Source organism: Nocardia coubleae NBRC 108252 (assembly GCF_001612805.1).
In the GTDB taxonomy this organism is placed as follows: domain Bacteria; phylum Actinomycetota; class Actinomycetes; order Mycobacteriales; family Mycobacteriaceae; genus Nocardia; species Nocardia coubleae.
The window spans coordinates 1-57671 of record NZ_BDBD01000025.1 but is presented as its reverse complement, the minus strand read 5'-3'; the positions used below and the strand labels follow the sequence as shown (position 1 = coordinate 57671).

General features: G+C 68.8%; 46 protein-coding genes and 1 pseudogene (1 of these 47 running past the window's edge). 22 read left to right on the top strand and 25 right to left on the bottom strand.

Going from position 1 to position 57671, the window contains the following annotated elements; genetic code table 11:
* On the top strand, positions 1–2102 hold the 3' portion of the coding sequence (gene ileS / locus NCO8_RS25430; RefSeq protein ID WP_067642863.1) for an isoleucine--tRNA ligase. The gene continues 1033 nt to the left of window position 1, outside the view; the window shows 2102 of its 3135 coding nt (coding positions 1034–3135); its start codon lies off the left edge, out of view; its stop codon occupies positions 2100–2102.
* A gap of 459 nt (positions 2103–2561) precedes the next feature.
* On the opposite strand, the gene NCO8_RS25425 is transcribed toward ileS, so the two are convergent.
* A complete protein-coding gene (locus tag NCO8_RS25425) occupies positions 2562–3437 on the bottom strand; it encodes a UTP--glucose-1-phosphate uridylyltransferase (RefSeq protein ID WP_067497501.1) in 876 nt (291 codons plus the stop codon).
* Positions 3438–3606: 169 nt separating this feature from the next.
* On the opposite strand from NCO8_RS25425, the gene NCO8_RS25420 reads away from it, so the two are divergent.
* The 3 genes from NCO8_RS25420 to NCO8_RS25410 all read left to right on the top strand — a co-directional run bounded on the left by NCO8_RS25420 (position 3607) and on the right by NCO8_RS25410 (position 8752).
* On the top strand, positions 3607–4908 hold the full coding sequence (locus NCO8_RS25420; RefSeq protein ID WP_067642860.1) for a DNA polymerase IV: 1302 nt from the start codon (positions 3607–3609) through the stop codon (positions 4906–4908).
* Positions 4909–4953: 45 nt separating this feature from the next.
* Positions 4954–5448: a WKL family lipoprotein gene (locus NCO8_RS25415; protein ID WP_067642857.1), complete on the top strand. Its 495-nt coding sequence runs from the start codon at positions 4954–4956 to the stop codon at positions 5446–5448.
* Positions 5449–5521: 73 nt separating this feature from the next.
* Positions 5522–8752, top strand: a complete 3231-nt coding sequence (locus NCO8_RS25410; protein ID WP_067642854.1) for an arabinosyltransferase domain-containing protein — start codon at positions 5522–5524, stop codon at positions 8750–8752.
* 255 nt (positions 8753–9007) lie between these two features.
* Here NCO8_RS25410 and NCO8_RS25405 read toward each other — a convergent pair whose 3' ends face one another.
* Complete coding sequence (locus NCO8_RS25405; RefSeq protein WP_245655493.1) at positions 9008–9880, bottom strand: ADP-ribosylglycohydrolase family protein; 873 nt, start codon at positions 9878–9880, stop codon at positions 9008–9010.
* Between NCO8_RS25405 and NCO8_RS31570 the strand changes: the two genes are divergently transcribed.
* Positions 9804–10259, top strand: coding sequence for a hypothetical protein (locus NCO8_RS31570; protein WP_245655505.1), 456 nt, complete (start codon positions 9804–9806; stop codon positions 10257–10259). The two genes, NCO8_RS25405 and NCO8_RS31570, sit on opposite strands and share 77 nt — an antisense overlap.
* A gap of 24 nt (positions 10260–10283) precedes the next feature.
* Here the strand turns inward: NCO8_RS31570 and rarD are convergent, their stop codons facing one another.
* A complete protein-coding gene (gene rarD, locus NCO8_RS25395) occupies positions 10284–11198 on the bottom strand; it encodes an EamA family transporter RarD (RefSeq protein WP_067642848.1) in 915 nt (304 codons plus the stop codon).
* Positions 11199–11233: 35 nt separating this feature from the next.
* On the opposite strand from rarD, the gene NCO8_RS25390 reads away from it, so the two are divergent.
* Positions 11234–13654, top strand: coding sequence for a cation-translocating P-type ATPase (locus NCO8_RS25390; RefSeq protein WP_067642845.1), 2421 nt, complete (start codon positions 11234–11236; stop codon positions 13652–13654).
* A 70-nt stretch (positions 13655–13724) separates the two neighbouring features.
* Positions 13725–14543: a PhzF family phenazine biosynthesis protein gene (locus NCO8_RS25385; RefSeq protein WP_067642842.1), complete on the top strand. Its 819-nt coding sequence runs from the start codon at positions 13725–13727 to the stop codon at positions 14541–14543.
* A 106-nt stretch (positions 14544–14649) separates the two neighbouring features.
* Here NCO8_RS25385 and NCO8_RS25380 read toward each other — a convergent pair whose 3' ends face one another.
* The 3 genes from NCO8_RS25380 to lspA all read right to left on the bottom strand — a co-directional run bounded on the left by NCO8_RS25380 (position 14650) and on the right by lspA (position 16944).
* A complete protein-coding gene (locus tag NCO8_RS25380; protein WP_157105095.1) occupies positions 14650–15321 on the bottom strand; it encodes a hypothetical protein in 672 nt (223 codons plus the stop codon).
* 94 nt (positions 15322–15415) lie between these two features.
* Positions 15416–16342 (bottom strand): RluA family pseudouridine synthase, encoded by a 927-nt coding sequence (locus tag NCO8_RS25375; RefSeq protein ID WP_067497526.1) that lies wholly within the window; start codon positions 16340–16342, stop codon positions 15416–15418.
* Positions 16339–16944: a signal peptidase II gene (gene lspA, locus NCO8_RS25370; RefSeq protein WP_084457467.1), complete on the bottom strand. Its 606-nt coding sequence runs from the start codon at positions 16942–16944 to the stop codon at positions 16339–16341. Before lspA ends, NCO8_RS25375 begins: the two co-directional genes overlap by 4 nt.
* Positions 16945–17036: 92 nt before the next feature.
* On the opposite strand from lspA, the gene NCO8_RS25365 reads away from it, so the two are divergent.
* Together NCO8_RS25365 and NCO8_RS25360 are read left to right on the top strand one after the other, a co-directional pair.
* Complete coding sequence (locus NCO8_RS25365; protein WP_243750121.1) at positions 17037–17984, top strand: hypothetical protein; 948 nt, start codon at positions 17037–17039, stop codon at positions 17982–17984.
* A complete protein-coding gene (locus NCO8_RS25360; RefSeq protein WP_067642839.1) occupies positions 17981–18691 on the top strand; it encodes a sensor domain-containing protein in 711 nt (236 codons plus the stop codon). The genes NCO8_RS25365 and NCO8_RS25360 overlap by 4 nt, the downstream gene beginning before the upstream one ends.
* A gap of 215 nt (positions 18692–18906) precedes the next feature.
* On the opposite strand, the gene NCO8_RS25355 is transcribed toward NCO8_RS25360, so the two are convergent.
* Entirely contained in the window at positions 18907–19755 is an 849-nt protein-coding gene (locus tag NCO8_RS25355) for a TIGR03619 family F420-dependent LLM class oxidoreductase (protein ID WP_067642836.1), read from the bottom strand.
* A 116-nt stretch (positions 19756–19871) separates the two neighbouring features.
* Here NCO8_RS25355 and NCO8_RS25350 point away from each other — a divergent pair, with 116 nt between their 5' ends.
* Positions 19872–20339 carry a VOC family protein gene (locus NCO8_RS25350; RefSeq protein WP_067642833.1) on the top strand — a complete coding sequence of 156 codons (468 nt, stop codon included), beginning with the start codon at positions 19872–19874 and terminating at the stop codon, positions 20337–20339.
* Between the two features lie 40 nt (positions 20340–20379).
* Here NCO8_RS25350 and NCO8_RS25345 read toward each other — a convergent pair whose 3' ends face one another.
* The 11 genes and pseudogenes from NCO8_RS25345 to NCO8_RS25300 form a co-directional block, all read right to left on the bottom strand.
* Complete coding sequence (locus tag NCO8_RS25345; RefSeq protein ID WP_067643251.1) at positions 20380–20787, bottom strand: QcrA and Rieske domain-containing protein; 408 nt, start codon at positions 20785–20787, stop codon at positions 20380–20382.
* Between the two features lie 264 nt (positions 20788–21051).
* Complete coding sequence (locus NCO8_RS25340; protein WP_067643248.1) at positions 21052–21672, bottom strand: LON peptidase substrate-binding domain-containing protein; 621 nt, start codon at positions 21670–21672, stop codon at positions 21052–21054.
* An 89-nt stretch (positions 21673–21761) separates the two neighbouring features.
* Positions 21762–23690: an acetate--CoA ligase gene (gene acs / locus NCO8_RS25335; RefSeq protein ID WP_067642830.1), complete on the bottom strand. Its 1929-nt coding sequence runs from the start codon at positions 23688–23690 to the stop codon at positions 21762–21764.
* Positions 23691–23766: 76 nt separating this feature from the next.
* A complete protein-coding gene (locus NCO8_RS25330; protein ID WP_067642827.1) occupies positions 23767–25401 on the bottom strand; it encodes a monocarboxylic acid transporter in 1635 nt (544 codons plus the stop codon).
* Positions 25398–25754: a DUF485 domain-containing protein gene (locus tag NCO8_RS25325; RefSeq protein ID WP_067498780.1), complete on the bottom strand. Its 357-nt coding sequence runs from the start codon at positions 25752–25754 to the stop codon at positions 25398–25400. The genes NCO8_RS25330 and NCO8_RS25325 overlap by 4 nt, the downstream gene beginning before the upstream one ends.
* 136 nt (positions 25755–25890) lie before the next feature.
* Entirely contained in the window at positions 25891–27636 is a 1746-nt protein-coding gene (locus NCO8_RS25320) for a sodium/solute symporter (RefSeq protein WP_067642824.1), read from the bottom strand.
* Position 27637: 1 nt separating this feature from the next.
* A complete protein-coding gene (locus NCO8_RS25315; RefSeq protein WP_067642821.1) occupies positions 27638–28003 on the bottom strand; it encodes a hypothetical protein in 366 nt (121 codons plus the stop codon).
* On the bottom strand, positions 28000–28794 hold the full coding sequence (locus NCO8_RS25310; RefSeq protein WP_067642818.1) for a LytR/AlgR family response regulator transcription factor: 795 nt from the start codon (positions 28792–28794) through the stop codon (positions 28000–28002). Before NCO8_RS25310 ends, NCO8_RS25315 begins: the two co-directional genes overlap by 4 nt.
* 164 nt (positions 28795–28958) lie before the next feature.
* Positions 28959–30136 (bottom strand): annotated as a pseudogene (locus NCO8_RS25305) (sensor histidine kinase).
* Positions 30137–30188: 52 nt separating this feature from the next.
* On the bottom strand, positions 30189–30335 hold the full coding sequence (locus NCO8_RS31565) for a hypothetical protein (protein ID WP_157105094.1): 147 nt from the start codon (positions 30333–30335) through the stop codon (positions 30189–30191).
* Positions 30332–30748, bottom strand: coding sequence for an ADP-ribosyltransferase (locus NCO8_RS25300; RefSeq protein WP_067642814.1), 417 nt, complete (start codon positions 30746–30748; stop codon positions 30332–30334). The genes NCO8_RS31565 and NCO8_RS25300 overlap by 4 nt, the downstream gene beginning before the upstream one ends.
* Positions 30749–31122: 374 nt before the next feature.
* Between NCO8_RS25300 and dnaE the strand changes: the two genes are divergently transcribed.
* The 4 genes from dnaE to NCO8_RS25280 all read left to right on the top strand — a co-directional run bounded on the left by dnaE (position 31123) and on the right by NCO8_RS25280 (position 40385).
* Positions 31123–34668 carry a DNA polymerase III subunit alpha gene (gene dnaE, locus NCO8_RS25295; protein ID WP_376739956.1) on the top strand — a complete coding sequence of 1182 codons (3546 nt, stop codon included), beginning with the start codon at positions 31123–31125 and terminating at the stop codon, positions 34666–34668.
* A 436-nt stretch (positions 34669–35104) separates the two neighbouring features.
* Positions 35105–37075, top strand: a complete 1971-nt coding sequence (locus NCO8_RS25290; RefSeq protein ID WP_067642808.1) for a hypothetical protein — start codon at positions 35105–35107, stop codon at positions 37073–37075.
* A 231-nt stretch (positions 37076–37306) separates the two neighbouring features.
* The gene (gene treZ / locus NCO8_RS25285) at positions 37307–39058 is read left to right on the top strand and encodes a malto-oligosyltrehalose trehalohydrolase (RefSeq protein ID WP_067642805.1); all 1752 of its coding nucleotides are present in this window, start codon (positions 37307–37309) and stop codon (positions 39056–39058) included.
* A gap of 76 nt (positions 39059–39134) precedes the next feature.
* On the top strand, positions 39135–40385 hold the full coding sequence (locus NCO8_RS25280; RefSeq protein ID WP_067642802.1) for a serine hydrolase domain-containing protein: 1251 nt from the start codon (positions 39135–39137) through the stop codon (positions 40383–40385).
* 19 nt (positions 40386–40404) lie between these two features.
* On the opposite strand, the gene NCO8_RS25275 is transcribed toward NCO8_RS25280, so the two are convergent.
* Positions 40405–41871, bottom strand: a complete 1467-nt coding sequence (locus tag NCO8_RS25275) for an MFS transporter (protein ID WP_084457464.1) — start codon at positions 41869–41871, stop codon at positions 40405–40407.
* A 142-nt stretch (positions 41872–42013) separates the two neighbouring features.
* Between NCO8_RS25275 and NCO8_RS25270 the strand changes: the two genes are divergently transcribed.
* A complete protein-coding gene (locus NCO8_RS25270) occupies positions 42014–42610 on the top strand; it encodes a TetR/AcrR family transcriptional regulator (RefSeq protein WP_067642799.1) in 597 nt (198 codons plus the stop codon).
* Between the two features lie 9 nt (positions 42611–42619).
* Here the strand turns inward: NCO8_RS25270 and ilvA are convergent, their stop codons facing one another.
* Positions 42620–43972, bottom strand: coding sequence for a threonine ammonia-lyase IlvA (ilvA, locus tag NCO8_RS25265; protein WP_067642796.1), 1353 nt, complete (start codon positions 43970–43972; stop codon positions 42620–42622).
* Positions 43973–44021: 49 nt separating this feature from the next.
* Positions 44022–44456, bottom strand: coding sequence for a nitroreductase family deazaflavin-dependent oxidoreductase (locus NCO8_RS25260; RefSeq protein ID WP_067643242.1), 435 nt, complete (start codon positions 44454–44456; stop codon positions 44022–44024).
* 97 nt (positions 44457–44553) lie between these two features.
* Between NCO8_RS25260 and NCO8_RS25255 the strand changes: the two genes are divergently transcribed.
* Positions 44554–44769: a hypothetical protein gene (locus tag NCO8_RS25255; protein ID WP_067642793.1), complete on the top strand. Its 216-nt coding sequence runs from the start codon at positions 44554–44556 to the stop codon at positions 44767–44769.
* 4 nt (positions 44770–44773) lie between these two features.
* Here the strand turns inward: NCO8_RS25255 and NCO8_RS25250 are convergent, their stop codons facing one another.
* Entirely contained in the window at positions 44774–47458 is a 2685-nt protein-coding gene (locus NCO8_RS25250; protein WP_067642790.1) for a helix-turn-helix transcriptional regulator, read from the bottom strand.
* A gap of 157 nt (positions 47459–47615) precedes the next feature.
* On the opposite strand from NCO8_RS25250, the gene NCO8_RS25245 reads away from it, so the two are divergent.
* On the top strand, positions 47616–47972 hold the full coding sequence (locus NCO8_RS25245) for a nuclear transport factor 2 family protein (RefSeq protein ID WP_084457462.1): 357 nt from the start codon (positions 47616–47618) through the stop codon (positions 47970–47972).
* Between the two features lie 28 nt (positions 47973–48000).
* Positions 48001–48417 (top strand): hypothetical protein, encoded by a 417-nt coding sequence (locus tag NCO8_RS25240; RefSeq protein ID WP_067642787.1) that lies wholly within the window; start codon positions 48001–48003, stop codon positions 48415–48417.
* Between the two features lie 35 nt (positions 48418–48452).
* On the opposite strand, the gene treY is transcribed toward NCO8_RS25240, so the two are convergent.
* Genes treY through NCO8_RS25225 form a run of 3 tightly spaced genes read right to left on the bottom strand, consistent with a single transcriptional unit; the run spans position 48453 to position 53595 of the window.
* Positions 48453–50873, bottom strand: coding sequence for a malto-oligosyltrehalose synthase (treY, locus tag NCO8_RS25235; protein ID WP_174550363.1), 2421 nt, complete (start codon positions 50871–50873; stop codon positions 48453–48455).
* 7 nt (positions 50874–50880) lie between these two features.
* The gene (gene glgX / locus NCO8_RS25230; protein WP_067642784.1) at positions 50881–53001 is read right to left on the bottom strand and encodes a glycogen debranching protein GlgX; all 2121 of its coding nucleotides are present in this window, start codon (positions 52999–53001) and stop codon (positions 50881–50883) included.
* Positions 53002–53058: 57 nt separating this feature from the next.
* Positions 53059–53595 (bottom strand): cupin domain-containing protein, encoded by a 537-nt coding sequence (locus tag NCO8_RS25225; RefSeq protein WP_067642781.1) that lies wholly within the window; start codon positions 53593–53595, stop codon positions 53059–53061.
* Between the two features lie 28 nt (positions 53596–53623).
* Here NCO8_RS25225 and NCO8_RS25220 point away from each other — a divergent pair, with 28 nt between their 5' ends.
* From NCO8_RS25220 to bioD, 4 genes are all read left to right on the top strand, one after another.
* A complete protein-coding gene (locus NCO8_RS25220; protein ID WP_067642778.1) occupies positions 53624–54070 on the top strand; it encodes a MarR family winged helix-turn-helix transcriptional regulator in 447 nt (148 codons plus the stop codon).
* A gap of 59 nt (positions 54071–54129) precedes the next feature.
* Positions 54130–55407: an adenosylmethionine--8-amino-7-oxononanoate transaminase gene (locus NCO8_RS25215; RefSeq protein ID WP_067642775.1), complete on the top strand. Its 1278-nt coding sequence runs from the start codon at positions 54130–54132 to the stop codon at positions 55405–55407.
* Positions 55408–55442: 35 nt separating this feature from the next.
* Positions 55443–56594 (top strand): 8-amino-7-oxononanoate synthase, encoded by a 1152-nt coding sequence (locus NCO8_RS25210; RefSeq protein WP_245655492.1) that lies wholly within the window; start codon positions 55443–55445, stop codon positions 56592–56594.
* A gap of 65 nt (positions 56595–56659) precedes the next feature.
* Entirely contained in the window at positions 56660–57334 is a 675-nt protein-coding gene (bioD, locus tag NCO8_RS25205) for a dethiobiotin synthase (RefSeq protein ID WP_067642769.1), read from the top strand.
* Positions 57335–57671 lie beyond the last annotated feature (337 nt).

Here is a 57671-nt window from a genome sequence, read left to right as displayed (position 1 = left end):
TCGCACCGGCTTTCGGTGAGGAGGACATGGACGTGGCCTCGGCCAACGGCATCGAGATCGTGCAGCCGCTCGACCCGGCCGGCAAGTTCACCTCGATGGTGCCGCCGTACGAGGGCCTGATGGTCTTCGACGCCAACCCGGTCATCATCAAGGACCTCAAGGCCGCCGGAAAACTGCTGCGGCACGAGACGATCGAGCACTCCTACCCGCACAGCTGGCGTTCGGGTCAACCGCTGATCTACATGGCGGTGCCGTCCTGGTTCGTCGCGGTGACCAAGTTCCGCGACCGGATGGTCGAGCTGAACAAGCACATCACCTGGGTGCCCGAACACATCCGCGACGGACAGTTCGGCAAGTGGCTCGAGGGCGCGCGCGACTGGAACATCAGCCGTAATCGCTACTGGGGCAGCCCGATCCCGGTGTGGGTGTCCGACGACCCGGCCCACCCGCGCGTGGACGTCTACGGTTCGCTCGCCGAACTCGAGCGCGACTTCGGCGTGCGCCTGGAAGACCTGCACCGTCCCGGCATCGACGACCTCACCCGGCCCAACCCCGACGACCCGACCGGGAAGTCGACCATGCGCCGGGTCCCCGAGGTGCTCGACTGCTGGTTCGAGTCGGGTTCGATGCCCTTCGCCCAGGTGCACTACCCGTTCGAGAACAAGGAGTGGTTCGACAGCCACTTCCCCGGCGACTTCATCGTCGAGTACAACGGGCAGACCCGCGGCTGGTTCTACACCCTGCACGTGCTCTCGACCGCGCTGTTCGACTCGCCGTCGTTCAAAACCGTTGCCGCGCACGGCATCGTGCTCGGCGACGACGGCCTGAAGATGTCGAAGTCCAAGGGCAACTACCCCGACGTCAACGAGGTCTTCGACCGCGACGGTTCCGACGCGATGCGCTGGTTCCTGATGAGCTCGCCGATCCTGCGCGGCGGCAACCTCATCGTCACCGAGCGCGGCATCCGCGAAGGTGTCAGCCACGCGCTGCGCCCGCTGTGGAACGCGTGGACCTTCCTGCAGCTCTACGCCTCCAAGCCCGGTGTGTGGCGCACGGATTCGCCGAACGTGCTCGACCGCTACATCCTGGCCAAGCTCGCGGTGACCCGCGACGTGATGACGGAGGCGCTCGAGACCTACGACATCGCCGGTGCCTGCGACGAACTGCGCTCGTTCGCCGACGCGCTCACCAATTGGTATGTGCGCCGGTCGCGTTCGCGCTTCTGGTCCGAGGACCGCGACGCCGTGGACACCCTGCACACCGTGCTCGAGGTGGCCACCCGGCTGGCCGCGCCGCTGTTGCCGCTGATCAGCGAGGTGATCTGGCGTGGGCTCACCGGCGAACGCTCGGTGCACCTGGCCGACTGGCCCGCCGAGTCCGAATTGCCGCACGATTCGGAGCTGGTCGCGGCCATGGATGAGGTGCGCACCGTGTGTTCCACGGTGCTGAGCCTGCGCAAGGCCAAGAACCTGCGGGTGCGGTTGCCGCTGGCCGAGGTGACCATCGCGGCGGCCGACGCCGAACGGCTCGCCCCGTTCACCGCGCTGATCGCCGACGAGGTCAACGTCAAGAAGGTCGACCTGACCACCGATGTCGCCGCGCACGGCCGTTTCGAGCTGGCGGTCAACGCCCGCGCGGCCGGTCCGCGCCTGGGCAAGCAGGTGCAGACGGTGATCAAGGCCGTGAAGGCGGGGGAGTGGTCGGAATCGGCTGACGGTGTCGTCACCGCCGCCGGGATCACGCTGCTGCCCGAGGAATACACCCAGCGCCTGGTCGCCGCCGAACCCGAATCCACGGCCGCCCTGCCCGGCAATGCCGGTCTGGTTGTGCTGAATTCGGTGGTCACCGAGGAGCTGGAAGCCGAGGGCTGGGCCCGCGACCTCATCCGCGACCTGCAGGAGACCCGCAAGTCGCAGGGCCTGGACGTCTCGGACCGGATCACCGTTGTGCTCGACGTGCCGGCCGACCGGGCCGAGTGGGCCGAAACCCACCGCGATCTGATCGCAGGCGAAATCCTCGCGACCACACTGACATTCGGTGCGGTCGACGCGGACGCCCCGGAAATCACCGGTGGTGTGAAGGTGGCCCTCAGCAAGGCCTGAGTCGCTCGTCCGGGGTCGGCCTCGCCCGGCCCCGGACATATTTTCCGGCCGAAAATCGCAGGCTGACGGGGCAGTTCGCGGGAAGGTTGCTGAAATGGCGACTTTCTCGGGCCACTTCGGGCACAATGGGTCGAGTTGCTGCACATGCGCATGGAACACGCTGAGGTGACAGCGACGGTTCGTGATGAGTGTCCTGTGGAAACGGGGCCGCGACGGAAGTGAGCGCACCTCCGTCGCGGCGCCGGATCGACCGGCGGCGTGCCGCGATCGTGAGATGCCGCCCGGTAACCGACCAGTCGGCGACCCGTCGCCGGGACGAGGGGAGTCCACCTGTGCGGCGAAAAGTTCTGCGGCGCCTGCTGTTCGGATTCGTGGCGACGATCGCGACGAACCTCGTTCTCGCGGACAAACGGTGTTGACCGCTCGCCTGCGCCGCGCGGGAGCGGCGCAGGCGAACCGCTAGTCCACCAGCTGACGCAGCAGCGGCCCGTACTCGGGATGGGCCAGCGCCGAGGCGAATTGGGCGACCAGGTAGTCGGCCGGGTTACCGGTGTCGTACCAGCGGCCCTGGATCACCTGCCCGTACACCGCGTGTTCGGCGGCATACTTGTTGATCGCGTCGGTCAGGTACACCTCGCCGGTGCGGTGGGTGTACCAGTTGTCGGTCTGCAGCTGCAGTTCGTCGATGATGCCCGGCGTCACCACGTACCCGCCGATGGCCGCGTACGCCGACGGCGCGTCCTCCGGCTTCGGCTTCTCCATCAGCCCGGAGATGCGCAGCAACCCGTCGTCGAGGTCCTCACGCACCACCGGCACGCCGTAGCGCTGCGACTCGCCCGGTTCCATCGGCATCAGGGCGAGCACCGGGCAGCCGGTGGACTCGTAGGCCTTGATGAGCTGCTGGGCGCGCGGTACCTCGGCGACGAACACGTCGTCGGGCCAGAGCACAAGCATCGGTTCGTCGCCCAGATGGCGGGCGGCATTCAGCACCGGGGTGCCGTTGCCGTACGGGCCGTGCTGGTCGAGGTAGGTGATGTGGCCCTCGCGCGATAGCTCACCCACCTCCTCCACCGCGTCGGCGTAGGCGGACTTGCCGTCGGCACGCAATTGGGCGACCAGCGCCGGGTTCGGCCGGAAATGGTCCTGGATCAGCGACTTGCCACTGGTCACCACGATGGTGATGTCGGTGATACCGGAGGCGACCAGCTCGCGCACCGTGTGCTCGATGACGGGTTTGTCGCCGACCGGCAGCATCTCCTTCGGCGTCGCCTTGGTCAGGGGCAGCAGCCGGGAGCCGATTCCCGCGGCCGGGATAACAGCCTTACGGATCTTCATCACCCGATCATCACACATTTCGAGGTGTCTGTGCGGTGCCTCGGTGGCGGCCGGGTGTCGAGGATCTGTCGGTGGGGCCGCGTACATTGCGCTCGTGAGTACCCACGTCCCGGTCGCGGCCAGGCCCGATGCTGCGGTCACCGCACGTCGGTGGGTGCTGCACATCGATATGGACGCCTTCTTCGCCTCGGCCGAACAGCTCACCCGGCCGACCCTGCGCGGTAGGCCGGTGCTCGTGGGTGGGGTGGGTCAGCGCGGGGTGGTGGCAGGCGCGAGCTATGAGGCGCGGGTGTTCGGTGCGCGGTCGGCCATGCCCATGCATCAGGCGCGGCGGCTGGTCGGTGTCTCGGCGGTGGTCGTGCCGCCGCGCGGGGCCGTGTATTCGGTGCTGAGCGGACGGGTGTTCGACGCGCTGCGCAGCCGGGTGCCGGTGCTCGAGACGTTGTCGTTCGACGAGGCGTTCGCCGAACCGGCCGAGCTCGCCGGGGCGAGCGTGGCCCAGGTAGAGGAGTACTGCGCGATGCTGCGCGCGCTGGTCCGTGCGCGGACGGGTCTGACCGCCTCCATCGGGGCGGGCACCGGGAAACAGCTGGCCAAGATCGGCTCCGGACTGGCGAAACCCGATGGGATGCGGGTGATTTCGCCGGCCGAGCAGGGCGCGTTGCTGGCCGGGTTGCCGGTGCGCAAACTGTGGGGCATCGGTCCGGTCGCCGAATCGCGATTACGCAGCCTCGGTATCGAGACCGTCGGCGCGTTCGCCGCGCTGCCGGAAGTCGAGGCCGCCTCCATCCTCGGCGGCAGTGTCGGTGCCGCGCTGCACCGGCTGGCGCGCGGAATCGACGACCGGCCGGTCAGCGAGCGTGCCGAGGCCAAACAGATCAGCGCCGAGAACACCTACGAACGCGACATCGTCACTCTCGCCGACCTGCGCACCGCGATCACCGCCATGGCCGCCTCCGCGCACCGCAGACTCGACCGCGACGGTCGCGCCGCCCGCACCGTCGTCCTCAAACTCAAGAAATCCGACATGAGCATCGTGACCCGCTCGTTCACGCTGCCGTATGCCACCACTGAACTGGGCACGCTGGCCGCGGCCGCGCAACGCTCGGCCATCGACCCCACCGAACTCGGGCCGATCCGGCTGGTCGGGGTCGGTTACGGCGGGCTCACCATGGTTCGCCAGGAATCGCTGTTCCCCGAACTCGACCAGGCGCTGCCCGCCGATATCGACACCGATTCCGTCGAGGCGCCCGAGCCGGTGGCCGAGCAACCGGAAATGCCGGTGGGGCAATGGTTTCAGGGTATGGACGTGCGGCATCCGGAGTTCGGGCACGGGTGGGTGCAGGGGGCGGGCTACGGCGTGGTGACAGTGCGCTTCGAGACCAGTTCGACAGGCCCCGGCCCGGCGCGTACCTTTCCTGCCGACGAATCGGGACTGTCGCCCGCCGACCCGCTCGCCAGTCTCGACTGAGCGGCCACGCCCGGCAACCCGCCCCTCGAACCGAAGGACGAGCAGTTGACCCACCGCAGGATCGGCCGTGTCGCGATCGCAGGTTTGGCCGTGATCACCGCACTCGGGCTGAGCGCGTGCACCGAAGACAAGCCCGCCGCCAAGACCACCACCAGTGCCAAGGCGACCACGACGACCGCCACCGACGACGCGCTGCCACCGGTGCCGTCGGTGGAGGAGCTCAACGCTCAGCTCAACACCGCGCTGGACCCCTCGGTGCCCAACGAGCAGAAGCTGGACTTCGTGCAGGGCGGCGAGGCAGACCCCGAACTGCCGAACCGCCTGGCCGTCGCCGCGCGCGACGCCGGTGTCCAGGTGCAGGTCACCGAGGTGACGTCGTTCGGTGACAGCGTGAACGCCAAGGCGAACTTCACGGTCAACGGGCAGACGAATGTGGTGGACGTGCCCTTCGTCGCCGACGCCGGTAAGTGGAAGGTGCAGAAGGCGTGGGCCTGCACCATGCTGACGAATCTGGGTCAGCAGTCGGCCGCGTGCGTCTGACATTCCGCTGTGCCGACGGCTCCACGCCGGGGCGGCTGGGGCGCGGGCGGGGGCGCGGTTAGGATCAGGCCCCGTGGTTGAGACGATCGTGCGGCAGGGGCATCCGCCCAAGGGTGCTTCGGAGCCGGTGCGACCGGGTTCGCCCGGCTGGGCGCGGGTCGTGGCGATCGTCGCCGGGCTGATCGCGGTGCTCAGCGCCGCGGCCATCCCCTTCCTTCCGGTCCGCGTCGACGCCGCGAGCGTGTCCTGGCCGCAGCAGGGCTCGCCCGCGTCGGTCGAGGCACCGCTCGTGGCCTACGCCCCGGCCGCGCTGACGGCGACGGTGCCGTGCGCGGCATTGAGTTCGGTCGCGGCGACCGGCGGGGTGGTCGTGTCCACCGTGCCGAGGCAATCGGCCGACATGGAGAAATACGGCTTCGTCGTCAAGGTCGTCGCCGATACCCCCGAGCGCCCCGGCCGGGTCGACGTGGTGTCGCGCTCGATGCTGGTGTGGACCGCGCCGCTGGCCGAGGTGCTCGACCGGTCCTGCGCGCTCACCGTCACCCTGTCGCCGACCGGATCGACGGTCACCACAACAGGACTCGGCGAGGGCGCCACCCTCGCCGGCGATCTCCGTCCGCAGGTGGTCGGAGTGTTCAGCGAGCTCACCGGTGCCGCACCCGCCGACCTCGCGGTGCGCGTCGACGTCGATTCGCGCTACATCACCTCACCCACCTGGCCCAAGCTCGCGGTGATCGCGCTGTGCGTGCTCGCGACGCTCGTCGCCCTGTTCGCGCTGCACCGGCTCGACGCCGCCGACGGCCGGTCGGCGCGCCGGTTCCTGCCGCAGCGCTGGTGGCGGCTGCGCCCGGTCGACTGGCTGGTGTTCGCGGTGCTCGGCGTCTGGCACTTCATCGGCGCCAACACCTCCGACGACGGCTACATCCTCGGGATGGCAAGGGGCGCGCGCAGTTCGGGCAACATGTCGAACTACTACCGCTGGTTCAGCGTCGACGAGGGCCCGTTCTACACCCCCTACACCGACATCATCGGCTGGCTCACCCACATCTCCACCGTCAGCCCGCTCGTGCGCCTGCCCGCGCTGCTCGCCGGTGTACTCACCTGGTGGCTGATCAGCCGTGAAGTGCTGCCGCGCCTGGGTATCGCGTTGCGGCACAGCAAGCTCGTCACCTGGACCGCGGCGCTGGTGTTCCTCGCGTTCTGGCTGCCTTACAACAACGGCTTGCGCGCGGAATTCGTTGTCGCCCTGGGTGTTCTGGTCACCTGGGTATCCGTGGAGCGGGCCATCGCCACACGACGGTTGCTGCCGTACGCGGTGGCGGTGATCGTGGCCGCGTTCACCCTCACCGGTGCGCCATCGGGGCTGATCTGCCTCGGCGCGCTGGTGGCCGGCGCGCGCACCATGACGGCGGTGATCGTGCGCCGGGCCAAGACGGTCGGCTACCTGTCACAGCTGCTGCCGATCCTCGCGGCGGGCGTTGTCGTGCTCACCGTCGTCTTCGCCGACCGTACCCTGGCCGGTGTGCGCGAGATGTTCGCGGTACACGAGAAGATCGGGCCGGGGGAGTCCTGGTTCTTCGAGTTCCTGCGCTACCAGTTCCTGTTGCAGATCAACGCCGACGGCTGGCTCACCCGCCGCTTCGGGGTGTTCGTCATGCTGCTCGGCCTCGTCGTGTGCGCGGCGACCATGCTGCGGCGCGGCGGTCACATCCCCGGCACCGCCGTGGGCCCCACCCGGCGCCTGCTCGGCATCACCCTCGCCGCCATGGTGCTGATGATGTTCTCGCCGACCAAGTGGACACACCAGTTCGGTGTGTTCGCCGGCCTCGCCACCTGCGTCGCCGCGGTCACCGCGGTCGCCGTGAGCCCGAACGTGCTGCGGCCCTTGCGTAACCGGGCGCTGTTCGCCGCCGCGGTGTTCTTCGCGCTCGCGGTGACCTTCGTCGGCGCCAACGGCTACTGGTACGTGTCGGCGTGGGGTGTGCCGTGGTGGGACAAGCCGCCGTCGGTCGCCGGATTCGGCGTGTCAACGGTGTTCGCCGGGCTGACCGGTCTCGCGCTGCTGATCGCCGCCTGGTTCCACATCCACCCGAGTCCGTCGGTCAAGCCGACGCGGCTGAGCGGTGTGCCCGTGCTCGCGGTGGCCGCCGCGATGATGGTGCTGTTCGAGGTGGCGTCCTTCGCCAAGGCCGCCGTCGCCCAGTACCCGGCGTACTCGGTGGCGAGCTCGAACCTGAACGCGGCGTTCGGCGGTGGCTGCGGGATGGCCGACGAGGTGCTCGTCGAAACCGACGCCAACGCCTCGATGCTCGCCCCGCTCACCGGTGACATGACCACGACCATGACGGGCGAATCAACCGGTTTCCGCCCCGACGGCGTGGCGCCCGTGCTCACCTCCGACGAGGTGGAATCCACCACCGGCCAAGCGAATTCGGTCTCCGACGACCCCGACGAGCTGCGCGACGCGACCACGTCGGCCGGTTCGGAATCACGCCAGGGTTCGCTGCAGCTCCCGTTCGGTCTCGACCCGGCCACCACCCCGGTACTCGGCAGCTACCGGGCAGGCACGCAGGAACCCGCCGCCCTGACCACCGGCTGGTTCCGCCTGCCGGAGGGCCCGCGCGGCCCGCTGCTCGCGGTGTCGGTGGCGGGCCGGATCCGTTCGGTCGACGCCGACGGCATCGTGCACCCCGGCCAGGACCTGACGGTCGAATACGGCACCGCCGCCGCCGACGGCACGGTGCAGGTCACCGGTCAGGTCATGCCGATCGACATCGGCCCCGCGCCCGTCTGGCGCAACCTGCGCGTCCCGCTCGACCAGCTCCCCGCCGACGCCACGGCGGTCCGCCTGGTCGCCGCCGACAAGGATCTCGGCCCCGACCAGTGGCTCGCCTTGACCCCGCCGCGTATGCCGCAGACGACCACCCTGAACGCCTTGCTCGGCCGCGACACCCCCGTGCTGCTGGATTGGGCTGTAGGCCTGCACTTCCCGTGCCAGAACCACCTGCCCACCCACAACGGCGTCGCCGCCCACCCCGAATACCGCATCCTCCCCGACCGCAACGGCGCGACCATCACCAACCTCTGGCAGGGCCACGACGGCGGCGGCCCACTCGGCTGGACCCAACTCCTCTTCACCGCCCGCACCCTCCCCACGTACCTGAACAACGACTGGGACAAGGACTGGGGCTCCCTCGAGCAGTACCTCCCCCGAGACACCACAGCCACCCCCGCCGAGATCTCGGTGAACCCCCGCACCGAGTGGGGCACCTGGACTCCCGGCCCGGTCATCACCGCCTGGTAACCCCGGACTTGATCACCACGCTCAGGTGGCTGGATTTCACCTCGAAATCCAGCCACTACGGCGTGGTGATCATTCGCCCGATCGGCCGAGGCCTCGAGGACCATGCTGTGGTGGCTGGAATTCGAACGGAGCCCGCCACGACTGCGTGGTGATCGGTTGTCCAGTGGCGGCGGCCTCGATGTGCGCGGTTGCCGCCGACGCCCAGGGCATCTGTGCGAACCTGCGTGACTGGGCGGGGTTGCGTCTGCGCGGGTGTCAGGTGGTGGTGATGCGGTGGGTGAGGGTGGGGAGGTCGGGGGCGCTGAGGCCGGGGTAGCCGTGGAGGATGTCGCGCCAGCGGGTGGGGACGGCGGAGGCGCCCCAGCGGGCGCCGAGGAGGCCGCCTGCGATGGCGGCGGTGGTGTCGGTGTCGTTGCCCGCGCGGACGCATGCCTCGAGGGCGAGGGCGAGATGGGTCGGTGACGAGCTGTCGGTGGTGGTGATGGCCCACCAGGCGGTCTGCAGGGCGTGGACGACCCAGCCGTTGTTGGGGAAGTCGGCGGGGGTGCCGTGTTCGGCCTCGTCGAGGCGGGCGGTCCAGTATTCGGAATACGCTGAGCCGCGGACGTATTCGCGCACGCCGTCGAAGTTCGCGTGCAGGACGGCATGCCGGATGGCATACGTCCAGATCTTGCAGGCTTCGACCGCCTGTTCGTCGTAGTGGGTGAGCATGCCGACGCGCCCGGCCGCCGCCACGCATTCGGCCGCGTCGTCGAGGTAGGCGAGCGCCACCGGCGCCGTGCGCATCAGCGACCCGTTCCCGCCGGTCCGCCCGGTGAGCGACATCGCCGCCGCCTGCATGTCCAGCGCCGAGCTCGGCTTCATCGACAGTACCGCCCTGGTCTGATTGCCGATATCCGGCGGATCGGTGTCATACCAGCGAACGAACCCCTCGGCCACCGCGTCCAGATCGATCCCCGGTCCCCGCGACGCGGCCTGGGCGACCACCAACGCCATCGACGTGTCGTCGGTCCACTCACCCGGCGCCCAGTTGAACGGCCCACCGCCGATCATGTCGATCACCACATCGGCCCCGGGCTTGGTGAACTCGTACCCCGCCCCCAGCGCATCCCCCGCAGCCGTCCCCACCAGCACTCCGGCCACCCGATCCGCAAAGCCCGAATCCCGCACAGCATCCACCCCTTTCATCACAACCAGTCGACCCGACCGTACCGCCACACTCCGCTCGGTCGGCTCTGATAATCCACCACCACCGCCACCACCGCTGCCGCCACCACCGCTGCCACCGCTGCCGCCGCTGCCGCCGCTGCCGCTGCTGCTGCTGCCGCTGCTGCTGCTGCTGCTGCTGCCGCTGCTGCTGCTGCCGTCGCTGCTGCTGCTGCCGTCGCTGCTGCTGCTGCTGCTGCCGCTGCCGTCGCTGCTGCTGCTGCCGTCGCTGCTGCTGCTGCTGCCGCTGCCGCTGCCGCCACCGCCACCGCCGCTGCCGCCGCAGCCGACATTGGGCTGAAATCGCGCCACAAAAGTGTGGTGGTCAGGCATCCAGGCTTTCGGCGGGCTGGGGAGCGGGGTGGCGGTTGCGGTGGGCTCGGCGGAGGGCGTCGGTGGTGAAGACGGCCAGCGCGGTCCAGATGAGGGCGAAACCGATCCAGCGGGAGGGCGGCATCGGTTCGTGCATCACCGCGACGCCCCAGGCCATCTGGAGGGCAGGGGTGAGGTACTGGAGGATGCCCATGGTCGACAGGGGCACCCGCCGGGCGGCGACGGCGAACAGCAGCAGCGGGATCAGGGTCACCGGCCCGGTGGCCATCATCAGCCCGAAATGGGCGGGGCTGGAGGTGAACTCACTGCGCCCGGTCGCCAGCAAGACGATCACGAACGCCAGCGCGAACGGGGCGGCGACCATCCCCTCGGCGGCGATACCGCGCAGCGCGTCGAGCCGGATCACCTTCTTCACCAGGCCATAGGTGGCGAACGAACACGCCAGCACCAGGGCGATCACCGGTGGTCGGCCGTAGTCGACGGTGAGCACGACCACCGCCAGCGCACCGAGCGAGAGCGCGGCCCACTGCGCCCGGGAGAGCCGTTCCCGGAAGAACACCACCCCGAACGCCACCGTCACCAGCGGATTGATGAAGTACCCGAGCGCGCACTCCACCACATTCCCGGAGATCACCCCGAACACGTAGACGCCCCAGTTGATCGAGATCGCCGCCGACGCGACCGCCGCCAGCCGCCAGGTCCGCGCGTCGATTGCCCGCATCTCCCGCAGTCGCCCGCTGAGCAGCAACACCAGCACCACCACGACCAAGGTCCAGATGATCCGCTGCGCCACCACCTCCACGGCCGACGCGAACGCCAGCAGCCCGAAGAACGCCGGAAACAGACCCCAGATCAGATAAGCCCCCGTCCCGAAGACGACACCGGGCGGGGACGTTCTTGGCTGCATTCATCCCATGTTACGACTGACGTAGCCTGTCGAGCATGTCCATATCCGTGCGGGAGCCCGCCACCGGGCTCAGCGCAACAGAGGTCGAACAGCGGCGCCGTGACGGTCAGACCAACGACGTGCCCGCGCGGGCGAGCCGGTCGGTCGGCGAGATCGTTCGCGCGAACGTGTTCACCCGCATCAACGCCATCCTCGGTGTGCTCTTCCTGCTCGTGCTGTCGACCGGTTCGATCATCGACGGCATGTTCGGGCTGCTCATCGTGGCCAACAGCGCGATCGGCATCATCCAGGAGGTGCGCGCCAAACGCACCCTCGACCAGCTGGCCATCGTCGGCCAGGCCATGCCGACCGTGCGTCGCGACGGCGTCGCCAAGGAGGTCGCCCCGGCCGAGGTGGTGCTCGACGACCTGATCGAGCTCGGCCCCGGCGACCAGATCGTGGTCGACGGCGAGGTGACCGAGGCCGCCGCCCTCGAGGTGGACGAGTCGCTGCTCACCGGCGAGGCCGATCCGATCGACAAGGGTGTCGGCGCCCCCGTGATGTCGGGCAGCTTCGTGGTGTCGGGCTCGGGCGCCTACCGCGCGACGAAGGTCGGCAAGGACGCCTACGCCGCCAAGCTGGCCGAAGAGGCCAGCAAGTTCACCCTGGTGCACTCGGAACTGCGCTCGGGTATCGACAAGATCCTGAAATTCATCACCTACCTGCTGATTCCGGCCGGCCTGCTCAGCATCTACAACCAGCTCGTCTCCAGCGGCGAGTCGTGGCGCCCGGCGGTGACCGGCATGGTCGCGGCCCTGGTGCCGATGGTTCCCGAGGGCCTGGTGCTGATGACCTCCATCGCCTTCGCGGTCGGTGTGGTCCGGCTCGGCAAACGTAACTGCCTGGTGCAGGAACTGCCCGCCATCGAGGGCCTGGCCCGCGTCGACGTGGTGTGCGCGGACAAGACCGGCACGCTCACCGAGAACGGGATGCGCCTGGCCCGTGTCGAACCACTCGGTTCCTTCGACGAGGCGAGCGTGCGCCAGGTACTCGCCGCGTTGGCGGCAGACGATCCACGTCCCAACGCCAGCGTGCAGGCCATCGGCGAGGCGCTACCCGACCGCCCGGACTGGACCGGCACGGCCGTCGCCCCGTTCTCCTCGGCCAAGAAGTGGAGCGGCATTTCCTATGGCGCCCATGGTGATTGGCTCCTCGGCGCACCCGACGTGCTGCTCGATCCCACCTCCGAGACCGCCGCGCACGCCGAGCAGGTGGGTGCCCAAGGTCTGCGGGTGCTGTTGCTCGCGCGCGGCGACCGCCCGGTCGACGCCCCCGACGCGCCGGGCCGGGTGGAGCCCGCCGCCCTCGTCGTGCTCGAACAGAAGGTGCGTCCCGACGCCAAGGACACCCTCGAATACTTCGCGAGCCAGCATGTCTCCATCAAGGTGATCTCCGGCGACAACGCCGTCTCGGTCGGCGCGGTCGCCGCCTCGCTCGACCTGCCCGGTGGATCCGATCCCGTCGACGCACGCACCCTGCCCGAGGACCGCGACGAACTCGCCGACGTGCTCGACGGGAAATCCACCTTCGGCCGCGTGCGCCCCGACCAGAAACGGGCCATGGTCGGCGCCCTGCAGTCGCGCGGCCACACCGTCGCCATGACCGGTGACGGCGTCAACGACGTGCTCGCCCTCAAGGACGCCGACATCGGTGTCGCCATGGGCGCGGGCAGCCCGGCCACCCGCGCGGTGGCCCAGATCGTGTTGCTGGACAACAAGTTCGCGACCCTGCCGTATGTGGTGGGGGAAGGGCGGCGCGTCATCGGCAATATCGAGCGGGTGTCGAATCTGTTCCTCACCAAGACCGTGTACTCGGTGCTGCTGGCGTTCCTGGTCGGCCTGGCGGGTGTGGGTTCGCAGATCTTCGGCTACGACCCCATCGGTTATCCGTTCCTGCCGCGCCACGTGACCATCGCGGCCTGGTTCACCATCGGCATTCCGGCGTTCGTGCTGTCGCTCGCGCCCAACAACGAGCGGGCCCGCACCGGGTTCGTCGGCCGGGTGATGCGGCTGGCGGTGCCCTCGGGTGTGGTGATCGGTGTCGCGACGTTCGTGGCCTACCTGATCGCGTACGCGGGTCCCGAGGCCTCGGAGACGCAGCGGGTACAGGCCGGGACCACCGCGCTGATCACGCTCATCATGATCGCGGTGTGGGTGCTCGCGCTGGTCGCGCGCCCGTACGTGTGGTGGAAGGTGGTGCTGATCGCGGTGTCGGTGCTGGCCTATGTCGCGCTGTTCACGATTCCGTTCACCCGCGAGTTCTTCAAGCTCGACCCGTCGAATCCGAGGCTCACCCTGGCCGCGGTGGTGTGCGGTGTGATCGGCATCGTGCTGGTGGAACTGGCCTGGTGGGTGCAGGCGCGACTGACCGGCAACGCGGGCAAGCTCGTCCCGCCGGTCGGGGCGCAGGGAGCCTGACCGGGGCCGGGCGCGCCTCGAGAACCCTTGTGCCGGGCGAAGTTTCGGTATTGGAGTACCTTTGCCGGTTATGGAGGTATTGCTGCACCAGATCGACGCTTTCGCCGACGCGCCGTTCTCGGGCAACCCGGCCGCGGTCATGCCGTTGCCCACCTGGCTGCCGGACACATTGCTGCAACAGCTCGCCGAGGAGAACAACCTCGCCGAGACGGCGTTCTATACCTCCCAATTACCCTCGGAGGCGGGCGGCCCGCCCGGTGAGTGGCCCGCGTTCCACCTGCGCTGGTTCACCCCGGCGGTCGAGGTGGACATGTGCGGGCACGCCACCCTCGCCTCGGCCGCTCAGGTCATCTCCGACATCCACCCCGAACACGACCGCGTCAGCTTCTACACCCGTTCCGGCTGGTTGCACGTCGACCGCACCGACGACGACGAATACGTCCTGAACCTGCCCGCCCTCGCCTCGGTCCAGGTCGACCCCGATCCCGCCCTGGTCGCCGCGCTCGGCGTCACCCCGGTGCGCGCCTACACCGGCCAGGACGAGATCGTCGTCGTCGCCGACGAAGACGAAGTACGTTCGGCCACACCTGATTTCGGTGCCTTCCCGCAGCTCTCACGCGGCGCGGTCCTCACCGCTCCCGGTCGTTCGAGCGACTTCGTCTCCCGCTTCTTCGGACCCGGCGTCGGCGTTCCGGAAGACCCGGTCACCGGCTCGGCCCACGCACAGCTGGTTCCCCTGTGGGCCCGCGAACTCGGGCGCTCCACCCTCACCGCCCGCCAGCTGTCCCGCCGCGGCGGCACCTTGCGCGGCGAACTGGCCGACAACCGGGTCCTGCTCCTGGGGCGGTGCAGACGGTATCTCGACGGAGTCGTCACCCTGCCGGACTGAGGCCGAGCACAAGCTACCGGCCCGTCGGCGATCGCGGGCCTGTCGGGAGGGGCGACTCTGCGCCGGTCTGGTCGGTGACGTGCTGAGCGGGCACACTGCGTGCGCCCTACTCGGCGGGAACGGGACCGTCGTCGGGGGTAGGGGTGATCGTCCCGGTGTTCTCCGGCAGCAGCGGGCTCACCGCGAAGCGCCCGGCGACGGCGTCGGCCGGAAGTGCTTGCACCGCACGTACTCCCGGTGCGGCGGCGAGATCGCGGAGTTGGGGCAGAGTCCCACGGACGACGATCCCGGCCGTGCACGCGCAGCCGCCGCGCAGCCGGGAAGCACTCACGCGCACCACCTCGGCGCTACGGCCGTCCCGCACTTGCTGCGATTCGAGCAGTCCAGCCGCCGCTTCGCCCGAACGTACGGCGGGTTCGTCGCCCGCGGGCGTAGCGACGGTGACGACCGGGGTCTGCACCCGATCGATCGGCACGTGCTGGATCACCCCGGAGATCCGCAACCCGTCGGCAATGCCCGGAAGCTGTTGCGGCGTCTGGTATTCCGTGAACGACACCAGCGCCCAGCGCGGATCTGCATCGGTGCCGTCGAGGGAGGCTCGAGCGTCGGCGAGGTAGTCGTCGACCTGCTCGCCCTGCGCGGGACCCAGGCGATCGGTCGCCACGTGACCCGCCGCGTGCGGACGGGTGAACGCCACGATCAGCAGCACCACGGCCAGCGCCGCCGCCGCACCGAGCACCACCTTCGACCGTCCCGACAGACCGGTCGAATCGTCCACGCCCGCTACTTCTTCGGGCGGGACAGTCGGCGCGACGAGATCCCCGCGGTCGTCCGGCGCCGTCGTCGACGCCGGTTCGGACGACCGCGGGTCGTCAGGCATTACGTAATACGTCCAGGGCGCCCGCCAGGTCGGCGGGATACTCGCTGGTGATCTCGAGCCAGCGCCCGTCGGCCGGGTGATGGAAACCCAGCTGACGCGCGTGCAGCCACTGCCGTTCCAGCCCGAGCCGCTTGGCCAGCGTCGGATCGGCGCCGTAGGTGAGGTCGCCGGCGCAGGGGTGACGGATCGCGGAGAAATGCACGCGGATCTGATGGGTGCGCCCGGTCTCGAGGTGTACGTCGAGCAGGCTCGCCGCCTGGAACGCCTCGATGGTGTCGTAGTGGGTGATGCTCGGCCTGCCGTCGCCGGTGACGGCGAACTTCCAGTCGTTGCCGCGCGCACGCCCGATCGGCGCGTCGATGGTGCCGCTGCTCGGATCGGGGTGTCCCTGCACGAGAGCATGGTATTGCTTGTCGACCGTGCGTTCCTTGAAGGCGCGCTTGAGCATCGTGTAGGCGTGTTCGGATTGAGCAACGACCATCACGCCGGAGGTGCCCACATCGAGGCGGTGCACGATCCCCTGCCGTTCGTGCGCGCCGGAGGTCGAGATGCGGTACCCCATCGCGGCCAGTCCGCCGACCACGGTCGGGCCCGTCCAGCCGACACCCGAGTGCGCGGCGACGCCGATCGGCTTGTCCACCGCGACGATGTCGTCGTCGGCGTAGAGGATCTTCATCCCCTCCACCGGGGCCGCTTCCACGGTCAGTTCACGTTTGGGTTCGGGGAAGATCACTTCCAGCCAGGCGCCCGCGGTGAGCCGGTCGGACTTGCCCGCGGCGACACCGTCGAGCTGCACCGACCCTTCCTCGGCGAGCGCGGCGACCGCCGTGCGCGAGAGACCGAGCAGCCGCGAGAGTCCCGCGTCCACCCGCATCCCGTCGAGCCCGTCGGGTACGGGCATGGTTCGTGTTTCTCTCACGCGGTCTCCTCCGTGTGTTTGCGACCGCTGCGGGTGCCATCCGGTTCGAAACCGAAGATCGTCAGCGCGACCAGCAGAATCGCCCCGCACACGATGGCCGAATCGGCCACGTTGAACACCGGCCACCAGCCGATCGCGACGAAGTCGACGACATGGCCCTGCAGCGGGCCGGGGGAGCGGAAGATCCGGTCCACCAGGTTGCCCATCGCCCCGCCGAGCACCATGCCCAGGCCGATCGCCCACCACAGTGACCGCAAGGTGCGCCCGATGCGGATGACGCCGACCACCACGGCGGCCGCGATCAAGGTGAGCAGCCAGGTCATGCCGGTCGCCATAGAGAACGCCGCGCCCGGATTGCGCACGAGGTCCAGGCGCGCGAAGTCGCCGATGATCGGCACCGGGTCGTCGGGATCGATGTAGGCGACCGCGAGGCACTTGGTCAGCAGGTCGAGGCCGAACAGCACGGCGGCGATGATCAGCAGCGTTGTCAACCGGCGGCGACCTGGGGTTTCGGTCTCGGTCACCGCGATGGTTTCCGGTGCGTCGGCGGCGTCGCCGGTCGCGGGGACTGCAGCGTTGTCGGTTGACCGGTCTTCACTCACGTGTCCATCATTCCCTAGTCGTTCGCGGAGCCGCGTCGCGGACCGGCCGGAGTCCCAGCAGTTCCTCAGGAAGCGGTCGTACCCTGATCGCTGTGACGGTGTTGTCTAGTTCTCGCTTACCCCGCATCGCGCGCCCCGGGGTGTTTCTGGTGGCGCTCGTGCTCGGGTTCGCGACCTTCGGTGCCGGGTGCGCCGATCGGTCGCCGTCGACCGCCGATTCCGAGGGCCTCGAGCCGCTCGGCATCGGCAAGGAAGTGACCGTGCCGATCACGGCCGCGGTCGCCACCGTCGTCTCCCCGGGCGACGAGCCGCGCAGCCGGCTGCGCCCCCTCTACAGCATCGGCGCCACCCAGGAGGTGACGTTGCGCACCGACTACCGCATCCAGCAGCAGGTCAACGATCAACCGGTGCGCGACTTCTCGCCCGCCGCGCTCACCATCCCGATGACCGCGCGCGCCGATGTCGACGGCGTGGATCTGACGGTCGGCACCGTCACCACCCCCGACCCGGCGCTGAACAAGGCGTTCACCAACGCCGACGGTTCCCAGGCCGGGCTCGCGATGAGTGACCTCGGTGCCATCACCGAACTGCGGATGGCGCCCTCACCCGAGACGCCCAATTCGGCGCGGGCCGCGCTCGAGCAGGCGTTCTACCAGGCGGTGTACCAGTCCGTCGCGTTCCCCGACGAGCCCGTCGGAGTCGGCGCGGTGTGGACCGTGCATCAGCAGATCACCGGCGGCGTCACCCTCGATCAGGTCACCACCGCGACCCTGGTGAGCCGCGACGGCGACCGGCTCACCATCGACCTACAGGTGAACCAGACCCCCACCGGAAACGTGTGGACGCTGCCCAACAACGCGGGCGCCCTGGACATCCAGAACTACGTGATGCAGGGCGCGGGCACGATCACCGTCGATCTCGGTCTGCCGCTGCCCGTGTCGGGTGCCATCGAGGTGGGCGGTCAGCAGACCTATCACGATCCGCGCAGCGTCAGCACGCTCGTGCAGACCCAATCGACCCGCATTTCCTGGACCGAATGATGCGATCGGCCCTGGCCCGCGCGGGCGCGGTCGCTTCGGCCTGCGCCGCGCTGGCAGCGTGCTCGTCGACGTCCGACGACTGCGGCGCGTCCTGTGCGACGACCTGGCCCTCGCCCGCCGCGGTGGCTCCCGGATCCGGACCCGTCGTGCGCGATCAGGCGCAGCTGAGCGCCGGCCTGCTCGCGGCCACCGACCTGCCCGGCGACTTCACAGCGGTCCCACCGCGCCGCGCGGGCAACGACACCGCGGTGCCCGCCGACGCGCCGACCGACCCCGCCGACTGCGCCAGGCTGCTCACACCGATCGCCCAGCAGTGGCCCGGCTCGGCCGCCGCCGCCTCGGTCCAATTCGCCGGACCGAGCTTCGCCACCATCGACATCGACGCCGCGAGCTACCCCGACACCGCCCTCGCCGCCGCGTTCGACTCGCTGCAATCCAGACCACGCCGCTGCACCAGCTACACCGGTGACGACGCGGGCGTGCGCATCGACTACCGGACCGCCCCGCTGGACCAGCCGCCGGTCGGCGACGCGGGTTCGGCGTTCACCCTGACCGCCACGAGCGAGGGCCTGACCCTGACTTCGGCCACCTCACTCGTTCAGGTGGGCAACACCCTGGTCCAGGTGGTCGTGACCGCTCCGGAAGAAGTCGATCCCGGCGTACTGGCCGACCTCACGGCGGCTCAGGTGCGCAAGCTGCGCGGCTGAGCGGCGACCGCCGGTCGGGCTCCGCCCCGGCGCGTCCGAAGGCCGGTCGGCGTCGCAGGTGTGACCAGAGCAGTTGGTCAGCCGCACAGGTATAACCGGCGGCCGGAGCGGGCCGCACGGGCTACTGGCGCGGCCGGAGCGGGCCGCACGAGCTACTGGTGCGGCCGGAGCGGCGGCAGCAGGTGTGACAGGTGCGGCCGGAGTGGGCCCGCTCGTCAGCCGAGCAGGCCGAGCTTTCCGCCGAGATGTGCGATGTAGCCGGTCACCTCGGCAGCGTCCCGGTCCGGCAGTCCGAAGACAACCTCCGTGACACCGAGATCGGCCCACCGGGCGAGCTGTTCGGCATTGTGCTTGCCCGCCAGCGCGATCACGCGCGGGCTGCCCTCGCGCTCGGCTTCCTTCCAGACACGCTGCAGCAGTTCGATTTTCGCGCCGAGGTCGTCTTCGGTGGGAGTGGTGATCCAGCCGTCGGCGTGCGCGGCGAGCCAGGTGAAGGACTTCTCGGTGCCGCCCGCGCCGAGCAGCACCGGAACTCCCGCGCGCACCGGCTTCGGCCACGACCAACTCGGCCCGAACTTCACGAAGTCGCCGTCGAACTCGGCCTCCTCGTTCGACCACAGCGTCCGCATGGCGTCGAGATGTTCGCGCAGCACCGTGCGGCGCTTGTTGGCGGGCACGCCGTGGTGGGCGAGCTCGTCGGTGTTCCAGCCGAAGCCGACACCGAGCTCCACCCGGCCGCCGCTGAGGTGATCGAGCGAGGCGATGGACTTGGCCAGGGTGATCGGGTGGTGCTCGGCGGGCAACGCCACCGCCGTCGACAGGGTGATCCGGCTGGTGACCGCGGCGGCGGTGGCCAGGGCGACCCACGGGTCGAGAGTGCGCAGATAGCGGTCGTCGGGCAGCGAGGAGTCGCCGGTCTGCGGGTGCGCCGCGGCCCGGACCACCGGGATATGGGTGTGCTCGGGCACGTAGAAGGCGTCGAATCCCGCCTGCTCGGCGGCCGAGGCCGCGTCGGCGGGCGTAATGCCCCGGTCACTGGTGAACAACACGATCCCGTACCGCACGCCCCGGCCCTCCTGGATAGTCAAAACTGAAACAAGTTCTACCAGGGTTCCGGTGCGGGCGACAGAGGAATAGGCTCGACGGCATCCGAGCAACACCGTCGACCCGGAGGTTTCCGATGTCCGATGTGTCACCCATTCCCGCTGGTTATCCGGCAATCTGTCCCGGTATCGCCTGTGCGGGAGCCGCGGAAGCGCTCGCCTTCTACATTTCCGTCCTCGGCGCCACCGAACGCATGCGCATGCCAGGTCCCGACGGCACGATCGTGCACAGCGAACTGCTGATCGGCGATTCCGTCCTGATGGTCGGCGACCCTGTTCCCGACATCGGCTTCGTCGACCCGAAGTCCATCGGCGGCTCGCCGGTGAACCTGATGGTCTACGTCCCCGACTCCGACGCCGTCTTCGCTGCCGCCCTCGAAGCGGGCGCCTCGGAGATCACCCCGATGGCCGACCAGTTCTACGGTGACCGCACCGGCTCCTTCGAGGACCCGTGGGGCCACCGCTGGACCGTGGCCACCCACATCGAGGACGTGTCGCCGGAGGAAATGGACCGGCGCATGGCCGAAATGATGAACGCGAGCTGAGCGCACCCGCCGGGCTCCGGTCAGGAGCCCGGCGCCACCACTACCCGGAAACGATCGAATCCCCTTCGACCCGAACCGGTTTCGTAGGCAATGGGTTGCGTGCGGGCCCGCCACGCACGGCCCCGTCCAGCTCGAACCGGCTGCCGTGACACGGGCACACGATCACCCCGTCCTTCACCGACGTCACCTTGCACCCCGCATGCGTGCAGGTCGCTGAAAGCCCGACGAATGCCCCCGCCGTCGGCTGCGTGATCACGATGTCGCCGACGATCACCCCGCCGCCGACCGGCACGTCCCCGGTCTTGGCCAACGCCGTCCCCGGCGCGGCAGGCGCCCCCGTCGACCCCGACCCACCCCCACCCCCACAAGCAGGCACCACCGCCACCGCGGCCAGCGCCCCGGCCCCCACCACCACACTCCGTCGCCCCACCACAACATCACCGCTCATCGCCGCCTCCTCGAACACCGAGCGGCCGATTCCGCTCTTCCCTCAGACAACGGCACGAATGCCCTCCCGGTTCGAACGACACTCGGGCCAGGCTTGGTCGAGGCGGGCGTCCTCCGCCGGCTCACGGTCGGGCGCCGCAATCGCGCCTTCGAGGCACCCGAGGTGTTCGAGGCCTTCAGTGCGCTCGAGCGGTGCCTGGCGAATCCCGAGGGGTCGACCCGTTCGCCGCACCGCCCGGTGCCGCGCACCTGAGTCCGCGCCCCGCTACTGGAGGCGGAACTCGACCATGGCGATGGCGTCGTCGAGGGCTGTCGACAGGTGGGTGAGCCGGGTGTGGGGGTCGGGGGCCGTGAGGGCGGATTGGCGGTCGGTGAGGGAGATGGGGAGGGCGGCGGCGAGGGTGTAGGAGCGGGTGGTCGGGTCGGTGGGGAGCTGGTCGAGGGTGGCCGACGGCGGTGGGTGGCGGATGCCGCTGCGCAGGGCGAGGCGGGTGGTGAGGTCGTGGAGGCGGGTGGCGCGTTCGCGCAGGTCGTCCAGCAGGGCGGTGTCGTCGGCGCCGGGTTCGTCCGGCCAGAGCGAGGTCTCGGCGCGGGGGTACGGGTCGTCGGGGAGCCACTGCTGAACCCGCAGGCGTTCGGTGCCCAGGCAGCGCAGCCGGAACCGGTCGCCGGGCAGTTCGGTCACATCGGTGATCTGGGCGAGCACACCCACGTCGGTGCGCACCTCGCCACCGCCGACCTCACTGCCACGTTCGATCAGCACCACGCCGAACTCCGGTTCGCGACTGCCGTCGAGGCAGTCGCGAACCAGCGCCACATACCGTGGCTCGAAGATCTGCAGGGACAACGGCTCACCGGGCAGCAGCACGGTACCCAGGGGGAACATCGGAATCTCCACGGTCACAGCATGCCCGTTTCGATCACGTTGTCCGTGTTCGGACTCGCCGGGGAGCCCAGAGCCCTGGTCCCGGGCGTTCATGCCTTGGCGATCGCCTCGAAGACGGCGGGGTCGACGAGGGTGGAGGTGTCGCCGAGTTCGCGTCCTTCGGCGACGTCGCGTAGGAGGCGGCGCATGATTTTGCCGCTGCGGGTTTTGGGGAGTTCGGGGACGATGTGGATTTCGCGGGGTTTGGCGATGGGGCTGATCTGTTTGGATACTTCGGCTTTGAGGGTGTCGACGAGGGTGTCGTCGGGTGTGGTGGCTTCGGTGAGGATGACGAAGGCGACGATGCCTTGGCCGGTGGTGGGGTCGGTGGCGCCGACGACGGCGGCTTCGGCGACGCTGGGGTGGCCGACGAGGGCGGATTCGACTTCGGCGGTGGAGATGCGGTGGCCGGAGACGTTCATGACGTCGTCGACGCGGCCGAGGACCCAGAGGTCGCCGTCGGTGTCGAGTTTGGCGCCGTCACCGGCGAAGTACCAGCCTTCGGAAGCGAAACGCTGCCAATAGGTTTCGCGGTAGCGGTCCATGTCGTTCCAGATGCCGCGCAGCATGGACGGCCACGGCTTGTCCAGCACGAGCAGACCCGATGCGTCGGCGCCCAGCGGTGCTCCGTCGTCGTCGACGACATTCGCCGAAATGCCGGGCAGCGCACGCATGGCGGCGCCGGGCTTGGCATGGGTGACGCCGGGCAGCGGCGAGATCATGATGGCGCCGGTCTCGGTCTGCCACCAGGTGTCCACGATCGGAGTCTTGTTGTCGCCGAACACTTCCCGGTACCAGCGCCACGCCTCGGGATTGATCGGCTCGCCGACCGAACCCAACAGCCGCAGCGACGACAGGTCATGGGCGTCGGGGATCTCGCGACCCCACTTCATGAACGTGCGGATCAGCGTCGGGGCGGTGTAGTAGATGGTGACGCCGTATTTTTCGATGATCTCGAAGTGGCGGTGCTCGTTCGGGGAGTTCGGGGTGCCTTCGTAGACGACCTGGGTGGCGCGGTTGGCCAGGGGCCCGTAGACGATGTAGCTGTGTCCGGTGACCCATCCGATGTCGGCGGTGCACCAGTAGACATCTTGTCCCGCTTTGTGATCGAACACGTTGTGGTGGGTGTAGGCGGTCTGGGTGAGGTATCCGCCGCTGGTGTGCAGGATGCCCTTGGGCTTTCCCGTGGTCCCGGAGGTGTAGAGGATGAACAATGGATGCTCGGCGGGAAAAGCCTGCGCCTCGTGCGACGGCGAAGCGGTGGAAACCGTTTCGTCCCACCACAGATCACGAACCTCGGTCCACGGCACATCCAACCCGGTCCGCCGCACCACCAGCACATGCTCGACGCTGGTCGGGTCGTCACCGAGTGCCTCGTCCACGGCGTACTTCAACGGCGCGGGCTTACCCCGCCGCCACTGCCCGTCGGTCGTCACGATCAGCCGCGCCTGCGCATCATCCACCCGCTGACGCAGCGCGCTCGGCGAGAACCCGGCGAACACCACGGAATGCGTCAGCCCCAGCCGCGCACACGCCAGCATCGCCACGATCGCCTCGGGCACCATCGGCATGTAGATGGCGACCCGATCACCGGCAACGAGCCCGAGCGCGCTGAAAGTATTGGCCGCCCGGCACACTTCGTCGAGCAGCTCCTGATAGGTGATCGCCCGCGAATCGCCCGGCTCACCCTCCCACAGGACGGCGACCTGGTCACCGTGCCCGTCGAGCACATGCCGGTCGAGGCAGTTGTAGGCCACGTTTAGCTCGCCGTCGGCGAACCACTTCGCCACCGGTGCGTCCGACCAGTCCAGGACCTGGGTGAACGGCGTGTGCCAGTGCAACCGGCGCGCCTGTTCGGCCCAGAAGCCGTCACGGTCGGCGTCGGCCCGCTCGTAGAGGTCGGCGGTCGCGTTCGCCTGGGCGGCGAACTCCGCACTCGGTCCGAAGCTGGTCGCGGGATTGGTCACTGCGCCGGTCACAACAATTCTCCTTCGAAACACTCAGGGGGACAGCCCGTTCCGGTGGGACGAACCACCGGAACGGGCGTGGGGGACATCAGTGCGAGATCGCCTTCTCCGCACCGACGCCGGTCAGGGCACGTACTTCCATCTCCGCGGCCTTGCCGAGGTCGACCTTCTCGCCGCGCCCACCGAGGTAGGTGCCGAGCACGCCGAGCAGGAACGCCAGCGGAATGGACACGATGCCCGGGTTGGACAGCGGGAACCAGTGGAAATCGACGCCGGTGATCATCGAGGTCTTGGTGCCCGACACGGCGGGCGAGAACACGATGAGCACGATGGTCGAGATCAGGCCGCCGTACATCGACCACAGCGCGCCGGTGGTGTTGAACCGCTTCCAGAACAGCGAGTACAGGATGGTCGGCAGGTTCGCCGCCGCCGCCACCGCGAAGGCCAGCGCCACCAGGAACGCGATGTTCTGGCCGTTGGCCAGGATGCCGAGCCCGATGGCCAGCACACCGATCACCACGGCGGTGATCCGCGAGACGCGCACCTGCTTGCGCTCGTCGACGTTGCCCTTCTTGATCACGCTGGCGTAGATGTCGTGCGCGAACGACGCCGACGCGGTGATCGTCAGACCGGCGACGACCGCGAGGATGGTCGCGAACGCCACCGCCGAGATCACGCCGAGCAGGATCACACCACCGAGTTCGAAGGCCAGCAGCGGTGCCGCCGCGTTCTGCCCACCCGCCGCGGCCAGGATCTTGTCCGGGCCGACGATGGCCGCCGCGCCGTAGCCGAGCACCAGGGTGAACAGGTAGAACGCGCCGATCAGACCGATCGCCCACACCACCGAGCGCCGAGCCTCTTTCGCGGTCGGCACGGTGTAGAAGCGCATCAGGACGTGCGGCAGACCGGCGGTGCCGAGCACGAGTGCCAGACCCAGCGACAGGAAGTTCAGCTTCGACATCTCGCTGCCGCCGTACTGGGCGCCGGGGGCGAGCACATCGCGGCTCGCGACGGCCTTGTTGGCCGACTCGCTCACCGATTCCTGTGCGGCACCGAGGATGTCGGACAGGTTGAAGCCGAACTTGGCGAACACCATCACCGTCATCAGCGCGGCACCGGCGATCAGCAGGACCGCCTTGATGATCTGCACCCAGGTGGTGCCCTTCATCCCGCCGACGAGCACATACACGATCATCAGCACGCCGACGATCGCGATGACCACCGATTGCCCCGCACGCGAGGAGATATCGAGCAGCAAGGCGACCAGACCGCCCGCGCCTGCCATCTGCGCGAGCAGGTAGAACAGCGACACCGTGAGCGTGGTCAGCGCGGCCGCGGTGCGAACCGGGCCTTCCTTCAACCGGAAGCTGAGCACGTCGGCCATCGTGAATTTGCCGGTGTTGCGCAGCATTTCGGCCACCAGCAGCAGCGCGACCAGCCAGGCGACGAGGAACCCGATCGAGTACAGGAACCCGTCGTAGCCGTAGACGGCGATGGCGCCTGCGATACCGAGGAAGCTGGCCGCCGACAGATAGTCACCGGCGATGGCGATGCCGTTCTGCGGTCCCGAGAACCCACGACCACCGGTGAAATAGTCCGCGGCACTGGCGTTGTTGCGGCTGGCCCGGATCACCACGATCATGGTGACCACCACGAACAGCCCGAAGATAGCGATATTGGCGACGGGGTTACCCACCGTCGTATCCGCGGCGAGAATGCTCATGCGCGGTCCCCTTCGAGTTCTTCCCGGATGGCCGCGGCCCGCGGATCCAGCTCACGGTTGGCGAACCGGACATACGCGCCGGTGATGACGAAGGTCGTGACGAACTGCGCGAGGCCGAGCAGCAGTCCGACGTTGATATTGCCGAAGACCGGGGTGGCCATGAAGTCGTGCGCGTACGCGCCGAGCACCACATAGGTCAGGTACCACACCAGGAACAGTGCGGTCATCGGGAAGACGAAGCGGCGCAGCCGGTTCCGCAGATCCTGGAACTGCGGGCTCGCCTGCACGGCGAGGAATTCGTCGGCACTCGGCGGGCGCCGGTCGGGCGCTTCTTCGGTGTCGGTTTCGGTCATGCCGGGGTCCTAGCGTGAAGGGGGACGTGCTCTGTGATGACGGTAGGACGCACGGCGTTCTGTGGTGTGGGTCACTCGGTGAAGGTGCTCACCTGTGCGGTGAACGGTCGTCGGCGTGCGATGAACGGTCGGCCGGTCAGCGGTCGACCGGGTTGCGGTCCGCGCCCATGCCGAGCCGTTCCGGTGCGTGCATGCGCAGGAAGATGCCCGCGACGACCCGCCCGTCCGGCCGCTTGCCGAGCAGGCTCACCACGATGGTCACCGCGAAGGCCAGCGGCACGCTCACCGCGCCCGGATAGTCGACGATCGCCGTCGCCCAGCCGTTCGCCACGTGCGTTGGTACGCCGCCGAGTACCGCGAGAACGGTCGCCCCGCCCGCGGTGACAGCGCCGACGAGCATCCCGCAGGCCGCGCCGGTGGCGGTGAGTCCACGCCACCAAATGCCGAGCACGAGCAGCGGGCACAGGGTCGAGGCCGCCACCGAGAACGCGAGCGCGACCGTGCGCGACAGATCGAGCGAGGCGACGGTGAGCGCGAGCGTGAGCGGAACGAGCCCGGCCACCAGCGCCGCCGCCCGGAAGTCACGGATCCGGCCGCGCAGCACGTCGGTGCTGAGCACCCCGGCCAGACTCACCAGCAATCCCGACGACGTGGACAGGAATGCCGCGATCGCGCCGGCCGCCGCCAGCGCGGTGAGCACCTGCCCGCCGAGCCCGCCGAGGACGGCACCGGGCAACAGCACGACCGCCGCGTCGGAGGCGCCGGTGATGAGCAGTTGCGGCACGTACAGCCGGGCGAAGACGCCGAGCAGGATCGGGAACAGATAGAACAGGCCGACCAGGCCGATCACGGTAAGCGCCGTGCGTCGAGCCGACGGTCCGTCCCGGTTCGTGTAGAAGCGGACGAGCACGTGCGGTAGCCCCATGGTGCCGAGGAAGGTCGCGACGATCAGCGAGAACACCTGGTACCGGGGATGATTCCCGCCGAAGCCGCCGCCGGGTTCGACCCAGCCCGTGCCGTCGGACGGCGCGCCTGCGACGACCGGTACCGCTGAACCGGGTGCCAGGAGCAGTTCGGTGCCTTCGGTCAGGGTGTGGTCGCCCGGTGTCAGCGTCACCTGGCCTGCCGTGTCCTGCCCGTCGAGGGTGCCGTGCACGGTGACCACCTGGGAAACATCCAGGTGCACAACCACATCCGTGGTGATGTCGACCGTGGTGAGCCGGTCGACCGTCGGCGGGGCCGGGGTGCCGACCGGGCGTTCGTCGGCGAGGAAGTGCAGCCCGAGGACAACGGCGGGGATCGCGACGGCGGTCAGCTTCAGCCAGTACTGGAACGCCTGCACCAGCGTCACCGAGCGCATGCCGCCGCCGATCACATTGGCGAGCACGATGGTGCCGACCGCGACTGCGCCCACCCAGGCGGGCACCCCGAGTAGCAGGTGCAGGGTCAGGCCCGCGCCCTGGAACTGGGGGATGAGGTACACCGCGCACACCACGACGACCACCCCGGCGGCCATCCGCCGCAACCGGATCGAGCCGAGCCGGAACTCGGCGAAGTCGGGGACGGTGTAGGCGCCGGAGCGGCGAAGGGGAGCGGCGACGAACATCAGCAGACCCAGGTAGCCCGCCGTGAACCCCACCGGGTACCAGAGTGCGTCGGCGCCGTACTTGGCGATCAGTCCCGCGACGCCGAGAAAGGACGCGGCCGAGAGATATTCGCCGGAGATCGCGGCCGCGTTCCAGCGTGAGCCGACCGTGCGGGAGGCGACCAGGAAGTCCGACGTCGTGCGCGACAGGCGGACCCCGTACAGGCCGATACCGATCGTGGCCAGCGCTGCCAGCAGCAGCGCCGCCACGGTGAGCATCGGAATACCCGAGCTCATTTCAGTCCCCGGCCAGTTCCAGGAAGTCGTCCTCGTTGCGTTCCGCCAGCCGGACATAGACCCGGCCCACCGCGTACAGCAGCGGGAAGGCGAGCAGGCCGAGGATCAACCACGGCAGGCGGATGCCGAGGACGGTCGCCGAGGCGACGGCGTCGATACCGAACAGCAGCGGAAGGGCGCCGAATCCGGCGACGACCACGAAACCGAGGCGAAGGGCGAGCCCGAGCTGGGCGCGGATCAGCCCGCCGATCAGCGCCGCCCCGAGATCGGTCTGCTCCACCACCTCGGTACGAGTGCGCACCTGGCGGGCGCCGCGCCGCTGCGCGAGCACCACCCGCTCGCGCTGAGGCCGTTGTGGACCGGTCATCGCTGCGACCAGTTCTGCCGTGGCCCGTGCACGAGCCGCTGCTTGAGTTCACGCACCTGGCGCCTGCTCACCGGCAACTCCACCGCACCGGACGCGCCTTCCGCGCGTAGGCACACAACTGTGCCGCTTCCCGTGCTGCGCAACCCGGTGACAAGCCGCAACGCCACGAGGTACGACCGGTGCACCCGCAGGAAACCCGCACCCTCCCACCGTGATTCGAGGGCGGTGAGCGGGATGCGCACCAGGTGCGACCCGGTCCTGGTGTGCAGACGCGCGTAGTCGCCGTCGGCCTCCACCCAGGCCACATCGGCCCGGTGCACCAGCGTGGTGACCCCACCGAGCTCCACCGGGATCACCTCGCTCGGATGCGCCTGCTCCGGCGGCGAAGCCGGCACCGTCGCCCTGGCCGCTGCGATCCGCCGCACTGCCTCGGCCAGCCGCGCCGCCCGCAACGGTTTGAGCAGGTAATCGACCGCCCCCAGATCGAACGCGGCCACCGCGTGATCGTCGTGCGCGGTCACGAACACCACCGCGGGCGGTTCGGCGAACTCCGACAGAATCCCCGCCAGCTCCATCCCCGTCAGCCCCGGCATGTCGATATCGAGAAACACCGCATCGACCGGATGCGCCCGCAACACCCGCAAAGCCCCCGTCGCCTCGGACGCCCCGTGCACTTCCCCCACCCCGACCTGCTCGTTGAGCAGATACACCAACTCATCGAGCGCGGGCTTCTCGTCATCGACAGCCAGCACCCGCAGAGCAGCCGAAGTGTCATCAGTGTTCCAGGTCACAGCCAGCTCATCGTAGCGGCTGGGTTTCAGACACCGACCACATACCGCCGGGCCTGCGTGATTCGCGCGGGTTACTGCAGCGGGGTCTTGCTTCGTCGCGTTGCCGCTCGGTGACCCGGCCGACCATCAGGTTGCGTTAGTGCCGCTGACTCGGCCGCGATGAGTCAGGCGCGGATTCCGGGGCGGAACTTGGGGACTCGCATGCTGACCTTCGTGCCTGCGCCCGGTGCCGTTTCGACGACCAATCCGTAGTCGTTGCCGAAGGCGGCGCGGAGGCGGTCGTCGACGTTGGACAGGCCCACGTGGGCGGCTTCGCCGGTGCGGGTGGGGCCGGAGGTGTCGACGGCGTCGAGGGCGCCGGAGCGCAGGAGGTCGGGGTCCATGCCGATGCCGTCGTCCTCGACGCTGATGAGGCAGTCGGTGCCCTCGTCGCTGGCGACGATGCTCAACTGGCCGCCGTGCCTGCCGCCGCCGAGTCCGTGCCGGACCGCGTTCTCGACCAGCGGTTGCAGGGCGAGGAAGGGCAGCACCACGCCGAGCACCTCCGGGGCGATCCGTAACCCACGTCGAGCGCGTCACCGAAACGCGCCTGCTCCAATGCCAGATACCGTTCGATATTGCGCAATTCGTCGGCGAGCACAGTGAATTCGCCCGCCGCCCGGAACGAGTACCGGGTGAAGTCGGCGAATTCGAGGATCAGTTCGCGCGCCCGGTCGGGATCGGTGCGCACGAACGAGGCGATCGTATTGAGCGCGTTGTAGATGAAATGTGGACTGATCTGGGCGCGCAACGCCCGCACCTCCGCCCGGTCGACCCGGGCCCGCGAGGCATCCAGTTCCGCCAATTCCAGCTGCCCACAGGCGTACCGTGCCACCTCGGCCGCCGCACCGAGCATCCCCGGCCCCGGCTTACCGGTGATCACCATCCCGAGCGCACCGACCGCCGCCCCCACATCGATCAGCAACGGCTGTGCGATCAACGTGTGCTCGTCACCGTCGACCAGCACCGGCCGCTCCGAAGCGATAGCCCGCCGCGCCGCCGCACCGAACGACCCAAGCATCCCCGTATGCGGACCGTCCCACGCCAGCAACACCCCCTCCGCATCCGCGACCCCCAACCCCTCCGCCGCCGCCAACGTCCGCAGATGCGGCGCCGCCGCCCGCGCCGACTCCTCGGTCAACCCCCGCCGCAACGGCACCGCCGCCAACGACGCCGTATGCAACGCCTGATGCACCGCCCGCTGCGCCGGAGTCGTCACCACCCGCTGCGTCCGCCGCCAGATCAGCAACACGACCAACGCCATCACCGCCACCACCGCGACAGCGACCACGAAGGTGGTCATAGGATTTTCCGGTCCGCGCGCACGCCCCGATTATGGCGGCGCTCTGCGAGGCTCAGGCAGACTTCTTCGCGCGCTCGGCCTTGGACGGCGGCAGTTTCCTGCCGAGCACCTTCTCGGCGCTCTTGCGCAACTTCTCCGCCTGTTCGGGGCTGGGCGTCGCCCGAACGGGCCGCATCGATTCATCAGTCAGTGCGCTCACTGTTCCTCCTGAACCACGATCGCCTCGATGCGCCACATCCTACGCCGCTCATCAAAGGTGGCGTTCGCGACAAGATAGGTCCGGACATCGATGATGAGGATCTCGCGCTCATCCCTGACCTCCGCCAATTCGCCGAGCCGCAGTGCCGGCGTGCCTTGTGGAACGAGCAGTTCGAGGATCACCGGATTCCGATGGCGCGCCGATCGAGGCGGGAACTGGAGGCCGGAGGTCGAGAGGAAGCCGAGCTCGGTGAAGTACTCGCCGATGACCGACGCGATCGACGGGGCGTCACTCGCGTCGACTCCGAGTGCCCATGCGTCGACCTCACGAGTGACCCGAACAGTCTGGGGGAGTGGGTAGCGACGAAGGCCGGATCTGATGTGGGCAACACGACGCGCCAACGGAGGCGTCATCGGGATGGAGGCCCCGTAGCGCGGAGTTGATCGGTTCATAGCCGTTGAGCGCATACGACTCGATGGCCGAGCGTTCGTGATCGGTGAGATCGGCGATCGTCTGACGTGCCAAGACTTGGTCCGCGAACGGAAAATCGTCGAACGTTCCCGCGCCACCCCCGTGCTCGCTCACAGTCGGGAAACCACGCTCAGGACCTCGTGTCGCGAATTCGGCGCAGCGTGTCGACAGCGACTCTCCGTGACCTTGGTCATGACACGCCGGGATCGGCGAGGCAACGCCCGGGGCGTCAGCATGGCGTGGCGAAACCTGTCGTACCCACATGCCTAGAATGCCAAGGCCAACCCCCGTCGACACCATGGGAGGAAGGACCGTCTTGGCTTCGTCCGGATCGTTCGTTCACCTGCACAACCACACCGAGTACTCCATGCTCGACGGTGCGGCGAAGATTTCGCCGTTGTTCGCGGAGGCGGAGCGGTTGGGGATGACCGCGGTCGGGATGACCGACCACGGCAACATGTACGGCGCTTCGGAGTTCTACAACTCCGCGAAGAAGGCGGGCATCAAGCCGATCATCGGTATCGAGGCCTATATCGCGCCGGGTTCGCGGTTCGACACCAAGCGTGTGCTGTGGGGTGATCCGTCGCAGAAGAGCGACGACGTCTCCGGTTCCGGTGCCTACACCCATATGACGATGGTCGCCGAGAACGCGACCGGTCTGCGCAACCTGTTCAAGCTGTCGAGTCTTGCCTCCATCGAAGGTCAGCTCGGTAAGTGGGCGCGTATGGACGAGGAGATCATCGCCCAGCACGCCGAGGGCATCATCGCCACCACCGGTTGCCCCTCCGGTGAGGTGCAGACCCGTCTTCGCCTCGGGCATGAGCGCGAAGCCCTCGAGGCCGCCGCGAAGTGGCAGGAGATCTTCGGTAAGGAGAACTTCTTCCTCGAGGTGATGGACCACGGTCTGTCGATCGAGCGCCGTGTGCGCGAGGGCCTGCTCATGGTGAGCAAGCAGCTCGATATCCCCCCGCTGGCCACCAACGACTGTCATTACGTCACCAAGGATCAGTCGACCAATCACGAAGCGCTGCTGTGCATCCAGACCGGCAAGACGCTCTCGGACCCGACCCGCTTCAAATTCGACGGTGACGGCTACTACCTGAAGTCCGCCGAAGAGATGCGTGCGATCTGGGACGCCGAAGTCCCCGGCGCGTGTGACAACACCGAACTCATCGGCGAACGAGTCCAGCCCTACGACGAGGTGTGGGAACACCGCGACCGGATGCCGATCTTCCCGGTCCCCGAAGGCCACACCCAGGCCAGCTGGCTGCGCAAGGAAGTCCTCGAAGGCCTGGATCGCCGCTTCCCCGACGGTCCGTCACGCGAATACCTCGACCGCGCCGACTTCGAGCTCAAAGTCATCTGCGACATGGGGTTCCCCGCCTACTTCCTCGTCGTCGGTGACCTCATCAAGCACGCACTCGAAGTCGGTATCCGCGTCGGCCCCGGCCGTGGTTCGGCCGCCGGTTCGCTGGTCGCCTACGCGATGGGCATCACCAATATCGACCCCATCCCGCACGGTCTGCTGTTCGAGCGATTCCTCAACCCCGAGCGCGTGTCGATGCCCGATATCGATATCGACTTCGACGATCGCCGCCGCGGTGAGATGGTCCGCTACGCCACCGAGAAGTGGGGCAGCGACCGGGTGGCCCAGGTGATCACGTTCGGCACCATCAAGACCAAGGCCGCGATCAAGGACTCCGCGCGAGTCCTGTTCGGCCAGCCCGGTTTCGCCATCGCCGACCAGATCTCCAAGGCGCTGCCGCCGCCGATCATGGCCAAGGACATCTCGGTCGCCGGCATCACCGATCCCGACCACGAGCGGTACAAGGAAGCCGCCGAGGTCCGCGAACTCATCAGCACCAACCCCGATGTCGCCAAGATCTACGAGACCGCGAAGGGTCTGGAAGGACTGATCCGCAACGCGGGCGTGCACGCCTGCGCGGTCATCATGTCCTCGGAGCCGCTCACCGACGCCATCCCGGTGTGGAAACGCGCCCAGGACGGCGCGATCATCACCGGTTGGGACTACCCGTCGTGCGAGGCCATCGGCCTGCTGAAGATGGACTTCCTGGGCCTGCGCAACCTCACCGTCATCGGTGACGCCCTGGAGAACATCAAGGCCAACCGCGGCATCGATCTCGACATGGACAACCTGCCGCTCGACGACCCGGCCACCTACGAATTGCTCGCCCGCGGCGACACTCTCGGCGTGTTCCAGCTCGACGGCGGTGCCATGCGCGACCTGCTGCGCCGCATGCAGCCCACCGGCTTCGGCGACATCGTCGCGGTGCTCGCGCTCTACCGTCCCGGCCCGATGGGCATGAACGCCCACAACGACTACGCCGACCGCAAGAACGGGCGGCAAGAAGTCAAACCGATCCACCCCGAGCTCGAAGAGCCACTGAAAGACATCCTGGCCGACACCTTCGGCCTGATCGTCTATCAGGAACAGATCATGCAGATCGCGCAGAAGGTGGCCGGGTACTCGCTCGGTCAAGCCGACATCCTGCGCCGCGCCATGGGTAAGAAGAAGCTGTCGGTGCTGGAAGAGGCCTATGCCGGCTTCCGCGAGGGCATGCTCGCCAACGACTTCTCCGAACCGGCCATCAAGGCGCTGTGGGACACGATCCTCCCGTTCGCCGGTTACGCGTTCAACAAGTCGCACGCCGCCGGGTACGGCCTCGTCTCCTTCTGGACGGCCTACCTGAAGGCGAACTATCCGGCCGAGTACATGGCCGGTCTGCTCACCTCCGTCGGTGACGACAAGGACAAGGCTGCGGTCTACCTGTCGGACTGCCGCAAGATGGGCATCACGGTGCTGCCGCCCGATGTGAACGAGTCGGAGCAGAACTTCGCCTCGGTGGGCAAGGACATCCGCTTCGGTCTCGGCGCGGTGCGCAATGTCGGCGCCAACGTGGTGTCCTCGATCATCGCCGCCCGCAAGGAGAAGTCGAAGTTCACCGACTTCTCCGACTACCTGAACAAGATCGACGCCACGGCCTGCTCCAAGAAGGTCACCGAATCCCTCATCAAGGCAGGCGCTTTCGACTCGCTCGGGCATCCGCGCAAGGGTCTGATGCTGGTGCATTCCGATGCGATCGACGCGGTGATGTCGACCAAGAAGGCCGAGGCCATCGGCCAGTTCGACCTCTTCGGCGGCATGGACGACGCCGACGAGTCGATGGCGTCGGTGTTCAACGTGAAGGTGCCCGACGACGAATGGGAAACCAAACACAAACTGGCCCTGGAGCGGGAGATGCTCGGCCTGTACGTGTCGGGCCACCCGCTCAACGGTGTCGAACACGTCCTCGCCGCTCAGGTGGACACCCCCATCCCGGCCATCCTGGAAGGCGACGTCAAGGACGGGGCCCAAGTGACCATCGGCGGCATCCTCGCCTCGGTGAACCGCCGCATCAACAAGAACGGCCTGGCCTGGGCATCGGCCCAGCTCGAGGACCTCACCGGTGGCGTGGAAGTGCTGTTCTTCCCGCAGTCCTACTCGGTGTACGGCATGGATGTGGTCGAGGACGCCGTGGTGCTGGTGAAGGCCCGCGTCTCGGTCCGCGACGACCGCATCTCCCTGATCGCCAACGACCTTGTGGTGCCAGACCTTTCGGCAATCGGCGTGGCCAAGCCGGTGTCGGTGGTGATGACCACCCGCATGTGCACGCCGGAGAAGGTCAAGGAACTCAAGAAGGTCCTCTCCCGCCATCCCGGCACCTCCGACGTGCACATCCGCCACGTCGGCGCCAGAGAGAAGACCACCCTGCTCAAGCTCGACGACGCCTGGCGGGTATCGCCGTCCTCGGCACTGATGGGCGACCTGAAGGCACTGCTCGGCCCGGGCTGCCTGGGCTGAGCCGATGATGTGATCCGCCGCATAAGCCGTCACGTTCGCCGTCGTCGTCTCGTCTGAGGAGACGAGAGGCCCCACCGGGTCATGGCGAAGGACTACGCGAATGCGGTGGAGCAGAGCTGTCGGTGTATTGCTCGCGGCGGCGATATGGCAGTCGGCGCCCGGGCCCGCACAGGCCGACCCGTCGATCATGCGCTCCCGGCTTCGATTTCGACCTCACAGCCATAACGGATGCGGTAGTGCAGTTCCTCGACGCGGTCCACATGCTCCATGAAGACCAACCGCTCCACTTCACCGCGGTGCGCGGTACCTCTGAGAGGACGGCTGATCGCCCGATCAGGAGACCTACCGAACTTCCGGACGCTAGTTGGTGCCGACACCCAGGCCCCGGCGGGGTGATGGCCGGACAGGGGCGGACGAGCTAGCGTCGAGAGGCGTGATGTCTGTGACGCTGCTCGACTCGCCCCTGTCGACCGCATCGTCCGCTCGACAGATGTGGTCACGGTTGCCTGCACGTGCGGTGGTCGGCGTGGCCGCCGCGTTGATCATCGCCCAGCTGGTTCTGCGGGGCTGGGTGGCGTTCTCCGGGTTCTTTTACTGGGACGATTTCATCCTTATCGGACAGGTGAGCAGATACCCCCTGTGGTCGGCGGAGTTGCTGCTGACCAGCCACGACGGGCACGTGATGCCGTTGGCGATCGCGTTGACCTGGCTGGTGACGAAGGCGGCGCCGCTGAGCTGGCCCGTTGCGGCGGCGGTGCTCGTCGGGTTGCAACTGCTCGCCTCGCTCGCGGTGCTACGGCTGCTCGTCGTGCTGATGGGGTGGCGGGCGCGGCTGCTCGGTCCGCTGCTGTTCTACCTGTTCGTGCCCTTGACCGTGCCCGCGTTCGCCTGGTGGGCGGCGGCGGTGAACGCCTTGCCGTTGCAGATCGCGCTGGCCTGGGTGAGCGCGGATGCCGTCATGCTCGCGCGGACGGGTAGGCGCCGGTACGCGGTATCGGGTGCCTTCGTCTTCGCCGTGGCCTTGCTGTCGTTCGAGAAGTCGGTCGTCGTGCTTCCGGTGGCGTGCGTGGTGGTCGCGTTGTCGGCGCATGTCGCGGGGCGACCGTGGCGCGATGCGGTTCGTCGCGGGGGAGCGCTCTGGGTGGCGGGCGGTGCCGTTCTGCTCGCCTGGGCCGCTGTGTTCCTGCTGGTCATCCAGCGCCCGCGCGGGCTGACCGGGCCCGAAGATCCCGGCGCGCTGCTCAGCCGGGCGCTGTCGGACGGACTGGTCCCCGCCTTGTTCGGTGGTCCATGGCGATGGGAGCGGTGGCAACCGGCCACGCCCTGGGCCGACCCACCAGGCCTGGCCGTACTCATCTGCTGGCTACTGCTGATCCCGTTGGCGGCGTGGACAATTCGCTCCCGGGCGCGGGTGACTGCGGTCTGGTTGTGCGCTGCGGCCTACGCCATCGCGACCATAGCCCCGGTGATTGTGCTGCGCGACGGGCCCGGCACCGCCGCCCTGCTGCTCCAGTCCATGCGCTACTTCGCCGACTTCGCCGTGATCGCCACAATCGGCCTTGCGCTGATTCTGCAGGCACGGCGTTCCGCTGCCGCGCGGGAAGGTTCGTCACCCGACCGTCGCGGGTCCGACACGTCGGACGCTCGCCCACGCACCGCAGGCATGTTGCCGCGCAGCCGTTTCCGGTGCAGGACCGGCTCGATCGGAGGATCCCAGCCGAGCGAACGCCTGCGAACCGGCCCGACATCGCGCATCCCGAGAGACCTGCCCACCTCGACGCTTTTCGCGATACCTGCCGTCCTATTCCTGCTGAGCAGCGTCATCTCCACGATCACCTTCACCCGATCGTGGGAACCGAGCCCGGCGCGCACCTATATCACCGGCGTGCGCGCCACCCTCCCCGCGGCGGCGGACGCCCCGCTGCTGCCGCAAGAAGTCCCCTGGAATGTCTTGAACCCGTTGGCTTTCCCCCAGAACATGACCGACCACGTGCTCGCTCCGATCGCGACGCCGACTACCTTCGCCGCAGCCACCCCGAGGCTGCGGATGATCACCGACACCGGCGAGATCGTCGACGCGCACGTCTGGTGGAACCGCGCCATCACCCCCGGGCCGGAACCACAATGCGGCCACCGAGTGCGCGGAAGTACGTCGATCCCTTTGGACGGCCCCATGCAGATCCGCGACTGGACCGCCCAGATCAACTATTTCGCCGACCGTGACGGCCGGATCGCGGTGTCCTTCGAAGGCGACACCGAAACCGTCGCCGACGTGCGACAGGGCCTGAACACGGTGTACGTCCGGCTGCTCGGCGGCGGCGACGCCCTGCGGGTCAGGCCGCTCGAGCCTGAACAGTCGCTGTGTGTGGGGGTGGGACCGGTCGGCGTCGCCGCCTTCCCGCGCTGACCGACTACCCAGGATTCATGGCGCCCCGCGCAGGCATTTCTTGCCGAGTTGCGCGGCGGCCGGCACGAACGGGATGCCGCTACCCCCCGAGGCCACAACGACGTGGTCGCCCCGACCGCAGCGGCGACTCTGATCCGACTCGCCGGGTGCGCCGAAGCCGACGCTGGGCATCGCGACCGATCAGCAATCGTTGCCCGGGCGTGCCGCCGCGTGCCGTGCGATGCTGACTCCATGAGGCAGTTTCGGGTGTGGGCGCCGGAGGCGAGCGCGATGCGACTGCAACTCGAGGGGGTGGTCCGCCCCATGCGCCGCAACGGCGGCGGCTGGTGGTCGGTGCGGGCCGACGCCGACCAGGGCGCGGAGTACGGCTTCCTCATCGACGACGACCCGGCGGTGCTGCCCGACCCGCGCTCACCGCGTCAGCCCAACGGCGTCCACGCCCTGTCCGCCGTCCACGACCTCGACACCTCCGTCTGGACCGATCAGTCCTGGACCGGCAGGCAACTGGCCGGCTCGGTGTTCTACGAACTGCACATCGGCACCTTCACCCCGGACGGCACCTTCGACGCCGCGATCGAACACCTCGACCATCTGGTCGAACTCGGCGTCACCACCGTGGAACTCATGCCGGTGAACGCCTTCGACGGCACCCACAACTGGGGTTACGACGGTGTGCTCTGGTACGCGGTGCAGGAAACCTACGGCGGCCCCGACGGCCTGCAACGTTTCGTCGACGCCTGCCACGCCCGAGGTCTCGCGGTCTGCCTCGACGTGGTCTACAACCATCTCGGCCCCTCCGGCAATTACGTCCCACGCTTCGGGCCCTACCTCACCACCGGCCGCAACACCTGGGGCCAGAGCGTGAACCTGGACGGCCCCGGCTCCGATGCCGTGCGCCGCCACATCATCGACAACGCCCTGCGCTGGTTGCGCGACTTCCACATCGATGCCCTGCGTCTCGACGCCGTCCACGCGCTCGTCGACCACACCGCCACCCACCTGCTCGAAGAACTCGTCGTCGAAACCACCGCGCTCTCAGCGCATCTGGGCCGCCCGCTCACCCTCATCGCCGAAAGCGACCTCAACGACCCGCGCCTGATCACCCCGCGCGCGGCAGGTGGCTACGGCCTCACCGGTCAGTGGAACGACGACCTCCACCACGCCGTGCACACCGCCGTCTCCGGCGAAAGACAGGGCTACTACGCCGATTTCGGCTCACTGGCCTGCCTGGCCCAAACCCTCACCCACGGGTTCTTCCACGCCGCAACCTATTCCAGCTTCCGTGGCCGAACCCACGGCATCCCGATCCGCCGCGACCTGATCCCCGGCAGCGCCCTGCTCGGCTACACCTGCAACCACGACCAGATCGGCAACCGCGCCCTCGGCGACCGCCCGAGCGACTACCTCACCCCCGGCCAGCTGGCGGTGAAAGCGGCTCTCGTGCTGCTGTCCGCGAGCACGCCGATGCTGTTCATGGGTGAGGAATGGGGCGCGCGCACCCCGTTCCAGTTCTTCACCTCCCACACCGACCCAGTCATCGGCGCCGCGACCGCCGACGGCCGCCGCGCGGAGTTCGCCGCACACGGCTGGGCCACCGACGACGTCCCCGATCCCCAGGATCCCGCCACCTTCACCCGCTCGAAACTCGACTGGACCGAACGCGGCCGTGAACCGCACGCCCGGCTACTGGCCTGCTATCGCGCCCTGCTCGCCCTGCGCAAGTCGAGGCCGGAGTTCGGTGATCCCTGGCTGGAACGGGTCTGGGCCGACTACGACGAGAGCGCCCGCTGGTTCGTGCTGCGACGCGGTCGGATCTCGGTGGTGTGCAACCTGTCCGAGGACGAGGCGGTTATCCCGGTGTACGGCCGGGTGCTGCTGGCGTGGGCACCGGCGACAGAAAACGAAGGGGGAACTCTTGTTTCGGGTCACAGTTTCGTCGTGCTCGAAGAGGGGGAGGGTACGGGGACCGTGGTCACCGACTGATCTCAGGCGGCCACAGCTCGGCCACGGTGCACGGTAGGTCGTTGCCGAAGCGACATAACGGTCGTACGGTTGAGCAATGAGCAACGAGGCTTACGGGCAGGACAGTGCTGCCCTTCCGACCGGTGTGGGCGGTTATGCGCCGGCCGGTTTCGGTCCGCTGGTGCGCGCTTTCGCCGCCCTGATCGGACATCGGCGCGACGCGGGCGGCGCCATCGCGATCTACCGGCACGGCGAACCCCTGGCACACCTGTGGACCGGCAGCGCGGGCGATCAGCCCTGGTCGGCGAACACCGGTTCGATCGTCTTCTCCGCGACCAAGGGTGTCACCGCCACCGTCATCCACCGTCTCGCCGACCGCGGGCTCCTGGACTACCAGGCACCGGTCGCCGAGTACTGGCCTCGCTTCGCAGCGCACGGCAAGGGCGCGATCACCGTGGCCGACGTGCTCACCCACCGTTCCGGGCTGTCGTCGCTGTCCCCGATCGCCGACAGCGCCCAGGAACTGCTCGACCACGAGCTGATGGAAGACCGGCTGGCCATGGCCAAGCCCGACCGGCTGCTCGGCGTCCCTACCTACCATGCGCTCACCTACGGCTGGCTGCTGGCGGGTATCGCGCGCTCGGTCACCGGCCGCAGCATGAGCGACCTCATCCGCACCGAGGTCACCGACCCGCTCGGTGTCGAGGGCTTCCACCTGGGCCGTCCGGTGGCGGGTTCGTCGACCGAGTACGCCCGCCTCGCGGGCACCCACCTGCGCCTGGCCGGGCACCCGGTGGCCGCGGGCTTCCTCAACCGCGTGGGCTTCCGCATCCCCGGCGCGCTCGGCGCTGCGGCGCGCTGCCTGTATCTGACCGGCCTCAACGGCATTCTCGACGGTGAGGACCCGCCGATCCTCGACACCGAGATGCCCGCGGGCAACGGCGTCGCCACCGCTGCCGGACTCGCCCAGCTCTACGCGGGCCTGGCCGACGGCGTCACCCTCGACGGGTCGCCGTTCCTGCGCCCCGAAACGCACAAGCTCATCCGGCGCGTGCAGACCTACCGTCTCGACCACGCCCTGTTCTACATGCCGATGATGTGGCATCTGGGCTACCACTCGATGCCGGCGCCCGGTGCGCACACGGCCTTCGGTCACATCGGTCTCGGCGGGTCGTTCGGCTGGGTCGACCCGCGCTCGGGTCTGTCGGTCGGCTTCGTCCACAACCGCCTCGACCAGGCCCTGCTGGCCTACGACCAGTTCGCCATGGGCTGGCTGCTGCCGCTGGTGATGTCGGGCGTGCGCGCCACCCGCGACCGCGGGCAGCGCATCGACCGGGCCGCCGCCTAGTCGCCGCCGCCCTTGCCGGTTACTCGGCGAGGGCGCCGGCGAGGTCCGATTCACGGTCTTCGCGTACGGATATGGCGGCCGGTGGCTTGCTCTGCGGGATGAACACCGCGACCACAGCCGCCAGCGCGATGGCGCCCGCGGCCAGCCAGAACGCGGTGGTGAAGCCCGAATCCGCGGGCAGCGCCGTCCCGGCGACGACACTGCCCGCCAGCACGGTGGCCGCGACCTGCGACCCGATCGATGACCCCACCGACCGGATCAGCGCGTTGACGCCGGTGCTCTCGGCGGTCTTCTCGGCGGGCACCGCGGACATGATCAGATTCGGCATGGCCGCCATCCCGAGGCCGATGCCGACGAACGTCACGACCGTGAACCCGATGACAGCTCCCTGGGAGCCGTGCGACAACGCCAGCGCCGCGAAGCCCGCGGCGGCGGTGAGCGCGCCGAGGACCAGCGGCACAGCGGCGCGAACCCGACCGACGAGACGCCCGGCGACGACCGCGGCCGCCAGCATGGCGATCGAACCGGGGATCATCAGCAGACCCGACCCGGTGGCGTCCATGCCGAAGCCGTACTCGCCGGTGTCGGGTGTCTGGGCGAGCTGGGGGATGAGCGAGAACACCGCGAACATGCCCGCGCCGAACAGCAGCATGGCGATATTGGTGATCAGCACGGTCGGACGCCGCAGCACGTGCATGTCGATCAGCGGTTCGCTGATGCGGGTCTCGAAGGCGACGAAACCGATCAGGACCACCAGGCCGCCGAGGTTGAGGGCGAGGGTGCGCGCATCGGTCCAGCCCCACGTCGAGCCGCGGCTCAGCGCGAGCAGCGGCATGGTGAGGCCGATGCTGAGCAGCGCGATGCCTGCGAAGTCGATCCGCGTGGGCGTCGGGATCGACCGCTCCGGCACCCGCAGCACGCCGACCAGCGCGATCGCCGACATGATGGCGCCCGACCAGAAGACCCACTGCCAGGACAGGTGATCGATCAGCAGGCCGCCGATGAGCAAGCCGCCGCCCGCGCCGATCCCGGCCAGCGCCGAGATGAGACCCAGTGCGCCGCCGCGCTTCTCAGCGGGAAATGTGTCGCCGATGATGCCGTAGCACAGCGGAAAGATACCGCCGCCCGCTCCCTGGACGACCCTCGCGGCCACGAGCACCCAGATCGAGGGTGCCAACGCCGCGGCCACGCTGCCGAGCGCGAAAAGGCCGAGCGCGATGACGAGCAGCTTCTTCTTGCCGTACATGTCACCGAGGCGGCCGAAGACCGGGGTGAGGATCGCGGCCGAGATCAGGTAGGCGGTGAGCACCCATCCGACATCTGCCGTGCTCGCGTGCAGTTCGTGGCCGAGGATCATGATGCCGGGCACGATCGCGGTCTGGGCGAGCGCGAACGCGGCGGCGGCCAGGGCGAGGAACACGAGATTGGTGCCGAGTCCCCCCGAGTCGTGCGGGGCTTCGGACTCTCGGGTCGTCTGATCGATCATGGGAGCTCACGCCTCCGTGTGGTTCCGCGCAGTAAGTGGACCTTGCAGTCCGTATCGAGAACTATACTGGACCCTGGAGTCCGTTTATTGAAGAGGGTGAGGCTGTGACTGCCATGAACGTCCGATTCGGCACAATCGCAGGGTGACTGCTCCCGAGTGCGACCCGACGACCGACCATGACGTCGACTGGTCCACCAAGCGATCCGATGCCAGGCGCAATCACGAGCGCGTGGTGGCGGCGGCCGTCGAAGTGTTCGCCGAACACGGCATCGAAGCCACGATTCCGCAGGTCGCCGCTCGTGCGGGCGTCGGCAAGGCGACCGTGTACCGCAGCTTTCCGACCAAAGACGCGCTGGTGCAGGCGGTGGCGCAGTATCAGCGCGCCTGGTTCTACCGCCGTGGCCTCGCCGCCCTGGACCAGCTGAACGCCGGCGGTGACCCGTTGACGATCCTGCGCGACCTGCTCGCCGAAACCGTCGAACGCCTCGCCAACGACCGGGCCCTCGCCGAAGCCCTGCCCGAGACCGAGAAGCCGTCGCCCGCGCGGGGCGAGGAATCGTTGGAGTCGATCATCCTCGCGGGCCAGCGGCAAGGGGTGATCCGCGAGGACGTCACGGCCAGACACGTGCGCGTACTGCTCGGTGGTGTCGCGGGCAGTCTGTTCCGCCAGCAGGAACGCGACCCCGAGCAGTGGCGGATCTACGGCGAGCTGATCTTCAACGCCGTGAAGAAAGCCTGACCGGGCTCACTAGGTGAGGTAGCGGTACGCGGGCGAGCCCGGCTCCAGGCGTTCCGCCTGGATCGGCGACTCCTCGATGCGGTGCAGCAGCGAGGCCAGGTCGTCGGTGGCACCGAGCTCGATGCCGACCAGCGCCGCCCCGGTCTCGCGGTTGTTGCGCTTGACGTACTCGAACATGGTGATGTCGTCGTCGGGCCCGAGGACGTCGTCGAGGAAGCGGCGCAGCGCACCCGGTTCCTGTGGGAAGTCCACCAGGAAGTAGTGCTTGAGCCCGCGGTGCACCAGGGACCGTTCGATGATCTCGCCGTAGCGCGACACATCGTTGTTCCCGCCCGACACCAGCGCCACCACGGTGGAGCCCGGGTCGATATCGATCTCGGCCAGCGCCGCCGTCGCGAGCGCGCCCGCGGGCTCGGCGATGATGCCCTCGTTCTGGTACAGGTCGAGCATCGCCGTGCAGATGGCGCCCTCGTCGACCTGCATCATCCGGAAAGACGCTGTGCCGGTGGGGGATTCGGTGGTGGTGAGCAGCGGGAGCGAGGCGTGCGACACGACCCGGCCACCGAACGACGCCGCCGCTTGATAAGGCAGGTCACCGATACGGCGCACGGCGGCGCCGTCGACGAACGGGTCGATCTCGGGCAGGGTCACCGGACCGCTCGCCACCAGCGCCGCCGTCATCGAGGCCGCGCCCGCCGGTTCCACACCGAGCAGACCGGCGCCCGGTGCGCGCTCGCGCAGGTAGGTGCCGATGCCGGCGAGACAGCCGCCGCCGCCGACCGGCACGACGACGAGATCCGGTGCGGTACCGAGTTGTTCGAGGAATTCGGCGGCGATGGTGCCCTGGCCCGCCGCGGTGCGCGGGTCGTCGAACGGGGGAACCATGGTCGCGCCCGTGCGGGCCACGTCGTCGGCGGCGGCCGCGGCGGCCGCGTCGTAGGTCTCGCCGACCGCGATCAGTTCGACGAACTCGCCGCCGTGCACGCGGATGCGGTCACGCTTCTGCTTGGGGGTGGTCGTCGGGACGTAGATGCGTCCGCGCACGCCCATCGCCTGGCAGGCGAAGGCCACGCCCTGCGCGTGGTTGCCCGCGCTGGCCGCGACCACACCGGCGGCGCGTTCGGCGTCGGTGAGCTGCACCATCAGGTTGTAGGCGCCGCGCAGCTTGTAGGAGCGCACGGCGGTGAGGTCTTCGCGCTTGAGGTACACCTGCGCGCCGGTGCTCGCCGACAGGCGGGGGCTGTACTGCAGGGGTGTCGGCTCGATGATGTCGGAAATTCGCTGCGCGGCCACATCGATCTCGTCCGCGGTGAGCGGCGGACGGGTCAGGGAAACTTCGGCGACGTCAACGGTGGAGGACACCCGACAATGCTACCGAGGCAGCCACGGGTGTCCGGCGTCGGCGGGTCGGTCAGCGGGGCGTCAGCACGAAGACCGGAATCTCGCGGTCGGTCTTCTTCTGATATTCGGCGTAATCGGGCCAGACCTGCACCGCGCGGTCCCACCACAGCGCCTTCTCCTCGCCGAAGACCTCGCGCGCGGTGTAGTCCTTGTTGACTGTGCCGTCGCGCAGTTCGACGTGCGGTTCGGCCTTGATGTTGTAGTACCAGACGGGGTGTTTCGGGGCGCCGCCCAGCGAGGCCACCACGGCGTACTCGCCGTCGTGTTCGACGCGCATCAGTGGTGTCTTGCGCAGCTTGCCGGTCTTCGCGCCCTTGGTGGTGAGCAGGATGACCGGTTTGCCTTGCAACGAGGTGGCCTCGGCACCGCCGGAGGCCTCATAGGCCTCCGCCTGCTCGCGCGCCCAATCGGAAGTGCTCGGTGCGTACTCTCCTGTCAGTGGCATGACCAGCACAACGACGGTTCCGCCTGTGATGTTCCCGACCTCACCCGACGGTGAGGTTTCGGTGGACCGAACTCTTGTTTGCGCCTATCCTGTGTGCATGGCAGTGGTGACCCCATCGACAGCATCCGCGACGGTCGACGTCGCCGGCATCGCGTGGCCGGTCTACAAGCTCGAGGCGCTGGTCGCCGGGCTCGTGGTCGCCGCGCTGCTCCTGCTCGTCGTCGGATCGCCGCAGGTCGCCGTGCTCGCCGCCGCATCGGTCGCGGCTCTTCGCTGGGTCGTCGGCGCCGCGAGCACACCTTCCCGCAGCTGACCGGTCACTCGAGGTCGAGCGCGCTCAGTTCGCCGCGCGACACCACACCGAGTTTCGGATAGGCCTTGTACAGGTGATGCCCGACCGTGCGATGACTCAGGAACAACCGCGCGGCGATCTCCCGATTCGACAGTCCTTGCGCGGCCAACCGGACGATTTGTGATTCCTGTGGTGTGAGCAGGCTCAACGGTCCGTCGTCGGCCCGGGCGGTTGTCCCCACGCCCAGGGCGCTCAACTCGGTTCGTGCTCGTTCGAGCCATGGCGTGGCACCGAGCCGATCGAAGACGTCGGCACATTGCTCGAGCTGCGAGCGCGCATCTACCTTGCGTTTGTCCCGGCGGAGCCATTCGCCGTAGAGGAGGCGGGTCCTGGCCTCCTCGAAAGGCCGGTTGCCGACGAGGGCGGTGCGGAAATGCGGTTCGGGATCCTCGGCCAGCAGCGCCCGCCCACGTGCCGCCAAGGCGGCGATCCACTGCTGCTCGGCACGCTCCGACCACTCGATGAGCCTGGTCAGGGCTTCGTCCGCACGGTCGGTGGCGCCGAGGCGGACGGCGACTTCGATCTGATCCGGCAGCGTGCGCAGGCCGATCACGTGGTGACGCGCGGGTTCGATCGTCATATGTTCGAGTTCGGCCTGCGCCCGGTCGAGCTTGCCGTCGCCGAGCGCGAGCAGTCCCCGAGCCGCGTGGGCCCAGGACGCCCCGACCGCCATCGGCCCGCCGAGTTGATCGGCTACCGCCTGCTCCGCCTCGGTGTGGCAGCGCTGCTCGTCACCGTGCAGCGCCGCCAAGTAGGCGAGGAAGGCATGCAGCTGACTGACCCACTGCGCCTGCCCGATATCGCGGGCGATCCCCAGCCCTTCCTCGGCGGCGACCCGGCTCTCCCGTGGCCGTCCACCGAACAGCTGGCATTCGGCACGGAAGAACAGCAGCGGCGCGAGCAGGGCGATGCGCCCCTGCTCCCGGCACTCGACGACGAGTTCGGCGGCCACCTCGTCGACCTGGTCGTCCTGTCCGACGACGAGCCCACTACCGCACAGCTGCACCAGGTCGGCGGGGCTGTCGGCGCCTGCCGCGCGCGCGGCGTCGACGACGGCACGCAGGTCGGTGGTGCGCCTGCCCGACACCGAGCCGGTCAGATAGCGCGCGATCGGCGTGGCCGGGTCGTCCTCCGCCAACCGCAACGTCGTCAGGAACCCGGCCACCTCGTCGAGCTCGGCGGGACCGAGATACCAGGCGGTGTGCACCGCCCTTGTCAGGATGCGGGCAGCGGTTCCCGGGTCGTCCCTGCGCGCCGCACGGGCCGCCGACATGAAGCGCCGATGCGCGGAAGAAGGTGTACCCGAAGCGAACTCGGCTTGCGCCCGCACCAGCTCGAGCCGCTGCTCGTACTCGCCACCACCGGCAAGGGCGGCCGCGCGCTCGGCCAAGCGCGCAGCCTGCTCGGTGAGCCCGGCCTCGGTAGCCGTCTCGGCGGCCAGCACCAGCCGTCGCACCCGCGCCGCACTGTCGACGCTCAGCGCCGCCGCCCGCTCGTACGCCGCGACCGCCCCGTGAAAGCCATTGCGTCGACGCGCCCGATCGGCGGTGTTCTCCAGCGCGGCGGCGGTCTCCTCGTCGGGCCCTGTTGCCGCGCAGGCAGAATGCCAGGCGCGCAGGTCGGCGTCGTTGTCGTCGAGGACTGCCGATGCGTAAGCGTCGGCGAGTGCGCGATGGGCGGCGAGCCGCTGAGACAGCGCCGCTCCCTGGTAGACCGCCGCGCGCAGCAACGGGTGGTGCCAGCTGAGCCGTCCGCCGTCGAGGTCGACCATGCCCGCGTCCTTTGCCGGTTGCAGGTCCGGCAGGTCCGCCCCGAGGGTGGTGGCGGCACGCAGCACTCGTCCGATCTCCGCCGCGCCCGCCGCGGCGGCGACCAGGAGAACGGTGCGCGTGGTGGCCGGGAGCCGGGCGATACGGCTGTGGAAGGCCAGTTGCAACCGCTGGGTCAGGGGGAGCGGGTTCGCCGCATCCACGACGCCCTCACCGACAACCAACGGAAGTTCCAGCAGGGCAAGGGGATTCCCGCCCGACTCGGTGAGCAGACGGTAACGGGTGGCCGGTGGCAACCGGGTCGCGCCCGCATCGAGCAGTGCTGCGGCAGCCTCGGGCGCGAGACCCGACAGGGTGAGCTCCGGCAGCCCGGGCGCCGGGAAATCGCCGGGACCGGTGCGCGTGGCGAACAACATCACCACCCCCTCGGCATCGAGCCGGCGGGCGGCGAACAGCAGCGCGTCGGCGGTGGCCTGGTCCAGCCAGTGCGCGTCGTCGACGATGCACAGCAGCGGGCCGTCGGCGGCTTCCTCGGCCAACAGCGTCAGCACCGCGAGGCCGATGAGCATCCGGTCGGCCGGTGCGTGCTCACCGAGGCCGAAGGCCGCCTCGAGTGCGTCGCGTTGGCGGGGTGGCAACTGCCCGACCAGTTCCATGCCCGGTTTCACCAGCAGATGTAATGCGGCGAAGGGCAATTCGGCCTCGGATTCGATACCCGCGCTTCGTGCCGTCGGAAGGCCCTGTGCCGCAGCGTAATCCAGCAACGCGGACTTTCCGATTCCCGCCTCGCCGCGGATCACGAGGGCCGCGCTGCGCCCGGCACGCGCACCGGCGAGCAGGTCGTCGAGCATGGCCTGTTCGGCGTCGCGTCCGTGCAGCATGTGCTCAACCGTATCGCCGTACCGGCGATGACAGTAGCCGCGTCGCGAAAGTACCTATTGGCGACTGATTCGCCGACCCCCACTCGACCCATAACGTTGGTGTCATCGCAGAAACAACGAGCGAAACACCAGCTCAGAGACTATTTCGGAGGTCGAGATGAACACCGTCGTCGCGCAGTACCTGGAAGCCTGGAACACTCGCGAGCCCGGCGCCCGCCGCTCCGCCGTCGCCCGGCTGTTCACCCCGCAGGTCGGCTACGTCGACCCGATGGTCGCGGTGAACGGACACGCCGAACTCGAAGCCGCCATCGCCGGCGTGCAGACCCAGTTCCCCGACTGGACCTTCCGGCTGGCCGGCCCGGTCGACGCCCACCACGACCAGGTCCGCTTCACCTGGGGCCTCGGCCCCGCCGACGGTGACGCCGTGGTGATCGGCTTCGACGTCGCCGTCCTCGTCGACGGCCGCATCGACCGCGTCTACGGCTTCCTCGACCACGTTCCCGCCGCCGCCTGAAACCCCTTCACACACCAGGAGATCCGCCATGACCACCGTCACCCGCCCCGGCCGCCTGTCCGCCCTGCTCACCTCGGGTGAGAACCTGCTCCGCCTGTCGCTGCGCACCGACGCCGTCGTCACCGGCGCCAACGGCATCGCCTACCTCGCCCTCGCGGGCCCGCTCGAGCGTCTGCTCGGCCTCGACACCACCGCGAGCCTGGCGATCGGCGCCTTCCTCACCGCCTACGGCCTGGCCGTCGCCGTCATCGGTGCCAGGTCGCCGATCAACCGGCCAGCCGCGGCCGGTGTCGCGATCGGCAACGCCGCCTGGGTGTTCGCCAGTCTCGCCGCGGTCGTCACCGGCGCCCTGAATCTGACGACGGTCGGCGCCGTGTGGGCCGTGATGCAGGCGATGACGGTCGGCGCCTTCGCCGCCCTGCAATACCTGGGCCTGCGACGCTGAACGGACGCGGGATCGCCGAGGCGGTCCCGCGTTTCTCAGCGCACCAGCAGCGCGACCGGCAACCGGGTGAACAACGTGTCCAGCCGCACGGTGCCCGCATAGGTGTTGCCGGTCAACCTGTCGGTCCAGGTGCCTTCGGGCAGGGGCAGGGTGGTGTCGGTCCACCCCGTCGCGGCCAACCCGACCGAATGCCGGGTGGCCGCGACGATCACCTCGGGCGCCTCCCCGGCGGGCCCGCGCCCATAGGCGACGAGCCGGTGCGCGTGCTCACCGACCGCGTAGAACGGCCGGTACATCCCGCCGACGAAGCATTCCGGCCGCTCCCGCCGCAACCACAGCGCATAGGCGACCACCCACATCTTCGCCGCCCCCGTGGTGTCGAGAGTCGGTGTGTCGGTGAGGGATTGGAGCATCCCCGCCCGCACCGCGAAGTTCACCGGCCGCCGGTTGTCGGGGTCGACCAGCGAGTCCTCCCACACCTCGGTGCCCTGATAGATGTCCGGAATCCCCGGCGCACACAGCTGGAGCAGCTTCTGCGACACCGCGTCCGACCAGGCATGCGGTGCCAGCTCGTGCGCCAGATCGCCGATCCCGGTGCCGACCGGCCCGTCGATCACCGCGTCGAGCCAGGCGTGCACCGCCGACTCGAACTGCGCGTCGGGTTCCTCCCACGACGTCTTGGTCCCCGCCTCCCGGATCGACTTCTCCGCGAACAGATGCAACCGGTCACGCAGCCCCGGCACCGACGAAGCGGGCCGGCCGTCGGCAGGCCACACCCCGAACATGTTCTGCAACAGGAACAATGCTGTGGCACCGTCGGGCGCCGGTGTGGTTTCGAGCCAGCCGCGCACCCGCTCCGACCAGAGCTCGGCCACCTGCGAGAGCACACCGATCCGGGCGCGCACATCCTCGCCGCGCTTGGTGTCGTGCGTCGACAGCGCGGTCATGGTCGCCGGCCAGCGCTGCGAGCGCTCACTGTTGGACAGGTGGAAATCGTTGACCGAGTGGCCGAAGCGCGCCGGGTTCCCACCCACCTCCTGCAGCGACACCAGCCGTGCACCCTGATAGAACATGGTGTCCTCCACCGCTTTCGCGGTGATCGCCCCGCACACCTGGTTGAACCGCGTCGCCGCCTCCCCGCCCACGGCCAGCGCCGTCACCAGCACCGACAGCGGCGCCGTGAGCTCGGCATTGCGCTTCTCCACCTCCGCGACCACCGCCGCGGTCATCCCGGCCAGCGGCGCGTAATCCACCCGGTACACGGGCATGAACGCCAGCACCTCGATGGTCGCGTTGCTCACGGCGAGGGTGTCGAAACTGCCCGCGTTGCCGTCACGTTTGATCGCGGCGACCAGCCGCCGGATCTCCGGGGCCAGAATGGTTTCGGCGACCGCCCGTTTGATCCGGTGCTCGGTCTCACCGAACCAGGCGCGATCGCTGCCGTGCCCGGCCACCTGTTGTGACAGCTCGGTGAGCGCGGGTTCACCGGCCGGATCGATGAGCACCCCGCCCACGTCGGCCAGTGCGTCGTAACCCGTGGTGCCGTCGATCGGCAGAGTGGCGTCGAGCGGTTCGCGATTGGCAAGGATCTTCTCGACCAGCAGCAACCGCTTGGGCCCGATCAGACGACGCAATCGCGTGAGATACGCACTCGGATAGGCCAATCCGTCCGGATGGTCCACCCGGACACCGTCGATCAGGTCGTGTTCGCACCAGGCGGCCAGCTCCCGGTGCGTCGCCTCGAACACCTCCGGGTCCTCCTGGCGGACGGCGGCCAGGCTGTTCACCGCGAAGAACCGTCGATAGGTGCACACCCCGGCCTTCCAGCTCACCAGCCGGTAGTGCTGGCGGTCGTGGATGCGCAGCGCGTTGTCGCCGTCGGTGCCGGGCGCGATCGGGAACCGCAGATCGTGCAGCGCGAGCATGGGTTCGGGACCGGACCGGTCGACGGTGAGCGCGGCCGGGTCGTTCTCGTTCTGCAGCACCGGCAGCGCCAGCCGCCCACCCGCACCGTTGCTCGGACTCCAGTCGATGTCGAAGTACTTGGCGTACGGCGACTTCCGGCCCAGCCGCAGCACATCCCACCACCACGGATTCTGCTGCGGATCGCCGACTCCCACGTGGTTGGGCACCAGATCGACGATCAAACCCATTCCGCGACTGCGCACCTCGTCCGACAGTGCCTTGAGTCCGGCAGGCCCGCCGAGCGCGGCCGACACCGTGGTCGGATCGGTGACGTCGTACCCGTGCGTCGACCCGTGCGCGGCGGTCAGGATCGGGGACAGGTATAGATGCGAAATCCCCAGCTGCTGCAGGTATTCGGCAATCGCCCGGGCATCGCCGAAGGTGAGCGCGTCGGGACGCAACTGGAGGCGGTAGGTGCTGCGCACCGTGCTCGGGCGGATCGGCGCGCGGTGCAGCCGGGTCAGGGGATCGGTCACGTAGGTCTCGGTCATCGTCTCGCTAGGCGGTTCGGCGCAATACGAGCAGGCAGCGGCTGGGCACGGGCAGCACCGTCGCCGCCGCATGAACGGCTTCGGCGGCACCGGTGGGGGTCGAACAATCCAGGGCGAGCGCCCATTCGGCGCCGAACTCCGGCCCGGGCAGCACGAAATCGAGCGCTTCGTCGTGCGCATTGAAGCACAGCAGGAACGAGTCGTCGCTGATCCGTTCCCCGCGCGGGCCGGGCTCGGGGATGCCGTCGCCGTCGAGCAGCACGGCGAGGGACTTGCCGAATCCGCTGTGCCAGTCGTCGGTGGTCATCTCCGCGCCGGCGGGCGTGAACCAGGCGATCTCGCGGCGATGCCCCTCGCCGTCGGCCGGACCGGGGGCGAGGAAGCGGCGGCGCCGGAAGATCGGATGCTCGGTACGCAAGGCGATCACCGAGCGGGTGAATTCGAGCAGGTCCGCGTTCTGCTGCGCCAGCGACCAATCCATCCACGCCAGCGGCGAGTCCTGGCAGTACACATTGTTGTTGCCGAGCTGGGTGCGGCCCATCTCGTCACCGTGGGCCAGCATCGGGGTGCCCTGGCTCAGGATCAGCGTGGCCAGCAGATTGCGCTGCTGACGCGCCCGCAGTGCCTCCACCTCGGGGTCGTCGGTCGGCCCTTCCGCACCGCAGTTCCACGAGCGGTTGTGGCTTTCGCCGTCGCGGTTGCCCTCGCCGTTGGCCTCGTTGTGTTTCTCGTTGTAGGACACCAGGTCCCGCAAGGTGAACCCGTCGTGCGCGGTGACGAAGTTGATGCTCGCGCCGGGCCGTCGACCGGTCGGCTCGTACAGATCCGACGACCCGGTGAGCCGCGAGGCGAACTCACCCAGTGTCGCCGGTTCACCACGCCAATAGTCGCGCACCGTGTCGCGGTACTTGCCGTTCCATTCGGTCCACAAGCTGGGGAAGTTGCCCACCTGGTAGCCACCCTCGCCCACGTCCCACGGCTCGGCGATGAGCTTCACCTGACTCACCACCGGATCCTGGTGCACCAGGTCGAAGAACGCGGAAAGCCTGTCCACATCGTGCAATTCACGCGCGAGCGTCGCGGCGAGGTCGAAGCGGAAGCCGTCGACGTGCATATCGAGAATCCAGTAGCGCAGCGAATCCATGATGAGCTGCAGGGTGTGCGGATGACGCACATTGAGGCTGTTGCCGGTACCGGTGAAATCCTTGTAGTGCTCGGGGTTGTCGTCGTCGAGCCGGTAGTAGGCGGCATTGTCGATACCGCGCAGGCTCAGGATCGGCCCCAGATGGTTGCCCTCGCCGGTGTGGTTGTAGACCACGTCGAGAATCACCTCGATGCCCTCGGCGTGCATCGCCCGCACCATCGCCTTGAACTCGGCGACCGCGGCGTCCCCGGTGCGGCGGGAGGCGTACTCGTTGTGCGGGGCCAGATACCCGATGCTGTTGTAGCCCCAGTAGTTTCGCAGTCCCTGATCGGTCAGCACGTGATCGTGGAAGAACTGGTGCACCGGCATCAGCTCGATCGCCGTGACACCGAGCGCTTTCAGATGCCCGATGATCGCCGGATGCGCCAGGCCGGCATAGGTGCCGCGGAGTTCGTCGGGGATGTCGGGGTGCGTCATGGTCATGCCCTTGACGTGCGCCTCGTAGATCACCGTCTCGTGGTACGGCCGATTCGGCGGCCGGTCGTTGCCCCAATCGAAGAAGGGGTTGATGACCACCCCGGTCATGGTGTGGCCCAGCGAATCCAGGCCGTAGGTGTAGAGCGAGGGATCGTTGACGAACTCGCCGTCGAAGGCCTTGCCGTACGGGTCGAGCAGCAGTTTGCCCGGATCGCAGCGCAGGCCGAGCTCGGGCTCGTAGGGCCCGTGGACCCGGAATCCATAGCGCTGACCGGGAACGACCGAGGGGAGATAGGCGTGCCAGACGTACCCGTCCACCTCGTCCAGATCCACCCGCGTCTCGGACCCGTCCTCGCCGATCAGGCACAGCTCCACCCGGGTGGCCACCTCGGAGAACACCGAGAAGTTCGTGCCCCCGCCGTCGTAGGTGGCGCCGAGCGGGTAGGCCGTGCCCGGCCACACGCTCAGCGGCGTCACCTCACCGGTTCGGTCGTTGGGGCTCGACATGCTACGACAGTAGAGGAATCCGCGTGCTGACCGCGCGTGCTCGCGCTGGGTGCTGCGTCACCCCGCCATCAACCGCCGCGCGTAGCCCGTGCGCCGGGCCAGCGCGGCGAGCCCGCCGAAAACCCACCGTTGCAGCAGCGCGGGCGGACCGGCCAGGTAGCCGTCCTGGTACTCCCACAGCAGCGCGAGCGCCAACGGATTGCGGGGCAATCGCTGCTCGGTGGTCTTGTTCGCATTGTCCAGCCCGCTCCAGAACTCGAACATCTCCCAGTGCCGCAGCGGCGGCCGGATCACGTGGTCCATCACCGTGCCCTCGGCCTCGTTCCAAAATTCGTGCACGGCACGCGGCGGTGCGGTGACGGTGTCGCCCGGTCCGGCGACGACGTCGGCGCCATCGATGCGGAAGCGCACCCGCCCGCTGCGGATCGTCCACGTCTCGCTGATCTCGGGATGCCAGTGCGGGCCCGCCTGCCTGCCGGTGCGCGGCAGCTCGTGCTCGAGCCGGAGATAGGCGCCGTGCTCGTCGGCGCCGCGGTCGACGAGCGTGACCCGATGCCCGTTGCGGAAGGTGAGGACGGTGCCGGTGCGTGCCATATCCAAGATATAAAGGTAACCTTCCTATATGTCAAGGTCTACGCTGCTGAAACTCCTGGTCCAGGCCACCGATGCCTACGAACGGGAACTCGACAACGCCCTGCGCACAAGCCTCGGTACCGAACTGCGACCCGCCCACTACGCGGTCTTCCGCTATCTGGCGCCGAACGGCTCGCGGGTGACCGCCCTGGCCGAGTCGGCCGGGATGACCCAGCAGTCGATGGGGGAGCTGGTCACCCACCTCGAACGCTGTGGTTATGTCGAGCGCATCGCTGATCCCGCCGACAAACGCGCACGCCTGATCGTGCCGACGGCGAAAGGCCGCGATGCCCTTGCCGTGGCCGCGCGGGAGATCCGGCGCATCGAGGCCGCCGTCGCCGGCGAGCTGGGCGCCGACGCGCTCGGCGATGTCCGCGCGGCCCTGGCCCGGATTCCCGGTGCGGTCGCGAGTCTGTCCGCCGTCGGCGACAGGTGATAACTTGAACAGTGTTCAAGGCCGTCGCAGGCGGCACCGGGCAACGACGAGGACACGCTGTGGACCTGACCCCCGAGCAGATCACCGCCCTGGACGCCGACCATGTCTGGCATCCCTACGGCGGTTTCCCGGCTACCACCGAACCGCTGGTGGTGGCGAGCGCGGCGGGCACCCGGCTCACCCTGGCCGACGGCCGTGAACTCGTCGACGGAATGAGCTCCTGGTGGGCGGCCGTGCACGGCTACCGGCATCCCGTGCTCGACGAAGCTCTCTTCGCGCAGTCGCAGCGGATGAGTCACGTGATGTTCGGTGGGCTCACCCACGAACCGGCCGCCCGCCTCGCACAGCTACTCGTCGAGATCACTCCCGCGGGCCTGGACAAGGTGTTCGTCTGCGACTCCGGCTCGGTCTCGGTGGAAGTGGCCGCGAAGATGTGTCTGCAGTACTGGCGGGCGCTCGGCCGTCCGGCCAAGAACCGCCTGCTGACCTGGCGCGGCGGCTACCACGGCGACACCTTCACGCCGATGAGCGTCTGCGATCCCGAGGGCGGCATGCATGCGCTGTGGACCGATGTCCTCACCGATCAGGTCTTCGTGCCCGCCCCGCCTCGCGAATTCACCCAGGACTACGTCGCCGAACTCGAACACGCGATCCACACCCATCGCGACGAGGTGGCCGCCGTCATCGTCGAGCCCGTCGTGCAGGGGGCGGGCGGTATGCGCTGGCACGATCCGCGCTACCTCACCGAGCTGCGCCGCATCTGCGACGCCAACGACGTGCTGCTCGTCTTCGACGAGATCGCCACGGGTTTCGGCCGCACCGGCGCGCTCTTCGCCGCCGACCACGCCGGGGTCGCCCCGGACGTCATGTGCGTGGGCAAGGCGCTGACCGGCGGCTATCTCACCCTCGCCGCCGCGCTGTGCACCACCCGCATCGCCGAAACCATCAGCGCCGCGCACGGCGGTCTGATGCACGGGCCGACCTTCATGGGCAACCCACTGGCGTGCGCGGTCGCGGTGGCCTCGATCGAACTGCTGCGCTCGCGTGATTGGCGCGGTGAGGTCGCACGGATCGAAAGCGAGCTGCGCGAAGGTCTCGCGCCGATCGCCGAGCTGCCGGGGGTGGTCGACGTGCGTGTGCTCGGGGCCATCGGCGTCGTCGAACTCGCCGAACCCGTCGACATGCGCGCAGCCACCGACGCCGCTGTCGACGCGGGTGCCTGGCTGCGTCCCTTTCGCAATCTCGTCTACACCATGCCGCCGTTCATCAGCAGCTCCGCCGATATCGCCTCCATCACCGGCGCCGTGCACGCGGCCGTGAAAGCCTCGATCCGATGACCGGCCTGAACGGTGTTCAAGTATCCTCCTCAGCTGTGACTACGGATCCGTTGAGCTGGCTGGACGAACGCGCCACCGCGCGCACCGCCGCCGGGCTGCGCAGGCACCTGCGCGTGCGCGAACCCGAGCAGGCGAGCATCGACCTCGCCTCCAACGACTACCTCGGCCTGGTACGTCACCCGGAAGTGATCGAGGGCGCGATCGCCGCGGTCCGCCGCTGGGGCGCAGGTTCCACCGGTTCGCGGCTGGTCACCGGAACCACCGCCGAACACGAGCTCCTGGAAACCGAACTGGCCGAATTCGTCGGCGCCGAAGCGGGTTTGGTCTTCGCCTCCGGCTACGCCGCCAACCTGGGTGTGGTGACCGCCCTGGCCGGGCGCGACAGCTTCATCGTCTCCGACGCGGGCAGTCACGCCTCACTCGTCGATGCGTGCAGGCTCTCCCGTGCCCGGATCGCCGTCGCGCCGCACCGCGATGTCGCCGCCGTCGACCGGCTGCTGGCCGAACGCGTCGAGGAGCGGGCGCTCGTCCTCACCGACTCGGTCTTCAGCGCCGATGGCGACCTGGCGCCGCTGGCCGACCTGCACCGGGTCACCCGGGCCAACGGCGCGGTCCTCGTCGTCGACGAAGCCCACGGACTCGGCGTTCGCGGGGCGGGCGGCAGGGGATTGGTGCACGAAGTGGGCTTGGCGGGTCAACCCGACCTCGTCATCACCGCCACCCTGTCGAAGGCGTTCGCCGCCCAGGGCGGAGTAGTGCTCGCCGACAACAGGATTCGTGCCCATCTCATCGATGCCGCCCGCACGTTCATCTTCGACACCGGTCTGGCACCGGCTGCCGTCGGCGCTGCCCGCGCGGCGCTTTCGCTGCTGCGCCGTGACCCGGCCATGGCCAGCCGTGTGCTGGACCGCGCGGCGGACATCGCTCGCGTCGCGGGCGTGCCCGAACCGACCTCGGCCGTTGTCTCGGTCGTTCTCGGCGACGCCCAACGCGCCTTCGACGCCGCTCAGGCGTGCCAAGCGCGCGGGCTCGAAGTCGGCTGTTTCCGTCCGCCGTCGGTCCCCGAGGGAACCTCGCGCCTGCGGCTCACCGCCCGAGCCGATCTCACCGCCGCCGAGCTGGGCACCATCGCCGAAGTGCTCGGCGAAGTCCTGGCCGAGGCACGTGGGGACGCGCTGGTCGTCTGACGGGCCCGAAGCTGGGCAGGAAGGGAACGGATCGGTGATGAACCGAGGATTGGTGAGGTAGCGAGATGGGTGTTCTTCTGATCAGCGGCACGTCGACCGATGTCGGAAAGACCGTGGCCACGGCCGCGGTGGCCGCCGCCGCGTCGGCCGAGGGCCGGACGGTCGCGGTGTGTAAACCAGCCCAGACCGGCATCGCGCCCGGCGAACCCGGCGACCTCGCCGATGTCACCCGCCTGACCGGCGTCACCCGCACCCTCGAGCTGGCTCGCTACCCCGAACCGCTCGCCCCCGACACCGCCGCCCGCCGGGCAGGCATGCCCATGCTGACACTCGCGGAGACGGTCGCGGGTATCGAAACTCTCGCCGACGCCGACCTGGTACTCGTCGAAGGGGCGGGCGGGCTGCTGGTCCGGATGGGGGAGTTCACCCTGCTCGACCTCGCCGAGAAACTCGGCGCCCCCGTTCTGGTCGTCGCTGCCGCCGGCCTCGGCACCCTCAATCACAGCGAACTCACCACAAGAACCCTTGCTGCCGCGGGAGTGCGCTGCGCCGGGCTCGTCATCGGCGCCTGGCCCGATGAACCCGACCTCGCTTCCGAATGCAACCGCGACGATCTGCCCCGGATCACCGGAACACCGTTGCTCGGCGCCATCCCCGCAGGGGTGGGACAGTGGGACCGCGACCGGTTCACCGGTGCGGCTCCGGGCTGGTTCGACCAAGATCTGAAAAACCTGCTCTGACCAGCCGATTTGACTTCGTGTTTGGCGGCACGTAACTTAGTTCGAGTCAGAGCGACACGGACACCGACTCAGCCCCGCTGAGACACGAGGTAGGACGCTGAGCGCCTGACTGATTGCGTGTTCAGGGCTTGACCGGATTTGCGTCCGGCGGGTTGCTTGGACTACAGTACGAACCCTTGCCTCACGGAAACCTCGACTGATCGTCGGGTCGGAAGTGTGTGCGTGTGTTCTTTGAGAACTCAATAGTGTGTCGATGAATGTCAGTGCCAATATTATTATTGGTTCCGGCCTCGCATACCCCCCGGTTGTTGAGGTCGGACATTTGAACAACAGCAAA

Excerpts from the sequence above, each read along its gene's own strand:
- NCO8_RS25315 (WP_067642821.1), bottom strand. The coding sequence starts at position 28,003 with ATGACCGGTCCACAACGGCCTCAGCGCGAGCGGGTGGTGCTCGCGCAG.
- NCO8_RS25320 (WP_067642824.1), bottom strand. The coding sequence starts at position 27,636 with ATGAGCTCGGGTATTCCGATGCTCACCGTGGCGGCGCTGCTGCTGGCA.
- rarD (WP_067642848.1), bottom strand. The coding sequence starts at position 11,198 with ATGCAGCCAAGAACGTCCCCGCCCGGTGTCGTCTTCGGGACGGGGGCT.
- treZ (WP_067642805.1), top strand. The coding sequence starts at position 37,307 with ATGAGGCAGTTTCGGGTGTGGGCGCCGGAGGCGAGCGCGATGCGACTG.
- NCO8_RS25385 (WP_067642842.1), top strand. The coding sequence starts at position 13,725 with ATGGAGGTATTGCTGCACCAGATCGACGCTTTCGCCGACGCGCCGTTC.
- NCO8_RS25280 (WP_067642802.1), top strand. The coding sequence starts at position 39,135 with ATGAGCAACGAGGCTTACGGGCAGGACAGTGCTGCCCTTCCGACCGGT.
- NCO8_RS25330 (WP_067642827.1), bottom strand. The coding sequence starts at position 25,401 with ATGAGCATTCTCGCCGCGGATACGACGGTGGGTAACCCCGTCGCCAAT.
- NCO8_RS25425 (WP_067497501.1), bottom strand. The coding sequence starts at position 3,437 with ATGAAGATCCGTAAGGCTGTTATCCCGGCCGCGGGAATCGGCTCCCGG.
- NCO8_RS25220 (WP_067642778.1), top strand. The coding sequence starts at position 53,624 with ATGTCAAGGTCTACGCTGCTGAAACTCCTGGTCCAGGCCACCGATGCC.
- glgX (WP_067642784.1), bottom strand. The coding sequence starts at position 53,001 with ATGTCGAGCCCCAACGACCGAACCGGTGAGGTGACGCCGCTGAGCGTG.
- NCO8_RS25245 (WP_084457462.1), top strand. The coding sequence starts at position 47,616 with ATGAACACCGTCGTCGCGCAGTACCTGGAAGCCTGGAACACTCGCGAG.
- treY (WP_174550363.1), bottom strand. The coding sequence starts at position 50,873 with ATGACCGAGACCTACGTGACCGATCCCCTGACCCGGCTGCACCGCGCG.
- NCO8_RS31570 (WP_245655505.1), top strand. The coding sequence starts at position 9,804 with ATGTCGATCACCACATCGGCCCCGGGCTTGGTGAACTCGTACCCCGCC.
- NCO8_RS25360 (WP_067642839.1), top strand. The coding sequence starts at position 17,981 with ATGATGCGATCGGCCCTGGCCCGCGCGGGCGCGGTCGCTTCGGCCTGC.
- NCO8_RS25275 (WP_084457464.1), bottom strand. The coding sequence starts at position 41,871 with ATGATCGATCAGACGACCCGAGAGTCCGAAGCCCCGCACGACTCGGGG.
- NCO8_RS25325 (WP_067498780.1), bottom strand. The coding sequence starts at position 25,754 with ATGACCGAAACCGACACCGAAGAAGCGCCCGACCGGCGCCCGCCGAGT.
- NCO8_RS25260 (WP_067643242.1), bottom strand. The coding sequence starts at position 44,456 with ATGCCACTGACAGGAGAGTACGCACCGAGCACTTCCGATTGGGCGCGC.
- NCO8_RS25350 (WP_067642833.1), top strand. The coding sequence starts at position 19,872 with ATGTCCGATGTGTCACCCATTCCCGCTGGTTATCCGGCAATCTGTCCC.
- NCO8_RS25255 (WP_067642793.1), top strand. The coding sequence starts at position 44,554 with ATGGCAGTGGTGACCCCATCGACAGCATCCGCGACGGTCGACGTCGCC.
- NCO8_RS25390 (WP_067642845.1), top strand. The coding sequence starts at position 11,234 with ATGTCCATATCCGTGCGGGAGCCCGCCACCGGGCTCAGCGCAACAGAG.
- NCO8_RS25250 (WP_067642790.1), bottom strand. The coding sequence starts at position 47,458 with ATGCTGCACGGACGCGACGCCGAACAGGCCATGCTCGACGACCTGCTC.
- NCO8_RS25240 (WP_067642787.1), top strand. The coding sequence starts at position 48,001 with ATGACCACCGTCACCCGCCCCGGCCGCCTGTCCGCCCTGCTCACCTCG.
- NCO8_RS25340 (WP_067643248.1), bottom strand. The coding sequence starts at position 21,672 with ATGTTCCCCCTGGGTACCGTGCTGCTGCCCGGTGAGCCGTTGTCCCTG.
- NCO8_RS25345 (WP_067643251.1), bottom strand. The coding sequence starts at position 20,787 with ATGAGCGGTGATGTTGTGGTGGGGCGACGGAGTGTGGTGGTGGGGGCC.
- NCO8_RS25300 (WP_067642814.1), bottom strand. The coding sequence starts at position 30,748 with ATGACGCCTCCGTTGGCGCGTCGTGTTGCCCACATCAGATCCGGCCTT.
- NCO8_RS25225 (WP_067642781.1), bottom strand. The coding sequence starts at position 53,595 with ATGGCACGCACCGGCACCGTCCTCACCTTCCGCAACGGGCATCGGGTC.
- NCO8_RS25420 (WP_067642860.1), top strand. The coding sequence starts at position 3,607 with ATGGACGCCTTCTTCGCCTCGGCCGAACAGCTCACCCGGCCGACCCTG.
- NCO8_RS25290 (WP_067642808.1), top strand. The coding sequence starts at position 35,105 with ATGTCTGTGACGCTGCTCGACTCGCCCCTGTCGACCGCATCGTCCGCT.
- bioD (WP_067642769.1), top strand. The coding sequence starts at position 56,660 with ATGGGTGTTCTTCTGATCAGCGGCACGTCGACCGATGTCGGAAAGACC.